The following is a 49,342-nucleotide window of genomic DNA, read 5'->3' as shown; positions in this document are numbered from 1 at the left end:
TACATAGCTCAGTTGGTTAGAGCACATCACTCATAATGATGGGGTCCCAGGTTCGAGTCCCGGTGTAGCCACCATTTTATTCAGTAAAATCAGTTTATCAATCTCCCCGTAAAATTAAAAAAACATCTAGAAAAACTCCTGTAATATCTCAGTTACACTGTAACTATCCTTTAAAATTAATAGCACTTCAAAATCATTAAAGTTTAGATCTACTCACTAAATCCATTTATTGCTTTCTCGGTTATGTTAAAAGCTCTGATTATAATGTTTTATTTAATGTGAGGGTTCAACTCCCCCCTATAGAAAAATAGATAAAGAGTTAAACCTTTAACCGCCAATCACAGTCCCTATAGGCCACAAGCATAAGCCAGTGCTTTATTTTTTATTGTACTGTTTAGGAAAGGGACTTTATTGACGGCTAATAAAGCTAAATTACGTGCCGCTTTAATCACTGGTGACGGGTGGCTAAAACCTGCATATAAAGCGTCCATGGTAGACATCATCAGCAAGTTCTCTTTACGTCTCTTTTGCTCATATCGTGCTAGCACAGCTTCATCATGCCAGTCTTCGCCATTGGCGATAGCGTCAGCAATAACATGTTGTAAAGCGATAACATCTTTAAAGCCTAAGTTGACTCCCTGCCCTGCCATCGGGTTGATAGTATGAGCCGCATCTCCTAACAGCAGCACTCGCTTATGTTGATAAGTATTAGCATGCCTACGTGTTAAAGGAAAAGCACCTTTAGCCAGTACCTTAATGTCACCTAACTGCTTGGGGAAGTGTTTAAGTACTTGTTCTTGGAGTTGGCTATTGGTTAATAACGCTAGGCGAGTGATCTCATCACGTTGGTGGTACCAAACTAATGAGGCATAACCACCTAACGAACTTTCTCCGGCTAAAGGTAATAAAGCAACGGGCCCTGTTGGGGAAAATTGTTGCCAAGTAATATCTTGCTGGCTCATTGAGGTTTCAACATTAATCAACATAGCGGACTGTTGATAATCCCAGCCAGTTATACCAATAGCTGACATTTGTCTAACTTTTGATTGTGCTCCATCAGCGCCAATTACTAGGTTTGTCGTGATAGAGCTATTTGTTAGTATTAAAGTCGCTTTGTCATTATCTTGCGTTAAAGAAACTAAGCTGTCAGGGCAAAAAGCACGAATATTACTCATAGCATTAATTTGTTGCCAAAGCGCAAGTTGAATTAAGCGGTTTTCTACGATATGACCTAGGTGAGTTTCTTCGATGTCATCGGCATTAAATTCTGTGTAGGCACTTTCATGCTCCCAAACACCTAGGCGTTTGTAAGGGCAAGCGCGCCATTCATTAATTTGTTGCCAAGCGCCAATTTGGCTGAGTAGGTTTTGTGAAGCCAAAGAAATGGCTGAGACACGTAAATCAAAGCTTTGCTCCGCAGAATAGTCTTTTGGCTGGTACTGCTCAACCAAAGCTACCTGTAAACCAAGCTGTGCTAAGGTCAGCGCACTTGCTGCACCTACCATGCCACCACCAATAACTACACAATCAAAATGTTCCATACTTTAGAATTCACAACAATATTGTAATATGGCTTTATTTTACCCAAGCGGAAGGCTATTTTCGACTGCTTTATTACATTAATCATGTAAGTACATCACTTTAGCCCAAGAGTTTAGAGTAAACACTGGCTTACAGACCTAAAATGAGCAGCCCGTTGACGATAACGGTAAGAGAACATCGTTCAGAATTACTAAAATTACCAGCAAGCTTATGAACATACTTTTTTTAAGGTTACAGTGATACCCTTATATTCTCGTCAAGGCACAGAAAAATATCGATTTTGGTGTTCGTATTGACTGATTAATTATCATCAAAGGAGTCAATTTGTGAGTACGCTACATTAAAAATAGCTAGTGCCATAATTCCACGACACTCATTTACTCTTTACCACTAAAACTTGTTTACTATTAAAAACATGGGTATATTATCTTTGCTCTAATATTCTGATCGTGCTTGAAAAAATCAACCGTCAGCTGAACTTTTTTACAAGTCAAATAGTAGCAGCACACAGTCAGAATATATTGTTTTAGATTCTAAATTTAAATAATAAGGAAATAGCTATGTCAGCATTAAGAAAACAAAAACATTTACACATCACAGATGATATCAATTTAGTATACGATTTTACCGAAAAACCTAACCGTACCAATTTAAAAGCTCACGAAGATAGAGCGATAGTCGCAAAACTTCGTGCCGACTTGGTATTGCCAAACAATAAAATCCTCACCGTAGATATAAATTTTGATAGCACCAGTGGCTTCCACAACAATACTATGATGATTATGGATGACTTTGGTGTTGAGATGTTAGTTACCGGTTTTGCCGTTAAATACGGGCAAGAGTTTGCTGATAAGATTCAAAAAGCTTGGAATGAAAAACAAGAACTTAGTGACCCACGTAAACCCACTTATATGCTAGTGCAAAAACCAGCTAACGATGATTGTATGCCAAAGATATTTGTTGCCTGTGGCAAAGAAGCGCATGAAAATAAAAATATACCGTCGGTTATTTAGCTTTATGTTATTAAAGTGGCGCAATGTTGCGCCACTCAATTTAGCTGGTGTTTTTTTATTGATTGGCTTTTTGAGTTTTCTACCTGCCAACACCAGCTTTGCTCGCGATTCTTTTGAACTAAACAAGTTCACCAATATTAATAAAATACTTCAAGACCAGCAAGGCTTTATTTGGCTTGGTGGTCAGCAAGGTTTAACGCGTTTTGATGGCGAGAAAAGCATCAATTTCTCTTATGATAACCCTAAGCACCTGCTACCGTTTAACTGGGTACATGATTTTGCCCAAGACAATGATTTTTTATTAATGGCAACCGAAACTCATGGTTTATGGCGCATGAATACTAAAACGGGACAAGCACAAGCCATAGTTTCTGAGGTTGATGACAATAGTTTTTATGAAGTGGCTATTTTTCGAGAGAATTATTACTATTTTCAAACGCCTAGTAGCTTTTATAGATATCAACCAAAAACAAAAAAAGTAAATTTAATTGCCGATGATATAGCTGTAAATAAAATAGTTCATACTAAAGAGAAGCTTTATATAGCAAGTAATTCTGGGCTATACCAACTTCAAGATAGCAAATTAGTTAGGCTTATTAGCCAGCCCATCACAACTGCTTTAGCTCTTAACAATACCCTAATAGCCATCACAGCCAGCCGCATTTATGCGATAAACGATCTTGGTGAGCAGGTTTCCCTCACCGTAAAGGAAAGTATTTCTCAAGTAGCTAAACACTATAACCAAGCCAGTTTTTTTACCGTTGGTACTCAGGGCGTGATAAATAAATATTCGGCGAGTGATTTAAAGAAACTACCGCATCGTTTTGAAAAAATAGAGGCAAGCAGGGTACTTAGCATGTTACATGATAGCTCAGGTGTACTGTGGCTAGCTAGTAACCAAGGAATTGATAGGTTGTATGAAAGTAGCATTAAAGATCACCCGAAAGTATTTGATATTAAGACTAATGCCAATGAAATCGCCCTACTCAATAATGAAATAATTATTGGTAGTTATGGCCTAGGGTTACAGAATTTCATTAGTAAGATATTTGATGAAAATAGTAATAATAAATTCACTTCAAAAGGATTAAAAATAACTAATTTAGCAGTGATTGAATATGAGTTATTTATTGCTACTTTTGACGGGTTATGGCAACTAAATAGGGACTCACAGCAAGTAAGCAGAGTGACTTTTCCTGATAATAATAAGTTGATTTTAAAGTTAAAATACAAAGATAACTTGCTGTATATTGCCACCAATGACAATGGTTTATATGCATACGACTTAGCGAAACAAAAAGTCATCTGGAATATAAAGTCCGAAGATGGGCTAAGTAGTTCAGAAGTTATTGACCTTTTACCTTTAGCCAATGGAAAGGTGTGGCTAACCACAGCAAAAGGTCTTGATATCTATGACTCAAATACAGGAGTAATAACAAATGTTGAAATTCCTGGCGGTAAAAAATTAGTTGCCATAGCCCTTGCTGAAAACAAAGTATTTGCCGCCTCTCTGGGCGATGGTATCTTTGCGCTTAACCTACAGGGGCAGTTATTAGCTCATATTGGCCAAGGGATTAGCTTTAGTGGTCTGCTGATCGAAAAAAATGAAATATGGGCATCAGCCAGACCTGGCCTATATAGGTTAAACCCTAAGAACTATCAACTAAGCATGTTGGAAAATACCGGAGAGTATTCTTTTATTGGTAGTAGCTTAATACATAATGATATTTTATATTCTTCTCACTACGGTGGGATATTAGAGTTAGATTTAGCCAAGCAGCCTGTGTTTAATCCTAATATACTTATCAGTAAAACCACTGTTTCAGGTGAATCCTACTTACTCAACAAAACGATTAAAGTGGCGAGTAGTAATGACTTAATCACCTTAGATTTGGCTAGCCTAGATTACCGTCCTGGTTTGGCTAAAAAGTACCAATATCGAATCAATAATCATCGTTGGCAAGCAATAAGTGGCTCTCAACTAACCCTAACAGGTCTTGCTTCTGGTGATTATAATATAGAAATAATGGCAACCAATAGCTTAGGTCAATGGAGCGACAATAAAGCATATACCGAAATTCATGTTGCTTATCCATGGTATTGGACGGTAGAACTGAGAATCCTCTATGTCATATTAATATCATTTATCGTGTTATTGGCTTCTTGGTTACTTTTTTTACGGGCAAAATCAATTAAACGTATTCATCATTTACTGAAAGATGACATGCGAAATTACGGTCGAGTGATGAAAACCATTCAACGAAATTTGCAACTGACGTCCACATCGCTAGCAAGTAATGACTTAGAACAAGGTAAGCAATTAATTGAGAAGACTATCTCGATACTTAAAGAGAGTATTATTAGCCAAGAGCCTGACAACCTTGCCGGAAAAACCTTAGCAATAGCGGTTCCTTTTTTAGCTGAGTATATCCATAGCAAATACGAAATTAACTTGCACGTTAATCTTGATGATAAAGTGGATAGCCTTACTTATGAATTAAAGGCTGATGTCTATAAGGTGATATTTGAAGCAATCATGTCTGCCACCTTCAAAAGCGAAGCAGGAAACTTTAGCCTGACGTTAAAAGAGGTCAAACAAAAACTATGGCTTACCGTTAATAGCGACAATGACTCATTTAGCCAACTCACCAGTAAAGTTCATTTCGATCTTGCTAGCTATACTATTCGTCAAATCATCAATAAACATCACGCCTCGCTTAATACGTTTTCAAACGATGACGGCAGTAGTCAGCTAGTAATAAGCTTCCCACTAATGACCTTGAATTAGTTTGTCATTCCCATACAAAACTCAAAATAATGAAGACATTTACAACTAGTTGCCTTATTAATTCGAAATTAGTCTGCAATTGGTATAAAATACGCCTCCTTTTATCTGTGCTGGGATTGCTTAGGCATTTTCCAGGACAATTTGTGTGTGAAGAGTGAAGTAAATGAGTAAGAAGCTATATATCAAAACTTGGGGCTGTCAAATGAACGAGTATGACTCGCAAAAGATGGCAGAATTGTTGGATTCAACCCATGGATACTCCTTGGTTGACGAAGCGGAACAAGCTGATGTTATTTTGCTTAATACTTGCTCTATTCGCGAAAAAGCACAAGAGAAAGTCTTTCATCAACTAGGTCGTTGGAAACGTTTGAAAGAGACTAAGCCTGATTTACTTATTGGTGTAGGTGGCTGTGTTGCCTCACAAGAAGGTGCTGCAATACGTAAACGAGCACCTTTTGTTGATATGATTTTTGGCCCGCAAACCCTACATCGTTTACCTGAAATGATTAATCAAGTTCAACAATCAAAGAGTCCCGTTGTTGATGTTAGCTTTCCAGAAATTGAAAAATTCGACCGTCTGCCTGAGCCTAAAGCTGACGGCGCTAGTGCTTTTGTTTCTATTATGGAAGGCTGTAGTAAATACTGTACCTTCTGCGTAGTACCTTACACCCGTGGTGAAGAAGTTAGTCGTCCTCTTGATGATGTGCTCTATGAAATCGCGCAACTTGCTGCGCAAGGCGTACGTGAAGTAAACCTACTAGGTCAAAATGTGAATGCTTATCGTGGTGAAACACACGATGGCAGTATTTGTCGTTTTGCTGACCTGGTACGTTTGGTTGCTACTATCGATGGTATCGATCGTATTCGTTATACCACCTCGCACCCGGTTGAATTTACTGATGACATAATTGAAGCCTATGCTGATGTGCCTGAACTAGTAAACCACCTGCATCTTCCGGTTCAAAGTGGTTGTGATCGCATCCTAACGCAAATGAAGCGTGGTCATACCGCCATTGAGTATAAATCTCAAGTACGTAAGCTGAAAAAAGTACGTCCTGATTTATCTATGTCTTCTGATTTTATTATCGGCTTCCCGGGTGAAACCGATGAAGATTTCAAGGCAACTATGGACTTAATTAAAGCGGTAGATTTTGATATAAGCTTCAGCTTTATTTATAGCGCTCGTCCTGGTACGCCAGCAGCGGATTTACCTGATGATATTAGCGATCAAACGAAAAAAGATCGTTTGAAACTTCTACAAGACCAAATAACACATCAAGCATTACGTATTGCCAGACAAATGCTAAACACTGAGCAGCGTGTTCTGGTTGAAGGTCCGTCAAGAAAAAATCCAATGGAATTACGTGGTAAAACAGAAAACAACCGTACGGTTAACTTTGTTGCACCACATAGTGTTATTGGCCAATTTGTCGATATCAAAATTACCGATGTAATTGCCAACTCTTTACGTGGTGATTTAGTCCGTGAAGAAAAAGACATGGGTCTGCGAATCGCCCATTCCCCTGCTGATATTTTGGCGAATAATCACCACACGGCAACGCCAAGTAACCTAGATGAATTAGGTGTAGGTACTTTTACACCATAGCAGCCCATTGGGCAGTATTAAGCACTTAAAATTTAACAAAGCGGAAATGAATTTGACCACAGCAACGACTAAGTCACGAAAGTTAAGCCGAGAAGTTTTTAACTTGGAGCCTGTAGACAATCATAGGCAAGCAAACTTATGTGGCCCTATGGATGATAACTTAAAAACTATCGAACGCCGCTTAGGTGTAGAGATAAGTTACCGAGGTCATGAGTTTACCGTCGTTGGTAAACCGTCAAATTGTCAGGCTGTGGTTAAAGTTCTCAAAGGTCTTTATCTTGAAAGCCAAGAAGTAAAAGGCGATAGTAATATCATCTCTCCAGAAATGGTGCATTTAGCCATTCTAGAAGCTGATTGTCTCGAGCAAGAGCCTGTTAAGGATCAAATATCAGCCGAGTTAAATAATCAATTAGATAAAAAGTTCGATGATATGGTAACCATTAAAACCAAGCGTGGTGTCGTTAAACCGCGCAATGGTAACCAACAAGCTTATGTGCAAAACATCATTACCAATGATATAACCTTTGGCGTAGGTGTTGCAGGTACCGGTAAAACCTATTTAGCTGTGGCCTGTGCCGTAGATGCATTAGAGCGTCAAGAAGTGCGTCGTATTTTACTCACTAGACCTGCCGTAGAAGCAGGTGAGAAACTAGGTTTCTTACCTGGCGACTTATCCCAAAAGATAGACCCTTATTTAAGACCGCTTTATGATGCTCTTTTTGAAATGCTTGGCTTTGAAAGAGTTGAAAAACTGATAGAGCGTAATGTCATAGAGATTGCACCACTTGCTTATATGCGTGGCAGAACGCTGAATGATGCCTTTATTATTTTAGATGAAAGTCAAAATACCACGGTTGAACAAATGAAGATGTTTTTAACCCGTATTGGTTTTAACTCGCGTGCTGTTATAACAGGTGATATTACGCAGGTGGATTTACCTCGTCATCAAATGTCTGGTCTTCGCCACGGCATTGAAGTTTTACAAAATATCCCCGGCATTAGTTTCAACTTCTTCCAGTCTAAAGATGTCGTCCGTCACCCCGTTGTTGCCAGAATTGTCGACGCTTATGAGAGTTATGAGCAAAAGATAAATAGACAGAAGCAAGAAAAGAAAGATGCACAACAAGCAAGTAATGCTAAGAGCAATTTAAGCTAATGGCTCATGTAATAGATCTACAAATTGCATGCGAGCAAATCGAGTTACCCACTAAAGCGCAATTCCAACTATGGGTTGATAGTGCTTTAGCAGAAGTGACGAGTGAGCCTGAGCAGGAGTTTGAACTGACCATTCGTTTGGTCAACAGTGCCGAGAGCCAGCAATTGAATAATCAATATAGAGGCAAAGATAAACCAACCAATGTATTATCTTTTCCTTTTGAAGTTCCTGATGGCATAGAGCTTAACTTATTAGGTGACTTGATTATTTGCATTGAAGTTATGAAGCAAGAAGCACAAGTACAAAACAAAGCCTTGTTTGATCATTGGGCACATCTTGTTATTCATGGCTGCTTGCATTTAGTTGGCTTTGATCATATAAGTGACAGCGAAGCCGTTGAAATGGAATCTATCGAGATTGCTATTTTAGAAAAGTTAGGCATTAATAACCCTTACTTAGAACAGTAAATTTAACTATTAATTAAACAAATATACTTAACGAACAACTTAATTCATAACGTGTTTAATAACATGTTATGAATATAATAAAGGAAGAAGAATAGCTCCATGAGCGTTGACAACCCCCACTCTAGTAACGGTTCAGCCAGTAAGTCCTTATTGCATAAAATTATGCAAGTTCTAACACCTGAGCCGAAAAACAAAGATCAATTGGTAGATGTATTAAACAATGCTCAAGATAGAGACTTGATAAATCCTGAAACTAAACAAATGATCAAAGGTGTTTTAGACGTTTCTAAATTGCGTGTTCGAGAAATAATGATCCCACGCTCACAAATGGTTACTATCGATATTAACCTTAGCCTTGATGAATTCCTCCCAATTATCCTAGAGTCTGGTCACTCACGTTTTCCCGTTGTTAATGAAGATATCGATCACGTTGAGGGTATTTTATTAGCAAAAGATCTACTGGCTTTTGGCTTTAGCTCACAACATGATGACTTCAAGCTCAGCGATATCATTCGACCTGCCATTATTGTTCCCGAAAGTAAAAAAGTTGAACCGCTATTAAAAGAGTTTCGTTCTAACCGCTATCATATGGCTATTGTTGTTGATGAGTATGGCGGTGTTTCCGGTGTTATCACGATCGAAGATATTTTAGAACAAATTGTCGGTGAAATTGAAGATGAAACTGATGACGAAATCGAAGAAGAAATTAAACATCTAGCCGGAAATGTTTACTTAGTAAAAGCCCTTACTGAACTGGGTGACTTTAATGACTACTTCAATTGTAGCTTTAATGAATCCGACGCGGGTACCATTGGCGGTATTGTTTTACGCCAGTTTAACCATTTACCGCAAAAAGGTGAGCTCTTTACTTTAGGGCATTTCGAATTTAAAGTACTGGTTGCCGATAGTAGACGAATACAGATGCTTCAAATCAGTGTTGCTAAAGGTCATGAAATAAACGGTAAAGTGAGTGACTAATATAAGCAAAGGCGCTATTTCTCAATCAATAAGAAACAAACTACTAAACCCAAACCATTGGTTATGCTTCCTTAGTGGTTTTTTCTTAGTTTTTGCTTATGCACCATTTTCCTATTGGTGGCTAGCATTAATATTACCTAGCATAATGCTACACCAAGTCAGCCATGCTCCGCCTAAGCTAGCCGCTAAAAAAATGGCTTTATTTGCCTTTGGTTGGTTTAGTAGTGGTATTAGCTGGGTGCATGTCAGTATTGATCAATTTGGTGGTTTACCACTGATAGTCTCTTTGCTACTGATGCTTGGCTTATGTGCTTACCTAGCCTTATTCCCAGCACTTGCTGGCTACTTAACAGCACGTTTTTCTAAAAACAAACAAGTGAATTTGTGGCTATTGCCGCCTATTTGGCTTTTTTGTGAATATTTGCGTTCAGTGGTATTAACCGGATTCCCCTGGTTATCACTGGGCTACAGCCAAATAGACAGTCCATTAGCAACCTTTGCGCCTATTATCGGTGAGGTTGGCCTTACCGGCATCGTGTTGATATTAAATATCTGCTTGGTCAAAGTTTACAATATTTTGTCGGCCTTATTTAAAGAGCAGAGCCAAGACACGAATACCCCCACATCTAGCAAAGGGTTAATTTTTCCTGTTGTCTTAGCGACAATCGTTATTGTTACCAGCTTGGTATTGAGCCAAGTTAGTTGGACTATGTTAACGGGAAAGAGCGCTAAAGTAGCGCTTATTCAAGGAAATATTGCTCAATCGATAAAATGGCAGCCTGAACAAGAATGGCCAACCATGCTCAAATATCTCGACTTAACACGAGTAAACTATGATGCTGACCTTATTATTTGGCCTGAATCAGCTATTCCAACACTTGAGCCAGCAGCTCAAGATTATTTAAGTACAGTTAACCGCTCAGCCATCTTAAATAATAGCGCCATTATTACTGGTTTAATTAATTATAATTTTGAAAGCAAAGAGTATTTTAATGCACTGCTTGTTCTAGGTAAAAAGAATGCTGAAGACCAACAAGGTTATTATTACAATCACAGTAATCGATATTATAAAAGCCATTTGCTGCCTATTGGGGAATTTGTACCCTTTCAAGAGTGGTTACGCCCATTAGCGCCCTTCTTTAACTTACCTATGTCGTCTTTCACTGCAGGTAATTATATCCAGCCAAATCTAGTGGCTAATGGCTTACATATATTACCACTTAACTGTTTTGAAATAGCCTTCCCAACACAGTTAGCGGCTAACTTAACCAATAAAACAGATATGATCCTCACGGTAAGCAATGATGCTTGGTTTGGTGACTCTCATGGCCCACATCAGCATTTCGAAATTGCTAGAATGCGCGCGCTAGAGTTTGGTCGCCCTTTAGTTAGAGCGACAAATAATGGCGTTACCGGTATTATTAATCATTTAGGTGAGGTTACCGCCATAGCGCCACAGTTCGAAGAAGTGGTACTTAGAGGTACTGTTGAGTTTGTTACTGGCGATACGCCATACAGTCGATGGCCAAATTTAATTTTATGGCTAATGATACTATTGCCACTGATGACACTGAAAGGTTTTAAGTTTTCGTAATAAATGTAAAAGTGGCTAGATAAGCCACTTTGCTAGAGATCATCTTTTATAAATAGTAACTGCTAAAAATTACACTTTATTTTTTGGTTTGTTTAGGGTGAAGAGATATTTTATTACGACCGCTTTCTTTTGAGCGATACAAGGCTGCATCAGCACATTCAATCCACACTTCATGGTTTTCAATACTCTCATCAACTTCAGCTATGCCCATACTAATAGTATAGTTAACCGTAATATCGTTATAGCTGACAATAGCTTCACTGACTTCCTTACGCAGTCGGTCAGCAAATACAAAAGCATTTTCAATCGATGTATCAGACAATAAAATGGCAAATTCCTCACCACCATAGCGGCCACAAATATCAGTTTCTCTAACATGGTGGCGAATTAAGCCTGAAATGTGACGAATAACTTCATCGCCAACAATATGACCATAAGTATCGTTGATATTCTTAAAGTGGTCAATATCGATCATCACCAAAGAGCTTGAGTGCTGGCTACGGCTCCAGCGTTTATGTTCTGCTGATAAACATTGCTCCCAGTGCGTTCGGTTGAATAATTGAGTTAAGCCATCGGTTTGACTCAATATGGATAATTCTTCATTCGCTTTTTTCAGGCTTTGTTTATGCATTGCTGTATCGGTGACATCATAAACAAGTAAACATAAGTGACTTACTTCACCCGTTGCAGACAGTAGCGGGATAAAAGTAGTATTTTGATACATAAAGTCTGCACTACCCGTTACAGGGCGGTAACTATCGAACTTGAATAAGTAAGGTCTTTGCTCCCATATAGTAAATGCTTTATTTTTCAGTAAAAACACCGATTCAGCTTTACGGGTAAACCACTCTCTAGGTATCTCAGAAAACAGATCAAATATCAGCTTACCTTTTGCTTCACGGGGGAATAATCCGCTATGGTTTTCCATAAAGCCATTAAATATCTGGATATTAAATTCTTTATCTAGCACTACCAGACCAACATCAATGTTATGCAACATTTCCATTAACCAATGCAGTTCATTTAGTTGTGATTTTTCTATGGTCATAGCCATTCCTGTCAGTACTGTCTCGCACTTACTTGTGTCACTTGTTAATAGCAACAAGCTAATTAATTTACTGCCATTAACTCAGTCATTAATCAATCAAGTAGGCTAACTTATTATTAAGTGTTGTCATTGATTTTTCTGTGAAAAGTAATAACAAATCACACTTTATTGGGTAGTTTTCTATGCTATAGCTAATTTCAATTGCTAAGGTTTTTTTCCATTTACTGGCATTGTTGGCAATTAAGTCAGAGATTTTTCTATGTTGTCCCAATACCTCTGGATGCCCTTGACTGAACTGAATATCAAGTTGCTCTGATACCCCTTTTAAACAAGCGCCAATAAGTACATTAGCCAAATCCATTAATAATTCTAATTCGGTGCCCATATCAGCATCATATTGATAGTTCATCAATGACGCGACATCTTTAAAGCTTGAATCATTTAGGATTAATAAAGCCTCCCCTGAAATACCCGCGCTGATAAAGCCTTGGCAAATACCTGAGGTACTTTCATGGTTTTCGATATCTTTTAACGCCATACGAAGTTCACTCACTTCGATGAAGTTAACATTAGGAATGGGTAACTCAACAAAAACATTGAGTAAACGTGCCAGTAGATCCCCTGCCCGTCCCATAGCAACATTGGCAATTTCTTGATAACAATCACGCATATCTGCTGATAAAGTCATCTCTGGCTCAGTGCTCACAGGCTCACTTTCAGCGGTAGAGACATCAAACTGATTAGAAAGAAGCGCTTCCTGGATATCAAATTTTGCTACAGGGGGCTTAGTTGGCGCTATATTGACAGCGGATTCGGGCTCTGTCGCGGCCAGTTCTTTAGAAAAAACCCCGTAAGAAGATAAAACCTTGGTAAGAATTTCTTTATTAACTGGTTTTTGGATAAAACCTAGTGCGCCCAAGCGGGTAACACGTTGATGAGCTTCGGGTTGAATATCTCCCGATATCACTATGGTAAGTGTCGGTAAGTCCTGTGCCAAAATGGCTTCAAGCACTTGATAACCATCCATTTCTGGCATATTTAAATCAAGTAACAGTACATCTCCTTTGCCTGCCTTTATCGCCTCAATTCCTTCTATACCATTGGCGGCAAAACTTATCTCTACATCCCAACCATCAGGTAATGAACGCGCCACTTGTTTGCGCGCCATATTAGAATCATCACAAATTAATAATTTAGTGGTCATATTAATCTTGAGCCTTACATAAACGATAACTAAACAACTACAACGGCGAGTAAAATTATATCTAGCCTCTATAGATAACCATAGAGTATCCAACATAAAACACAATGATAAAGTTCTATTTATAGAATTTATATCGTTAAACCGCTAATATCAGTTCACCTTAACCATTATTTTCAATAAATCATGAAATTTTCTACTTCAAACATCAACTTATATGCTTTTTTAATCGCCACTTTTACCCTGACATTTAACTGTCAGGCATACTCTTTTGATCTGGATAAGCTAAAACAATCCAATAATTTGGTCAAAGCTGGCGACAAATATGTCACCCTTTTAGGAGAGCAAGTAAATGTTGGTGAACAAGCACCACAGTTTAAAGTAGTTGATAAAAACTTTGCGCCAGTCACACTTAAAGATTTCCAAGGACAAACCTTACTTATTTCTGTGGTGCCGAGCTTAGATACTGGAGTTTGCTCTATTCAAACCAAGCGTTTTAATGAAGAAGCGGCCAAGTTACCGACAAATATTACTGTTTTAACCATCAGTAATGATCTTCCTTTTGCTCAAAAACGTTTTTGTGATGTTGAAAAAGTCGATAATATTAAAGTATTGTCAGATTCAGTTTGGCGTGACTTTGGCGTTAACTATGGTTTATTAATAAAAGATATGGGTTTGCTTACCCGTGCGATATTTATCATTAATGATCAAGGCAAGGTTGTATACAAAGAACTTGTTGCCAACATATCACAGCACCCTAATTATGATAAAGCCCTAGCAAAGGTGAAATATACTGCCCCGGTAATGGTTGTGGATGGTGCAGCCATTAAAGAATTAGCAGTAAAAAAAACTAAAAATAATTAACTTAAAATACCAATAAAAAACAATCAATTAAAATAACACCCATATATTTATTCAACTTTATTCTTGAAAAGTCAGTAAACAATCCCATCTCTAATTGTGTAGTCGCCGTAAGGGGCTACACAAAAACATAGCCTGTTCATTGTGAAAGGCTGCATTATTTTAAAAAGATATGTTTATCGTAGTTCTATTCTAGGCAATATAGTTTTGCTAGAAAATGACTCAACAGATAACGTCACTATTTAAAATAATAACCATTTTATTGCTATATATTAGGATAACTTATTATGCGTAACTCCCCAGATTTCAGTCCACTATACCGTTCATTTATTGGTTTTGACCACCTAGCTGGTTTAATTGATAAAGCTGCACGAGCTGACAAACAATCATCATATCCACCTTTTAATATTGAACTTATTTCACAAGATAAATACCGAGTATCAATGGCTGTCGCAGGCTTTAGTGAGCAAGAGTTGGATATCGAGACCAAACAAAATAATTTAATTGTTACAGGCACAAAGCCGGTAATTAAAGAACAAGCAGAGAAAAAATTTCTGCATCAAGGTATTGCTGAACGGAACTTCGAGCGTAAGTTTCAATTAGGTGACCATGTTAAAGTCATAGGCGCCTTTATGGAAGATGGCCTGTTACATATAGACCTTGAAAGAGAAATTCCAGAAGCATTAAAACCACGTAAGATAGCCATTAATGGCAAAAGCTTACTTAATGCTGAGAGTTAAGTGGTGATATTTAAACCTTAACTTCCTTTATGTTTCTCCTTTTGTTTTTTGCCCAGTCTGTGACTGGGCTTTTTTTGTTTTAGTCGTTTAGGTCAAACGCTCAAACAGCTAATCAAGTAAACACGGTCAACGCTTAAAACTCCAGCGAAAACAAGATTTCAGCTAAGTCTGGCTGCCATTGAAAATCTTTAAGCTTTATTTTACTACCAAGCACGACTACCTGTTCATCTTGCAAATGCTGTTTTTGCTTAGCAAAGTATTCACTGCCTGATGGGAAAGATATTTTACCTTGTGAGTTAATCACTCGAAACCAAGGCACACTTTGTCCGCGCCACCCATCTTTTGGTACATTACCCAAAGCTTTGCCAACCAATCGAGCCCGACCAGGTAAACCGGCCAAGTCAGCTATTTGCCCGTAACAGGCAACTTGACCTTGAGGGATTAATTGTACCGTTTGCCATATTTGTTGGTAATGAGGGTTTATCATTGTTTGGCGAGTCTCGTTTCAGCTAGCCTTAACTAGTAAGTTTTGAATTGGCAATTTGTTAGTCGTTAATTAAGAAATTAGCCATCTGTTAATCATTAATTAACGAGGGAATTACGTTATCATAGCAGCACAAGAGAAAATATAGTGAGCAATGGTCTACTGACCCTAAGGAATTACATGAAAATTTGGGTGGATGCTGATGCCTGTCCCGTGGTGATCAAAGAAATATTATTTAAAGCGGCGGATAGAACAAAAATAGCTATCACCTTAGTGGCTAACCATCATATTCGAGTACCGCCATCACCTTTTATCAAATTTATCCAGGTACCTAGTGGTTTTGACATTGCTGACGATGAAATAGTTAAGCGAGTTGAAAAAGGAGATTTAGTTATCACCAGTGATATTCCACTGGCAGATGAAGTAATAGAAAAGTCGGGGCTAGCCCTGAGTCCGCGCGGTGAACTTTTTACTAAAGAAAATATAAAGTCTCGGCTCAACATTCGTGATTTTATGGATACTATGCGCGCTAGTGGTGTGCATACTGGTGGGCCACCAGCGCTAAATCAAACTGATAGGCAAAACTTTGCTAATCATCTTGACCGCATTATTACTCAGTTTAAAAAGTCCCAATAAGCAAAGTAAAACGTAGGCTAAACGACATTAAGCAACTAGATACTAATAAAAAAGGCAGGTACTCAAGTCAGTACCTGCCTTTTTCAGTTTCAGCTAGCTTATTTATTGCTTTATTCTACTTTTTTTAAGTTAGTTCTTTTGCAGTAACAACGCTTTTATTTCTATCAGCTCTTTTTCCAATTTATCAATTTGTGCACGACTGGCAGGCTCACCACCATCGCCACTTTCGCCATGTTGCTCTGCGCGAAACTGATCATGCTCTTGGCTCATCACTTCTAGTACCGTGCCCACCATCATGTTTAAAAAGATAAAAGCAGTTAAGAAAATAAAGGTCAAATAGTAAATCCAACTTAAGGGGTACACTGCCATGGTTTCGTACATAACATCGGTCCAATCTTCAAAAGTAGCGACTCGAAATAAGGTCAACATTGAGATAGAAACATCGCCCCAGAGTACTTCATTAATCTCATGGAAATACATACTGCCTATGGCAGCGTAAATATAAAAGATAACAAACATCAACAAGGCGATATAGCCCATACGAGGTATGGCTTTAAGTAAGGCATTAATCAACAAGCGTAATTCTGGCACCATTGATACTAAGCGTAAAACACGAAACACCCTTAATAGACGCGCCAATAATACCCCTGAGCCTCCTGTTGGCACTAAGCTGCCAATAACAATAACCGTATCAAAAATATTCCAACCACTTTTGAAAAAGTTCTTTTTCTCAGGACAAGCTAAAAAACGAATTGATATCTCTACAGCAAAAAATACCGTTACAGCAACATCCAAAAACAAAAGCACAGCGACAACATTAGCGGAAAGATTGTGAGTTTTAGCACCTATCATTAGCGCTGATAATAAAATAACGGCAATAACAATGCCTTGGAAAGCTTTACTCGTGTCTATTTTACTTAACTGGCGCTGAGCCTTAATTATCATAGCGGCCATTATTTAACACCTACTGCGGCATCACTAACGTGGGAATTACTGCGACGTTCTTGCCCAAAAGTGCCCATAGGACCATGACCCGGAATAAAACGCACATCATCTCCTAATGGAAATAGATTTTTACGAATAGAATTAATCAAAGTGGCATGATCGCCCCGAGGGAAATCTGTACGACCAATTGAACCGCTAAATAAAACATCACCCACTTGCGCAAGTTTTGACTGACGATGGAAAAATACAATATGGCCTGGGGTATGACCCGGGCAGAAATAGACTTCAAAAATTATATTGCCAAAACTCACTGTATCGTTCTGTGCTAAAAATCGATTCGGAGTGAATTTTTCTGCATAGCTAAAGGCTGCACCAAACATTTGTTTTTGCTGTTCGATAGCATCTATCCAAAACTGATCTTCTTTATGCGGACCTTCAATGGCAACATCATAATCTGTAGCTAACGCATTTGTTGCGCCTGCATGGTCTAAATGAGCATGAGTAATTAATATTTTCTCTAGGGTTAAGCCATGTTTATCGATAGCGGCTTTAATTTTTTCAATATCACCACCGGGATCAACTACCGCAGCCTGTTTGGTTTCAGTACACCAAAATAAAGTACAGTTCTGCTCAAAAGGCGTTACCGGGATAATTTCATGATTTAACATAACTTGCTCTTCAATAGTTATTTAGTAATCCGTATAAGAAAGTGGTCACTTCTTTATGCGAAATAGTATTATTTACAAATGGCGGCATTATATCATAAGTTTTTGCTAGGCATGGCGGGCATAAATGTAACAAAAGCAATGAATAGTACTTCCCCTAAGCATCCTAACTCGGTAAGCTTTGCCCAACTAAATTCAACGGCTAATTAACTATTTATGAGCACTGCTTCTACTCGTGATTCTTTTCATTCTCGTCTTGGTTTTGTACTCGCTGCAGCGGGTGCTGCCATAGGTTTAGGCAATATATGGGCCTTTCCCACACAAGCGGCAAATAATGGTGGTGGTGCTTTTTTAGTTGTTTATTTACTGGTGACTTTTTTACTCGCCCTGCCCGCGCTTTATGCGGAAATATATATTGGCAACCATGCACAAACCAACCCGGTAGCAGCTTTAGCAAACGCCTGTGGAAAGCGCTTTAAAAGACTTGGTCATAACGCTGGCATAATTGGTATTATCGGCGCAATGATGATGTTGAGTTTTTATACTATTGTCGCCGGCTGGATGTTAGCACATGCCTTAGCATCGTTAGCTGAGTTAGTTGGTTTAATGAATGTCTCTCAATGGCTATCAACTTCAAGTACTCTGCGTAATATCATCTTTACCCCTATTTTTATTGTGCTCGGCGCAGCCATAGTACATCAAGGCGTACATAGCGGCATTGAGCGTTGGTCCGCGCGATTGATGCCAATGTTATTGGTTATGTTGCTTGGTTTAGTCATCTATATATTGCAACAAGACGGTGCTGCTGAAGGTTTAACACTTTATTTGGTGCCTGACTTTAGCCAAGTCACTGAGCCAAAACTGATTATCTCAGCCATGGGTCAAGCTTTTTTCTCTCTGGCTATTGGTGTTGGCGCTATGATGGCTTATGGCTCGTATATGCCTAAGGGACAAAGTATTGGCAAGTTAGTACTCTCGATAACCTTACTTGATACTTTTATTGCCTTTATTGCCGGCTTACTCATTATTCCGGCACTGTTTGTCGCTCAACACGCAGGGCAAGAAGTCTTTGTTGACGGTCACTTAATTGGTGAAGGCCAGCTAATTTTCAACATTCTGCCAACGCTATTTAGTTCCATGGGCACTGTCGGCTTAGTTGTCTCTTTTGCTTTTTTTGCCTTACTATCAATTGCTGCTCTTACCTCGACAATCTCCTCAACTGAAGTGCCGGTAGCCTATTTAATTGAAGATAAAGCCATGACTAGAAAACGGGCTACTTGGTTGGTCTCAGGGTTAGTTTTTATTGCCAGTATGTTACTTATTGCCTTTTTTGAACAACTCTTTGGCTTAGTGATCCAATTGCTAACGACTATCTTACAACCACTTATGTCACTATTTTACTTTATCGTGGTCGGTTGGTTGTGGAAGCGTGGTAATCAGTTAACGGACATGGCCCAGCTAAACCAAAATAGAACATTAAAGTTACTAGGCTTTTATTTACGTTTTGTCTGCCCTATTTTATTAGTCGTTGTCTTTGTTAATGTAGCTTTTTAACAGCACGCTCTCGAAGTTATTAACTTAAAATTGTGGCAAAAAAGAGCTTCTTGCCACTATTTTAAGTTGGAATGATAAACTTTACTTACTCGATTAACTCAACATCTTCATCAGCTAACTCCACCTGTTCTATTTTCTCAAAGCGCGTTGATATTTTATCTGCCGAGGTATGAATTTGCTTCACATCGGTTGCCGCTTGATCTATATGTTTAGCAAGATTGGCAAAACGGCCTTTAAAGCGATTGAAGTCTTGTGCTAAGTCAGACAAATGTGCTTGAATAATATGGATTTGCTGACGAGTCGCCTCATCTTTAAGTACTGAACGCGCGGTTGTTAGTATTGCCATTAACGTGGTCGGTGATGCCAACCAAACTCGTTTTTTATTAGCATATTCTACTAAGTCACTTTGATGTCCGTGAATCTCCGCAAAAATGGCTTCAGCCGGAATAAACATAATGGCACCATCTGCGGTTTCGTTATCAATGAGATACTTATCACTGATGTCATTAATATGTTTTTTGATATCGATTTTAAACTGACGCATAGCTGATTTTCTTTCGCTCTCAGGCGCTTCAAAGTCCATCATCTTACGATAATTTTCTAACGGAAATTTAGAATCTACCACGACATTACCGGTAGGTTTTGGTAGAAAGAGTACACAATCGGCTATTTTACCGTTTGATAAAGTATGCTGCAGCTTAAAGCTTTGCTCTGGCAACACATTCCTGATCAGGCTATTTAATTGCACTTCACCAAATGCACCCCGTGAGCGCTTATCATTAAGTACGGCTTGTAAACTAACCACATTGGTCGATAACTCGGTAATTTTCTTCTGTGCATCATCTATTAATGCCAAACGCTGCAATATATCACTAAAGGTTTTGGTGGTTTTCTCAAAGCCCTCGCTCAGGCGCTTTTCTACCTGGCCACTGATCTCTTGTAAACGCTTATCGGTAGAGTCAGTTAATGCATCAATACGCTTGGCCATTTGTTCACTGCTTTGCGCCAGTGTTTTCGCCAACTCATCTCTATTGCTAAGACCTGCGGCATTTAAGTGTGTGATGAGTTGGTCAAGTGACTGATTTTGATTTAGATTTAATTGCGATTGTAGCTCATTAAATTGACGTAACAGCTTGATGCGCAAATCAGCCATTTGCTGTTCAAAACTATTAGCTAACTGTAATTGCTGCTTTTCTTGTAACTGGCTAAGTTGTTGTAAAAATTGCGTCTCGGTTTGTTTTGCCAGCTGACTAGCCAAGGCAATATTGTGCGCCTGATAACGTTTTTCTTGCTTTGATAATCGAATCAGCACCAGTATTAATAGCAAGGCCAACGTAACAAAAGCCAGTACAGGCAACCAAGTCGATAGCAACTGCTGTTGCTCTAAGGTAAAAGTCATTTTTATCAATCTCAATAAGGTGCCCAAGGCACTACACTGTAAATATTACCAGTACCAAGATAAAAGGCAATAGCCAAGGCATGGTAAAAATAAAAGTAAAGCTAAAAATAAAATAATGACTAGCGGAAAACGCACAAGCTAACGGCAGTATTAATAATCTATGCCTATACTCAATTTCCTTACTCATTTATTTTTTTTAACCGCCGAGTGCTAACTATGAAACAAACGACTTTAAAGCAAATTACAATAAAGCAAGCCACTAGCCCGTTAAGTAAAACAATCAATATTATTTCTTATTTAGCCTTGCCTTTAGTGGTAATAACTTTAGTGAGTTGCTCTAAAGCGCCGCCAGTAGCAGTAAGCGAATGTGAAACCGTAGTCAGTCATGTAAAGAAAGTATTAAAGGACAGAGCACCGAGTCAGTCGTCAATGCTTAAACAGTGTAAAGCAGCTACTGATGAAGCTAGGGGCTGTATCATGGCTGCTGATAAACCGATGAAACTTTTGCAGTGTGATTTTTAGTTATCTTTGCTTAAATCTGTTTTAGCCTTAAGCTATTTTTCCTGCACAAAAATTGCTAAGGCAGATAATATAATGGTCAGTAATTACTGTCTCGTTGCTTTTACTACAAGGCAGGAAAACTACCGGGTAACTAATATTGCTACATCCCATTTCTGACACTAGCACTATGTCAAACACTTGAAATATTTAAATAAAAAGGGGCGAGCTAATCAATGATTAACGCGTCCCTGTTGATTTTATGACTTTATCAATTTTAATTCCAATTAATAATGCCCTATTTCCTTATTCAGCCATGCCGTTATTAAATATGATGAAATAGAATCGCCACTGCTCATTCGGTATGGCGCACTGTCTGCGCTATCGGTAACCGAGCTATCTGTCACTGAGCTATTTAGAGAAAACTTACTTAGTTGCTCGCGTGAAAACCACTGAGCATCTTCTAAGCTATCTTGACTGGTGTCTATCTTTTCACTGTTCGCGACAGCGGTAAAACCTAGCATGATAGATGCGGGAAATGGCCAAGGCTGTGAGGCGATATACTGAGGATTTTCAATCTCTATTGCTGATTCTTCTACTACTTCTCTGATCACAGCTTGCTCAAGGGTTTCACCTGGGTCAACAAAACCAGCAAGTGTTGAATACATGCCCTTAGCCCAACTGGCTTGTCGACCTAATAAGCAACGCGGAATACCATCGCTAAACATTTTCTCTACCAGCATGATGACCGCAGGATCGGTACGTGGAAAGCTCATGTTTCGACAATCAGTGCAACGCCTAGCATGTCCGGCTTCAACCGAACGATTAGCATTGCCGCAATGACCACAAAATTGATGACTTATATGCCAATGCACTAAGCCTTTTGCCAACGCCAAGATTGAAGCATCAATGGCAGATAAGTTAGCTGTGACTTTTCTAAGTCCTTGCCATTGCCCAACTTCCATTAACTCCTCCTGAGTGGAGAAGTGTAATTTATTAAAATCGATAGTAAAAATGGAAACAGCTGCCAGCATATTATTTCCACTGCCTTCACCCAAGTGCCCTTTGCTCAAGTCTCCTTTACCTAAGCTTCCTTTACCTAAGTAAATGCAGCTATCAATATGTAAAGTAGGCAGTTGTATTTTACTCAAGTAAATAGGATTAAGTTCATCGGTTTGTTCAAACAGGCTCATGCCATCATTAATAACGCAAAATAAAGTATCTGGGTGATTAAACTCAGTACTCAACCAACGCTTATTATTCCGGTGGTTAGTGCATCTATCTAACGGCATATTGCCATAAGCTAATGTCATAATTTGCTTTCTTCCTTAAGTGCTTGTGCCCATTGTGATGACCAGCTTCCCAAAGGAGAAATTATGGCGAATAAGTCTACGCCTTGGTGGGATAATTGATAACCTGATGCTTGGCTTTCTATAAGTTGCAGTGTTTTGAGTTCTTTTAATCGGGTATTTAGTAAGGTCGGTGAAATTTTCTCACAACGTTGTTGCAGCTCTCTAAACGTTGCCGGCCCCGTATGTAAATGCCAAATGATACCTAATGACCATGTCCGGCCAAGTAAATCGAGTAATGCCATAATAGGCTTACCGGTGGTAGAGCCGCGTACTTGCCTACCAGGTAGTGGGATTGCCATAGTCCTTCCTGCAATAATATAAATATCATCTAAAGTTCAATGATAAAACACCATGCTACAGTATTTGTAGCATGGTGACTATAGCAAGTATTTATGCTGTCCATTAGTTATTAGCAGCGGGTTATTTTCAATAAGCTAGGTGTAGTGAATAGGTAAGTAGATATTAAATTGGCTACCTTGACCAACTTTTGAGTTGACCTCAATACGGCCATGATGATCTTCAATAATTAATCTAACGATATGCAGCCCTAAACCTGTGCCCTTGCCCACCGGCTTAGTGGTAAAAAAGGGATCAAAAATACTTTTCAAATTCTCTTGGCTAATGCCCGCGCCATCATCTTCAAAACTGACATTAATCTCTTGTTGAACAACCCGTGAAGAAATACAAATATTGCCTTTAGTTTCTATGGCATGAGAGGCATTTACCAACATATTTATAAACACTTGCAATAACTTTTGTGGAAAACCTATTACCTCAGCATTAGCTTCTAAGTGTTTGCTTATTGTTACTTTGTATTTAAGTTCATTCGCCACTAAAGTAAGGCTTTTTTCAATTAATTCATCAATGCATATCGCTTCCGGTAGTTTGTCATCAATATGGGCATAATTGCCTAAGTCTTTGATGATTTTACTTACTCTTGCGGCGCCTTCTAACGTTGATGCGATTAAAGGTTCTATATCATCAAGGACAAAAGCTAAATCTTCTTGTTGATAAAATTCTTGGGCGGCGCTTTTTTTGCTCGCTATTTTTGTTAACTCTATATTTGTTAATTCGATATAGGCCAGTAATGGTTTAAAATAGTCACTAAGTACATCCAAATTACTGCGAATATAGCCAACCGGATTATTAATTTCATGGGCTATACCTGCAGACAATTGACCAATAGAGGCAAGTTTTTCTGCGTTTATTAGCTGTTCATTTAATGAAGATAGTGCTTTTTGGCTATGCTTTCTCTCATTAATATCATTTAGGGTGATCAAATAATGCACCGCGGCCTTGATGGTTATTTTCCGACCTGAAAACTCAATGTGTGGATTCTCAAAACCGGGAGCAAGTAAAGACTCTTCCATGTTTTTTAAAGCAATCTCACAATCAAACTGACCATCTAAGGTTGCCAACGCGGGGACAAAATTAGCCACCGGTTTATCAATGATATGCGCTTTATCTCTTAGCAATAATTTTTCAGTTTCAATATTGCATTCTTTTATCAGCCCGAATTCATCTACCAGTAGTACCGAGCAAGGTATGGTATCCATTATAATATTGGCTTTGTCATTTGCCCGAATAACATTGAGTCGCTCTTGCTCAGCTCGCATTTTTTCAATGGTGATATGTTGAGTAAATTGCTGAATAGCCCTTGATAAGGTAACTACTTCGGTAGGAGCTCGGGTTTGTCTAAACTCAACATTCGACCCTGCAGCTGGTGGCTGCTGAGCTAAGGCGGTAATATTTTCAAGGGGTTTTACTATATATTTACTAAAACAGCTAACCGTAAATAAAATAAAGAATAAATAGAGCGAAACCACCAGAAAAGACAATTTAGTAAAATTGTCCTTGGCTACTTTAACTTGCTCACTCAAGGATTGATTGTCACGCAATACTAGGGCTGACACTTGCTCTAGGTCACTAACATATAGTGTGGTGACCCTGTCAGACTCAGCAATCTTAGCTTGCCAATAGTTATGTTCTTGAATTGATATATGGGAGAATAAATTGACGATAATATCATTTTCTTCCGTTGCGGCAATGAGTTGTAAAACTAAATTATAACCTGCTTTATTTATTAGCTTGTCCTTTACACTCGTTAGGGTTTGCCTTAGTTGTACTGATTGCTCATTAATCCCCTTTGCTAAATAGGTTTGCCGACCAGAAAAGAGTAAGTCTTGAGTGGTTAGCCAAAGCTGCGACATAGTAAATACATGGTCAAGGTTCTGTACTAGCAAACGTGATTGATAATGGGCTCGAGATATCTGCTCAACCTTTTGATATTGATGCCAAAGGCTTGCAAAAATAATCACACCCGACAGTAGCGTCGATATAGCTAATAGCTGATTGTAATTAGAAATCTTCATCATTAATTCGCCATTTTAGTTAGAAAGATGAAAGCTTAAGCACAGTTAAAGCTTTTCCAATTCTTCTCCCCATAAAACTTCTGTAAGTAACAAGGTTTTCAGTGCGCACCTAAGAACCACGTTGGCTAACTCATGAGCCCCTTGTGCATTCGTTAACACACTTTTTTTGGCCGTAACACCGTCGGCACTTAACTGCTGCTTCAAGTCTTGATAGTTTTTACCAATAAACATGTGCTTAAAGTCGCTTTGTTGGGCAATTTTCTTTTTAGGGCTCCGACAGCGCTGAAAAACAAAGTTAGTTATTCTTAAGTCTTTATCAATAGCCCAGACTATTTCGACTAAGCCCCAGTCACTTTGCTCGGATCTTACATGAACATAACCTAGGATTTCCTTACCGAACATTGCGATATACAAGGTATGTCGACCCAGCTCACTAAAGTGTAAATCATTACTAGGTAGTGCAATTTGTACTTGTGATCTAATGTTGTCATCGACCGTTTTAACAATAGAAAGTTGATTGGTTTTTTGTGGATACAACTCTGCTATTTGCGCAACGGGGTCACGTAACGAGCAATAAGCGATGGCATTGACATTACCCGATAGCAATATCAACATGAGTAAAATTAGTATTAATACAATAGCGTGCATTTTCATATCAGTACCTATATCTTAATTGAACGCTAGCCAATTGTTTTTTTTGACCGCTTGCCGGGCTATTAATTTGCTTAACGCCTGACATACTCAATTCTAGCTGGGTAGTAAATTGATAACTAAAACCAATATTTATCAGCTTGTCGGTACTTGCTTGAAACTCTTTATTCTTGATGATGAACTGACTATAGAGTTTTAGCTGATTATTTATTGAGGTTTTATTTAGCTCAATTAAGCTGTATTTTTCTTTTTGCCAGCCTTGTGATCTTTTATTGTTTTCACCTAATGCTAATTCTCCTAATAATCCCCAGGTACCCCAATAGTATTGCCAATCAAGGGCTAACCTTTTTCGTGAGATATCATCAATTTGGCCATCAAAAAAGGATACACCGACAACAAAGTCATGATGACTTAATGAGCCTATTCGGCCAGTAACCGCATAAGAGCCGTCAACCGACTTTGCCTTATCTTTACCGCCTAGGGTGTAACTAAAATTGTATTCTATTTGGTTTATCACTTTGTTTAAGCTAACTCCCCAATCGAGCTTGGTGCCCAAGTTTTTGCCAAGGTAGTAATCAAGTAGGCGGCCATTGGTATCAATGCTCTCTTCTAAACCAAAAGGTAAAGTAAAATGCCCTACTCGCACATTCGGCAGCCAATTAGGTCCGGCAGTATAATTTAGGTGCGCTTCTCGAATAATAAAGTCACTATCATCTTTTGAACTAAATAAGAAAGGTACAGGCATATGGTTTGATAACTTAGTCCAATACACTTGCCCTACGCCATAGCCAATATCACCATTTGAATTGGTAAATACTTTATGAGTATCAAGACCTAAAGCATAAATCCGACTGGTATTATCTAATGCTTGATTATGATTCAAGCGAGCACTGCCATCTATACTCCACCTAAGGTTTTGTGCAAAAGTGGCGTAACAAGGTACTGATAAAACTGAAAAAAAAAAGGTTAAATACAATAGTAATAAAATAAATGGCAAAGGTTTCATAGCTCCCCCCTACGGAAATAAGTCTTAGTCATTAACTCATAAGTAACTTTTATAAATTTACCGACAACCTATTAAGCACAATATCTCCGGTACATACAGAAGCAGCTAAGGAGTACTCGGCATTTATAACCAAATCATCGGTAAGGGTGTCTTCTAAGTTGGCAATACCTACATTAGGCCGTAAAAGATGCGGGCTTTTTTGAGCTAACCAGATGATGCGCTTAGCAAGTAACACAGCATCAGCGGCACAAGTTTCAATAAGTAAAATAGCAAAGGTATGCTCCCCCCACTTTATTAAGGGGTCTGATGCGCGGCGCTTTAATAATTTTATTACGGTCAAATCTTTACCTTTAGCAGACTGTTTAGCGTCTGATGACTCGATTTTCACTAACAGTAAACTTAACGAGTGTTGATAGCGCTTAGCCCTGGCAACTTCATAACTTAACCAGCTTTCGACAAAGTAGTTTTTCGATAATACGCCATCGCTTTCCGCATAAGAGACAGTGCCCATGGCTCCTTGTCTAAATAAGCTTTTTTCGATACGAATGAGTAAGGTCTTTATATCAAAAGGCTTGATGACGTAATCATCAGCTCCAGAGAGTAAACCAGCACTTTCCTCTGTTATTTCACAGGTCAACATAATGATAATGGTCGAGGCAAATTTGCTATCACTCCTTAAAATTCGGCAGGCTTTTAAGCCATCCATGACAGGCATACGGATATCCATAATAATTAAATCGGGAGGGAATTTATTTGCTAAAGCTATCGCTTCTTCACCATTGCCAGCCTCGCTAATGGCTACCCGTTTATCGCCTTTATTAAATTGACGGTGAATTCCTCTTTTCAAGGTCTGTCTAACACCTTCTTCATCATCAACGATGAGGACACTTTTTTCTCTTAACATATGCTCCCCTTACCCTAGAAATATAAAATCCAAGAATAAATATAAACTTGTTTCTTCGTTTTAAAACCTCATCAATGCTGAGTAATGGTTAATTGCAATTGATATACCAAGGCAGAAAAACCGTCGTTGGTTTGATTTAAAAGCCTTAGTTCTCTAGGTCATAGCAAGAGAGGAGTATGAAGCGAGCTAATTAAGCAGGGGCTGGGGTATATAAAAATGGCGATTGTTTTGCAAAATGCAACGCAAGGTAATAATAGCTAGATAGGAAGAATCAGCATGTTTTCAACTAGCATGATATTAATTAGACTGGGTTCAATTGCAGTGACAATGCAAAAAGCCAGCATAAAGCCAGCATAAAGCTGGCTTAGAGGTTGCTTAACAAAAGCTATGACTAAAAAGGTGAGTAGCTTAGATTCTGACACCTTCAATATGTAAAGCCATTTCTACATGAGTTGATGCCGGCCCTAAATTATAAGTAATGCCGTAATCAGCAAGTTTTAAGCTGGTAGTGCCGGAGAAACCTGCACGATGTCCTCCCCAAGGATCTTGCCCTTCACCAATTTTAACAACAGCAAAAGAAATCGTTTTAGTGACACCTTTTAAAGTAAACTCGCCGATAACTACGGCATTTTCATCATCGCTGAAGGTGATACTTTGACTGGTAAATGTTGCTTTAGGAAAGTCACTTACATTTAAAAAATCTTTACCTTTAAGGTGTTTATCACGCTCAGCATGATTAGAGTCTAAACTTGTGGTATCAATTTCAATATTGATTGTTGCCTTATTTGGTGCCTTAGGATCATAACTAAAGTCACCATCAAAGGTATTGAATCGCCCTAATAACCAGCTATAACCTAAATGCTTAATTTTAAATTGTACAAAAGCATGTGCGCCCTCAACATCTACTTTATAGCTTGCCGCTTGCACTGTGCTCGGTGCTACTAAGGCAAAGAGTGAACTTGCTAATAAGCTGGTTACTAGTGTTGTGGTGATTAATGTCTTTTTCATGTGAATTTCCTTGTCTTGTGTCTTTTAGTTAAGGGTCTAATTAAGTGCTGTCTGTAAATGTTCGTGTTTAGATTGAAGTAGTTAGTTATTTAGTTGAGCTTGTTGATTAATTATTGCTTGGCTGAACTTTTATCATGCGCAGCAAGGTATTATTTTTATTGATAAAATGATGCTTGAGCGCCGCAAGTCCATGACCGACACTGAGTAAGATAAGCGTCCAGGCTAATATTTCATGAATATTACCGGCGATATCTTCTTGGTTGGTAATACTCATAGGTAACGCAGGTACAGAGAACAAGCCAAATACATCGATTGCCCTGCCATCTGCGGTAGAGATTAAATAGCCACTTATCATCAAAACCGCCATCAATACATATAACGAAATATGGGCATAATGTGCCGCTTTTACTTCGAACTTACTCGCAGATTTATCTGCATTTCTTGGTGTGATATTAACCACACGCCAGACAATTCTTAACATCAAGGCAACGAATAGCGTTATACCCATATTTTTATGTAAGTCGAGCGAGCCTTTATACCAAGCATCGTAATACGTTAGCTCAACCATATAGAGCCCTAAACCGAATAAAGAAAATATTGTAATTGCCATAAGCCAGTGCAGTATTATGGCAATAAGACCGTAACTATTTTCGCTGTTCTTTAGTCTGTTAGTACTCATGTTGCTATCTCTTTATTTTTGGTAGTTTTTTATATGGCTACCAACGTCCTTATTAAGTTCTTAACGCTACTATAACCAAATAGTCCCTATTAAAAAATATCAATAAATGCGAAACTGTTGTGCAAATATGCACAACTAACAATGTAAAGTGCCTAAGTATTAGTGAGGATAGTGGGATAATTAATGAAAGATATTTCCTGGGATGATTATAAAATAGCTTATCAAGTCGCCATTGACGGCAGCTTAAGCAAAGCGGGCATATCTCTTCGAATTAACCATGCCACGGTATTAAGACGGATAAATCAATTAGAGCAGGCGCTTGAAGTAAAATTATTTATTCGCCACCAACGTGGTTATAAACTTACCGATGCTGGCTGCGTGTTAATGGATGAAATGCCCGAGATGTTGGCAAATTTTTCCAGCTTAGAAAATAAACTGCAAAATGTTGAGGGGGATATTAGCGGCGAGCTTAGGATCACCACGGTCAGCTCTTTCTCTCCAGTAATCACCCCTAGCCTAAAAGCGTTTAGAGAAGCATACCCAAAGATACGACTTAAACTTATTTCTACCGATGATATTGTGCCACTCGACTCGGGTGCCGCCCATGTTTCTCTTCGCGCAGGTCCCTGTCCAACCGGGGGTGATATTATTGTCAAAAATTTAACCAAAATACGAACAGCTTATTACGCCACACAAGGTTATGTTGATGAATACGGTAAACCTAACTCAGCCAATGAACTTAACCAGCATCAGTGGGTATTACCAACGCCTGATAAATACCGTATTCCTTTTGTAAATTATGTTGTTGATAAAATAGATAAAGATAGAATAGTTTTTCAAAGTAACCATTTTCCCGATATTCACGAGGCCGTTATTGCGGGTATGGGCATAGGCCCTTTAGGTGAACACCAAGCAAAGTTGCATCCATCAATGGTGAAGGTAGATCTAGACATTGGCAATAAAGATGAGTCTATTTGGTTTGTTTATCATAAGGACTTAAAACACAGCGCTCGCATTCAGTGCTTTTATCAATTTTTAATTGCTGCACTTTCTAGCAATAGCTTGCTGGAAAAAAGTAATAAGCCAAGTCATGATTAATTTACCATCCGTTATTTGTGATAGGGACTCAAGTCCCTGAGCGTAGTTTGTCTCAGCAATAATAGCTTTTCTACTTTGCATTATCGCCTTGCCATAAGCGCGACTAAATTCTGGATGCCCTTGTAAACCAACAAAGTGATGGCCCACTTGTATCATGGCATAAGGGCAAAATTCATTGCCCATTAACACCTCAGTTTCTGGTGGCAATTGACATATTTGCTCTTGATGACTGACCACGAGTTTGATTCGAGCTTTATTATGCTGCATCCAAGCTTTATTACTGTGTACTTTCGTGGTCGCAATACCAACGCCCCAGCCTTTATCAGAGTGAGCAACTTTTCCGCCCAAGGTTTTAGCAATGAGTTGATGGCCAAAACACACACCAACAAAGGGTTTATCGGCTAAAAACAGTTGCCAGATAAACCTCTCCAAAGCATTTACCCAAGGTAAGTCATCGTTAACGCTGGCTTTGCTACCGCTCGCCATATAAGCATCACAAACATCAATATTGTCTGGGAATTGGCCATCTACAACACAGTAATAGTGCAGTTCTAAGGAGCTATCACATTGATATAACAACTGAGAAAACATATCTCGATAGTCGCCAAATTTTTGTTGCAGCGCAGCTTGGACATGGTCACAAAGCAAAATACCTAACTTCATAATCATTACTCCCCAGCGTGTATTTAATATCGAATCAGTATCAACTCTATATCAACTAAGACCAATTCAGTACAGCCCAGTTCTATTCTGCTCTATATAAATAATAGCCAACTCGCTAACATTCGCCCTGCACTGCTTTTTTGAAAAGTTCACTGTATTGCTGAGCAGTAAAAGTGATTGGATTTCCCGCGGCACAGGCATCATTAAAGGCCATAATGCCAATATCTTCGGCTCTGCTGGTATCAATACCTATTTCTTGTAATGAATGAGGAATCGCTAATTGAGACCTCAACGCTAAAATCCAGTTTAAAAAGCCCGTAAAACTTTGCTGTTCAAGCGCTAAGTAACGGCTTAATCGAGCGATTTTATGTGTAATGGCCTGTTCATTTTCTTTGAGTACATAGGGCATTAAGATGGCATTGAGTAAACCGTGATGACTATCATAAAGTGCACCCAAAGGGTGCGCAAGCGCATGCATACCGCCGAGGCCCCGCTGAAAAGCAGTAGCTCCCATAGTCGCTGCTGCCATCACCTGTGCACGCGCCTCGAGATCATTGCCATTAGCAGTTGCTCTAGGTAAATACTCCTTTATTAAGCGAATAGCCTCGATAGCAATACCTGCCGCCATAGGATGAAACGAAGGTGCACAATAAGCTTCCAGCGCGTGAGATAAAGCGTCCATGCCGGTTGCCGCCGTTAATCCTGCGGGTAAACCAAGGGTTAGCTGGGCATCTAGAATGACAATGTTAGGTAACATTTTTGGGTGAAAAATAATACGTTTAATATGCGCTTGTTCATCGGTGATTACCGATGCTCGTCCTACTTCAGAGCCAGTACCTGATGTGGTTGGAATGGCAATGACTTTAGCCATTCTCTCTACACTTACTCGGTTAAAATTATCCCCTATATCTTCAAAGTCCCATAAGGGTCTGGTTTGACCCACCATTAAGGCCACTGCTTTGCCAGCATCTAACGCTGAGCCACCACCAAAAGCTATAATGCCATCGTGTTTTCCTTGCAAAAAAGCACTTACACCATCCGTTATATTTTGCTCACACGGGTTTGCTTTAATAGCAGAAAAGACTTCACAAGGTATGCCTTGGTCAACAAGATCAACAACAACTTGTTTGACCATAGGCAATGCGGCTAAGGCAGGGTCTGTGACAACTAAGGGCGCATTCATACCAAGCTCTTTACATGCTAAAGCTAATTCACTAATACGGCCAATACCGGCACGAATCGAGGTAGGATAATGCCAGTTTCCATAAAAATCGCTTTGCTGGACTTGGCTTTGCTGACCTAGGCTTTGCTGAACCAAGCTTTTCTGACCTTGGCTATTTTCACTCACCGGCAACCTCCGGTTCAGCATTAGTCAATTTAATATGAAACGATTTTGCTCTGGTGAGCGCGGCATAACCAAAGCTTGATAAGGTACAGCCTCGTCCAGAATTTTTAATCCCTGTCCATGGTAAAGCAGGGTCGAGGTAATCACAGCGATTAATAAAAAAAGTACCGACCTCCAATTGCTCACCCAGTGTTATGCCCTGTTTTATATCATGGGTAAATATTGCCGCCGTTAAACCAAAGGCTGAGTCATTCATTAGGCTTACGGCTTCTTCATCGTCACGCACTTTCATAATACCGACCACAGGGCCAAAACTCTCATCCATCATTACCGACATATTGTGATTTACTTGCGTCAAAACTTGCGGTGCAAGATATGCGCTACCCGCTTTATTTAAGGGGAAGATATCCGGATTGATATGAGCTTTTGCGCCAGCGTAAATGGCATCAGCTATTTGCTCTCTGACAAAGTCAGCATTATCGGCTTTCACCAAAGGGCCAAGTGTCGTGGCAAACTCATCTGAACGCCCTAGTTTATAGTCTTTCACTGAGCTTACTACTTGCTCGATAACGTCATCATAGACATCACTGTGCACATAAATACGTTCAATAGCACAACAAGATTGACCCGAGTTAAAAAAAGCACCATCAACACAACTTGCCACTGCCTCCGCTATGTTGGCATCGGCTCGGATATAAGCAGCATCTTTACCGCCTAACTCCAAGCCTACGCCAATAAAGCGGCCACTGGCAGCATGTTCAACCATGTCACCGCCGGCTACTGAGCCTGTAAAAGCAACATAATTAACTAACGGCTGCTTGATTAGCTTTTCGGTATTTTCATGACTTAGGTATAAGTTTTGAAAGATGCCATCAGGCACACTTAAAGGTAGGCCTGCTTGGGCAAAAGCATTGGCAAATTGTTCACCACATAAGGGAGTTTGCTCCGAATGTTTTAGTAGCACGGTATTGCCCGCCATAATGGCAGGGACGATAGAATTAATCGCCGTTAAATACGGGTAATTCCACGGGGCAATAATAAAAACCACCCCCAAGGGCTCGCGTTTAATGTAGCGAATAAAACCCGGTTTATCGGCTAGTTTTATATCTGTTAGGGCATATTGAGCCTCGGTGATCATAAAGCGAGCGCGCTCTGCCATACCGGTGATTTCACCTTTGCCATAACGAATCGGTCGTCCCATCATCCAGCATAACTGCTCCGCAATTTCATCGGACTTACTCAACAAAATATCAACCATGGCATGGCAATAAACAGCTCGCTGCTCTAATGAACTTTGTCGCCATTTAATTTGTGCACTATGGGCAAGTTGCACTGCTTGCTTAACTTCTACTTGAGTAGCCAAATCACGCTCAACATAAATGCTGTTATCAATAGGTGAACGTGTGACTTGAATATTGCTCATTATTTTCCTTACTTATACCAAGCTAACGGTAAGTGATTTTTACTTAATCGATTTAATTTTATAGAAGCTCAACTTAAATTATTTCACCTTATATTATTTCAAAGTAACGACTAAGCTCCCAATCAGAGACATGTTTACGGTACTCTCGCTCTTCCCATTCACGACTGGCACTAAAATGCTCAACAAAATCATCACCAAACATCTCAATGGCCGCTTTTGATTGCTTAAGCTTAGTAGCCGCAGCAAATAATGTATTAGGCAGGGATAGTTCTGCTGGGTGACTTTGTTGGTAGGCATTACCTTTAATTTGCGCTAACGGCTCAAGTTGTTCTTCAATGCCAATTAATCCAGAAGCAATGACCGCCGCTAAAGCTAAATAGGGATTAGCATCGGCGGCGCCCAGTCTGTATTCAATACGTTGTGACTTGGCCGAACCTGGGATGACCCTTAGAGCAGTAGTTCTATTTTCTACTCCCCAAGTTGCATCAAGTGGCGCCCATAAGCCGGGGACCATGCGACTATAGCTATTCACTGTTGGCGCAATCATGGCAATAAACTCAGGCATAAAGCGTTGCTGACCGGCAAGAAACTGGCGCTGTAAATCGCTCATACCATAGTCATTGTCTTGCTGATAAAAAATCGAATTGCCCACTGCATCTCTTAACGATATATGAATATGACCGCTTTGCCCTGGTAAATCAGCTGACCATTTAGCCATAAAAGTCGCCATTAAATTATTACGCTGCGCCCAAACCTTGATGAAAGTTTTAAATAGCGCAGCTTTATCCGCGGCATTTAATGCTTCATCATGGGCTATGGCGGCTTCTAATACCCCAGGCCCCGTTTCGGTATGTAAGCCCTCAAGAGGAAAGTCCATTTGTTCAGCAAGGGCTAAAATTTGATGGTGTAAGTCGGCGTGCACTGAATTTCTAATCATTGAATAGCCAAAAAAATCCGGTGACAGTGGTATTAAGTTTTGATAGTTTTTTGCTCGAACAGACTCAGGTGTTTCATTAAAAACAAAAAACTCATATTCGAATGCGGCTATCACTTCAAAGCCGAGGGACTTTGCCCGTGCAAGTACTCGCTTTAAGGTATTACGCGGACAAATGGGCGCTGCGGTGTCACTAAATTCGGCGATAAACAGCAACATATCATCTTCAAAAGGTAAAGCTCGGCAGGTTTGTGGCAGAATATGAACCGGCGCGTCTGGGTAGCCAGTATGCCAACCAGTATATTTACTATTATCGTAAAGCTGATCTTTACAATCCCAGCCCAAAACAACATCACAAAAAGCAAAGCCTGAATCTAGTGAAGAAAAGAATTTTTCTTTACTCATGTACTTACCACGCATAATGCCATCGATATCAAACAGGCCTACCTTCACATGGCTAAGGCCCCTTTGCTCAACAATTAACTTAGCGTCAGCAATGGTCTTTACTTCCCTTGGCATTAACATACGCTATCCCTTTGTTGATGGTGTTGTATAGGTCTGATTATTCTAGAGATAGTTTGTATCGCTATACATAGAGTAAAGCGTAACAAAGGGGGTTTTTCAAAGTACTGGCTTAATATAGTTGCCAAATATTACTGACAAATATTACAGGGAAATATGGATGATAAATATTCGTGGAGAATTTAGGAGTATTTAGTTGTTAAACTTAGCGGCTAAACAGAGCTGTTAAAGTAAACAGGATTAGCTCAACAATAACTGCTGTGTTTATTTTACTGCACAGTTTTGCTTAGTGGCACTGACTGGTAATAAATCAATTAATGTAATACGCGATGTACTAAGTAATGTAGGAAGAAAAAAAATAAGCTTGCTACTTTTTCTCAAGTTTAAATTCACTCATTTCTTCATGTAATTCTTTCGAGGTGGTTTGTAAGTGATGCGTTGCTTCCGCAGCCCGCTCGATTTCCTGCTTATTCTCTTGCGAGGCGTCATTAACTTGGGTGATGTTATTATTTATTTCTTCGACCACACAATGTTGCTCTTCCGCGGCAGTAGCCACTTGGGTAGACATCTCATTAACACTACTAATAGCCTGATTTACATCTGCCATCAAAGCATTTGAGCGCTCAGAGAACTCTATGGTTTTGGCACTAAGTTCACGACTATGATCCATAGCCACCACAGCGTTATGTGCGCCAGAACGATATTGCTCAATCATTTGTTCAATTTCTTTAGTTGACTCTTGCGTACGTTGGGCTAAGTTTCTCACTTCATCGGCAACAACAGCAAAACCTCGGCCTTGCTCCCCTGCTCTAGCGGCTTCTATCGCGGCATTTAGCGCTAACAGATTAGTTTGATCGGCAATGCCTTTAATAACTTCTAGTACTGATTCTATTTTTTCACTGTTCCTTTCTAGCTTAGTAAGGGCTTCGCCACTGTCTGATAAGCTTTCTACCAGTTGACTAATTTGCTCCATGGCTTGTAAATTTACCTGCTGACTTTGCTGTGAACTAGCTGAGGCAGCTTCTGTTAGTTCTAGGGTACTGGTAGTGTTTTTTGCCACTTCTTGTGCAGTTGAAGACAATTCATTAATCGCCGTAGCCACCAAATCAATTTGTTGAAATTGATTGGTTAAATTATCTTGCACCAGATTATTGGTTTTCACTAATACTTCAGCAGTTGCTTGCACATCATTAGTAGATTCATTGACCTTAGTTAAGATGGAACAAATATTACTGCGCATTTTTTCCATATGTTCAAGCATTTGTCCTACTTCACCTGGCTCGTCTGTTGCTACATGTTTATCGAAATTACCATGAGCAATATTTTCTAATGAGTTTACTGTTTTTTTCAAACCTGCTTGCACAGCCGTAATGACTAACCAAGCGCTAACAATATTAACGAGTATACTCACTGCCACTGCAGCTATGGCGATAAACTCAAGGGCTATAGCCTCTTCATCTATGGTTATTACCGCCTCTTCGGTAAAGCGCTCAATTTCAGCTAAAACATCTTCAACATGTTTAGATAAAATTAACGCCTCTTGTTCAACGCTTTCACTTAACTGTTCAGCATGATGAAAATTCTTATTTACTAACTCAACAAAAACCTCTTCAACATGCTCGGCCCATTTTTCATGCTGATTTTCTATTTGTTGCACTTCGTTTAACAGCTGAACAAATTCATCTATGACGATTTGCTCTTTAGCATGATTTTTTGCTTGTTCAATTGAGTATTCTATTGCTTTTAATTCGCTGCTTATTTTGTCATTCAAACCATTAAAGTGCTCAACCGCATAACTAAAGTGCTTAGCTGATTTGGTCTCAGTATCCATGGTTAAAGCGAACCGAAAAGCCTGTTCAAAGTATATTTCTTGCTCTAACTGATGCTCCGTTAAAACAGTCATGGCTTTAGTAATGGGAATATCTGTAGTAGCTACGGCTTCAATATGATGCTCAATGGTGATTAATTGCGATAGTATTATGACTGTCGCAACAAGCTGTACAGCAACAGCCATCACGACCATGGCGATAATTCGTTGCTTAATTGATAAATCAACTTGCATCTTAATTACTCCTCACTACTTTTGAGCATGTTTTTGCCATTGAACTCGGTATTGTTAGTCTAAATTTAAAGCCTAGAGTAAAAGTGTAGTTCATTTTTAATACAGATATATAAGCATTAACTTGCCTTCGGCAGCTTGTCAGGAAAGTGATAACGTCATAAGTTTTATTGATAAAGCGACTATAGCCAGACAATCTTTACTTGTGCTTACTTCTCTGACAAGCTCAGAGTTAGGAATAAATTGATTAGAATTGGTGTTGTTAATGGTATTAAATAGGCTTTATTTATGAAACTGATCGACGTATTAAATGAGATACATCAGGAAGTATCCCCTTTACTTGGACAAGGCAAGGTTGCTGAATATATTCCCGCATTAGCGAATGTTGATCCAATGCAATTTGGTATGGCGATTACCTTAAATGATGGTCAGTATTATGGTGTTGGCTCATACCAAACGCCCTTTTCTATTCAGAGTATTTCTAAAGTATTTAGCTATACCTTAGCGCTGCGTGCTTACCAAAATGGCTTGTATAAGCGAGTTTGGCGAGAGCCATCAGGTAACCCTTTCAATTCTTTAGTACAACTAGAATACGAAGCAGGTATACCTCGTAACCCTTTTATTAACGCTGGTGCCATCGTAGTTTGTGATAGTTTGGTTTCTCATTTTTCTACCAATGAAAAAGCCTTTAATGAAATTTTAGCGTTTATTCATCAATGTAGCGGTGATAAAAGTATCGCCGTAGATGAAGTAGTATCAACGTCTGAAATGGAGCATGGTTATAGAAACATTGCTTTGGCAAGCTTGATGAAAAGCTTTGGTAATTTTGATAATGATGTCATTGAAGTATTGCAAACATACTTTAAACATTGCTCTATTGTGATGAATGCCCAACAGCTATCTCGCTCTATGCTGTACTTAGCAAACGACGGTACAGACCCTATTACCAAACAGCAGCTGATTAACTCGACTCAAGCAAAACGCATTAATTCATTAATGCTAACCTGCGGCCATTATGATGCTTCGGGTGATTTTGCTTTTCGTGTTGGTTTACCCGGTAAAAGTGGTGTTGGCGGAGGTATAGTCGCGGTTGTACCCGGGAAAATGGCTATTGCAGTTTACTCGCCAGCATTAAATGAATCAGGTAATTCATTAGTAGGTACTAAAGCGCTAGAGCTCTTTACTACCAAAACTGGACTCTCTATATTTTAAAATCAGCCTGAATAGCCTGTGATCTAGACCTACTGCCTAATCAGGTATTAGTGACTTTCTCATGGCGAGTTCTATTGGTAAACTTAATGCGATGGGGGTAAAAAGCGTGCATATTCATTGTTATAAAAACAATGTTGTATCTTCCTGTATGATTATCGCTAATGGCGGTAAACTAATTTCTGAGTTTACCGATAACGAGATGGTAATCCAAAGATATCTGGTAAACGACACTTAGTAAGAAATAATTACAACTGGATTGCTAACAATTAGACCAATCCGTATTAGAAAGTGATCGCTTAGCTCAACGATTTCAACCAACATATTTTTGTCCGCTATTAAAGGGCATTATAACTTCGAGGTATATTATGGCTGTAGCGCATGGTCAAAGCTCCATCTCAGTTGATGGTGATATTATAACCGTTAAAGCTGTTGGCGCATTTAACGTTGAAGGAATTACCAAGACAATTGAACAGCTCAAGTTTTTCATTGAAGGCTTCGGTCAAAAAGAATTTAAATTACTGTTTGATTACACGGAAACAGAAGGAGGGACTCCTGATGTTTTTGACAAAATTAATGAATGTAATATCTGGTTAAATAGTCAAAATATGGTTGCTAAAGCTGTAGTTGTACACTCAGAGATACTTTTTAAAATATTAGAAAGTAGAACTCCGGCAAGACATTCGCAAAATGAGCAAAGTTTTGACGATATAGCTAGTGCAATTAATTGGCTTGCATCTCAGTGATAAAAAGCGATTGAATAAATAGCACAATACCGTTGGCTTGCTAAGACTGGAGCCACATTAATACTTAGCTGTTAACTAAAAATTAAAAGGAATTAATAGATGAAGTTGTTTTTACTTTTCGTTGCAATATTTTCAGGAATAAATAGCGCTTGGGCAGCTAATGATTTTTCAGCCATTGATAGATACGTTAACGAAGTAAAAGATGAAGTGGGCTTGCCTTCTGGCACAGCAATAGCCATTGTAAAAGATGGTAAAATTATTTATGAGGGCTATTTTGGTTATGCCGATATTAAAGGCAATAAAAAAGTAACGGCTAAAACCGCTTTTTATATTGCTTCGGTCACTAAACCTTTATTTGCCTTAGCTACCTTGTTAGTAGAAAACAATGGTGAGATTAAAGACCACACACCAATAGCTGATATGTTTCCGCAATTAAACTTCCCCTACATTGATAAAGATAAGGTGCAAGTAAAGCATTTATTATCTCATAGCCATGCTTTAGCAAATCGTCCGTTAGAAGACAGTCTCGCCTATACCGGGCAACATAATAAAGCTCAAAGGCACAAGTTAGCGGCGGCAACCACCCTTGATAAAACCACTAAACTAGGTGATTTTCAATACAGTAATCTAGGTTACAACCTTGTTAGCATTTGGCTTGAAGATCATTTTAAACAAGATTGGCAACAAACCATTGCTGACTTGGTTTATCAGCCATTAGCAATGAAGCAAACCTCGTCATATACCAGTACCGCTGCCAAGAGTGGCTTCGAAATTGCTCAACCTTACGGCTGGTATGCTGGCGATCCAACCAAGGTTCTACCTTTTGTAAAAAGTGATATAACCATGCAAGCGGCTGGTGGCACGGTATCTTCTGCACGTGATATGGCGAAATTTTTAATAGCACAATTAAATGAAGGTCGTGTTGATGGCAAGCAAATTTTTCCCGCTGAGGTCATTAAGAAATCACATCAACAATTAGCTGATTATGATGGTAAATGGCGAGACTTTAAACGCGAAGGTTATGCTTGGGGTTGGTACAAGGGTCCTTATAAAGCAGAGAAAATGCTGCATCACTTTGGTGGTACTAAAGGAACTCATGCTCATACATCATTTATGTTGGAGCACAACATTGGTTTAGTGGTACTTAATAATGAGGAAGTGATTGCTAGCGGAATGACCAACGCCATCGCAGATATTGCTTACAGTATTTTATTAAATAAAGGTGATGGCAATGCTATCGCTGATGCCCATATCAACAGCATGGAACAAAGCTGGGCTGCATTACAAAGGGATATTAAAGAGACTGCTATCAGTCACCAAAAGCGAAATGCGGCAAGAGTGATGAAACTGACGCAAAATAAAGTGAATTATTCCGGCGTATTTCATAACCCGTTATGGGGTGATTTGAATGTAGAACTGCTTAAAAGCAACGAACTAGAGTTCACCTTAGGAGAGCTTAAAGCTGTGGCAACCGCAGCAAAGCTACCTGATGAATTTCGAATACAGTTCCAAGTTGATAGTGGTCGAATTGCCTCTTACATAGTGGTTGACGGAAAATTAACGGCTATTGATATCATTGGCATTAACCCTCTCGCCATTGAGCGTTTTACCCGATTACAATAAAGTTATTAACAACTACTTTATAAAAAATACGGCTAGTTGGCTATGAGCTAACTAACCGTTATCAGTGTTAACCACTATCAAAGAACAGTGTATAAAGCACACTATGACTTCAATGCCTCGCCATAGAGTTCGCTAATAAAATCAAGAAAAACCTTCACTTTGGGGATTTTAGCGCGATGTTTTGGATAGAGCGCATAAACATCTAAGTCGCTCATGCTCCAGTCAGGTAATATATTGACTAACGTACCTGAGGCCACTTCCTGACGGCTCATATAATCAGGCAGTACTGCAATGCCTAAACCATCAACTATGGCTTGTTTGAGCATAACAAAATCATCCACCAGTAATCTTGGTCGACAATCTAAGCTAAACGACTCGCCTTGTTTTGATAACAAATCTAATTTTAAATCGCTATTAAGGGTCTTACTGAATGGGTTCATTATCAGTAATTGATGCTCAGTTAACTGCACTGCTTGCTCAGGCTTACCTTCTTTAGCTAAATAAGCTGGGCTAGCAAATAACTTGCGAGCAACTGTACCGAGTTTTTTAGCGATTAACATAGAGTCATTTAACTGACCTATGCGAATAACCACATCAAAACCTTCCTCAATAAAATCAACTCGCCTATTAACTAAGTTAAGTTGCACTTTCAGCTCAGGGTATTGGTGCATAAACCGACCTAACGCAGGCCTTAGGATTTGTTGGCCGGTGGCAACCGATGCACCTATTTTTAATTCACCGGTATAACTTTGAAAGAGTTCACAGACAGAGGCGGTGGCTAAATCGAGCTCGGTGTGGATACGCTTGCAATGTTGCAAGTAACGGCGCCCGGCTTCGGTTAAATGCTGTGATCGCGTTGAGCGTTCTAATAAGGTGACACTTAGGTTTTGCTCTAAGCGCGACACTTTTCGGCTGACATTGGCTTTCGGGATGCCTAGCCGATCTGCCGCGAGAGTAAAGCTACCGGTTTCGACTACCGCCAAAAACACCATCATGTCATTTAAATCATGTTCCATAGCTGCCTCTCCTTAACTGTACTTTGCCCAGCTCAGCTTAACTTAACTGCTACTAATTTAACTCAGCCAAGCTTTTATTGTTGTTGATATTGAGATTATCTTACCAACAAACCAGTATTTATCAAACAATAACTAAGCACTAAGATTACAACCACTGAAACAACTTAAGCAGTTCAAGCAATTAACAAAATTCAAGGGAGCAGCACATGCAAGTACTTAGCAGAAAATCATTACCTTTAGGTGGCTTTGCCGGATTAACCGAACACAGATTAGTAACAGACCGCCGCGTTTTTGGTGCACGTAAAGCGCCAAACACTTTTGATGGTATTGGCAACTTTGTTTACCTTGCCGATGCACAATTTAACCCCCGTGGTGAAACACATATGCATCCACATAAAGAGCTTGATGTTATTTCTATCATGATGTCAGGTCGAGTAAGTCATGAAGGCTCTTTAGAACACGGACAAAGTTTGAGTGCAGGAGAAGTACAAGTACAACGCGCTGGTGGTGAAGGTTTCTCACACAATGAGAAAAACCCTGATAACACCAAAAACCGTATGTTGCAGTTATGGGTATTACCTGAAGTAGCGGGACAGCCGGCGGGCTATAAACATTACACCTTACCTGAAACAGGTGTTACACGAATATATGGAAGTAAAGAGCACCGTGGGAAGAATGGCGAAGGTAAAGAGCAAAGCCAAAAGCAAACCTTTGCCAGTAAAACTACTATTGATGTTGTTCGTTTAGCTTCAGGTGAGTCAATCACTTTTGACGAAGAAATTTTAGCCTATGTCAGTAAAGGCACTGCTGAATTTAGCGATGAAAACAATAGCTTTAACGCCGAAGATGGCGATTTAATTCGCAGCTTTAAAACTGACATTGTCGCGACTAGCGAAGTAGAAATAGTTGTCGTTAGTCAAATCTAATTAATCAAGTAAGAACAAAAAACAAACACCGAATTAATAAAGCAATTAAATAAAGCAATTAAATAAAATAAATCAGGAATACATCATGAATAAATTTGCAGAAACTTTAACAATCGATAACGCCGTATTAGCCATGATAGATCATCAAACGGGCCTATTAGTAAGTTGTCGAGATCAAGACCCTCATTTAATGACCGAAAACATTAAAGGCTTATGTGCCATGGCTAAAGCAGTTGACATGCCCACGGTAATCACAGCAAGCATGCCAGACGGTCCAAATGGACCGATCATGCCCGAGATCATTGATATATTAGGTGATAAAGTCATTGAACGTGCCGGTGAAATAAATGCTTGGAAGAGCCCTGAATTTAAACAAGCTATAGAAGCTACTGGCCGTAAAAAAATCATTATGGCAGGCTTAGTTACCGATGTTTGTTTGATGTTCCCTGCTATATCAGCGGTAGCCGAAGGTTATGATGTCTATGCCGTTGTTGATGCTTCAGGTACATGGAATAACGCGGTTGCCCAAGCGTCAATTCATCGCATGACCCAAGCCGGAGTTAAAGTTGCTACTTGGGCCTCGGTACTTGCTGAAGTAATGGACGATTGGCGCAGTGAAAAAGGCATGGAACTGGGCGGTATTTTAGGTCAACACACCAGCTACCGTTGGGTATACAATAGCTACTTACAAGCTAGCCAGTCTTAGTAACGAATAAACATGTAGGATTGACACCCTACATGCACAAGATTTTAAGGAGTAGTTCATGAAACCAGCTAACAAACACCTAATAGCTCTAATTAACTATGTAGCATTAGTACCTTTAGTGTATTTTATTCCTGCGTGGCTTAGCCCTTATTTACCGGCTGATAAATTTCTACAAGTCTGTATTATTGTCGCGGTTATAGTGCCTATTATTTCTTATATCGTCATGCCTATCACCATGAAAATACTCAATAGCAAGCCTAAGCAGAAAATAGGCTGAATTACAGCCCTAAAAAAAGGTGCCTAAGGCACCCTTCTCAATTCTTTAAAAGCTTCTTACTTAAGGCGTAAAGTTTAATGCATAAGGCTTAAGGCTTAAGGCTTAACGACTTTAAACTACTAAGCTTTTGCTTTATCTTCAGCTTCTTGGATTTTAACTTTCCAAATTTCTGGACCGGTTACATGAGCCGACTCACCGGTGCTATCAACCGCAACAGTGACAGGCATATCTTCTACTTCAAATTCATAGATAGCTTCCATACCCATGTCTTCAAAGGCAACTACTTTCGCTTTTTTGATTGCTTTTGATACTAGGTACGCCGCGCCACCAACAGCCATTAGGTACACTGACTTATGCTCTTTTATGGTTTGACACGTCGCAGCGCCACGTTCGGCTTTACCGATTGTGCCTAAAAGACCTGTTTCAGCTAACATCATTTCAGTAAATTTATCCATGCGTGTTGCTGTTGTAGGGCCAGCTGGTCCAACTGCTTCATCACCTACGGCATCTACAGGGCCAACGTAATAAATAAATTTGTTAGTGAAGTCTACCGGCAGTTTCTCGCCTTTAGCTAACATATCTTTAATACGTTTATGTGCAGCATCACGACCGGTTAAAATAGTACCGCTAAGTAAAACCGTTTCACCCGTTTTCCACTCGCTAATGTCGGCTTTAGTTAAATCATCAACATTTACACGACGAACATTTTCGCCAACTTCCCAAGTAATTTCTGGCCACTCTTCTAACTTAGGTGGCGTTAATACTGCAGGGCCTGAGCCATCAAGATGGAAATGAATATGACGAGTAGCAGCACAGTTAGGGATCATAACCACAGGTTTAGAAGCCGCATGGGTAGGTACTGAGTTGATTTTTACATCAACCACGGTTGTTAAACCACCTAAACCCTGCGCGCCAATACCAAGTTTATTAACACGCTCAAAGATTTCTAAACGTAATTCTTCTTCAGCATTTTCTGGGCCACGTTCAATTAAATCTTGAATGTTTACCGGGTCCATTAAGCTTTCTTTGGCGAGTACGCCCGCTTTTTCAGCGGTACCACCAATACCTATGCCTAGCATTCCTGGTGGACACCAACCAGCGCCCATTGTTGGTAAGGTTTTAACGACCCAATCAGCAATAGAGTCTGATGGGTTTAACATCACCATTTTAGTTTTGTTTTCACTGCCGCCGCCTTTAGCCGCAATCATAATTTCAAGACCTGCGCCTTCGACCATATCAATATGGACAACCGACGGTGTATTGTCTTTAGTATTTATACGCGCACCGGCAGGATCAGCAACGATAGAAGCACGTAAGGGGTTATCCGGATTTAAGTACGCTCGACGTGTACCTTCATCAATCATTTGTTGTACGGTCATATCAGTTTTATCCCACTGAACCGCCATACCGATTTTAACAAAACAGGTAACTATACCGGTATCTTGACAGATTGGGCGTTTACCCTGGGCTGACATACGTGAGTTAATCAAAATTTGTGCTATTGCGTCTTTTGCCGCCGTTGATTCTTCTTTGTGGTAGGCTTTTTCTAATGCTTGAATAAAATCAATCGGATGATAATAAGAAATATATTGCAGTGCATCTTCAATACTGTCGATTAAGTCTTGCTGTTTAATGATGGCCATAGTGCTCTCTTTGGGACTGTTGTACTTTCAGGTGTAGCCTCTGTTGCCCTTTAAAATGTGGCAATCGAGGCATTTAATATAATGTTTGGTTTTTCCAAATGCATATTAAAAAACAAAGAGTGACGCTTTTTCAAGCGCAACCCGAAGGGCTATAGCTAATTTTCAAGTTATCATCGTTGAAAATCGTTCAGGTAGAGTGACTACATATACACTCTTTCCGCCTTGTTAACTCTAAAATTAGCTAATAGCAGAGACTAAATTGAAAGTTCAATAGTCCCTAGCTTTAATATTCTTTAATACCCTTTAATACTGGGTAGTTGAAAGTTATAATAACTCGATTGTATATATTAACCTGCTATTGAAAGTGCTGCCAGTCTCTTATTACTGATAATAACTATTTAATTAGCGAATACTTAAGTGAATAAAGCCTTGTTCAAGACTATCCCTGACACATACCAAGCCACTGTTATCTCAGCTGCAGAGCTGCCATTAAAAAGTGGCACTACCGCAGAATCAATATTTAGTCACTTTGCTGATCAACCCTGGGCAATGTGGTTAGACTCAGGTAATAGTGAGCATGTAGATAGTCGCTTTGATATTTTAGTGTGGCAACCTATTGCAACCTTGACCACACAAGGTGATAGTACCGATATATGCTTTACCGATAGTAGTGAAGTTGAAACAAGTACTGAAGATCCATTGCTATTACTTAAAGTCCTGCAGACTAAATTATTTAACACACCCGATAGTCGCCATGAATTCCTGCCCTTTTTAGGTGGTGCTTTAGGTTATTTCGCTTATGATTTAGGCCGTCGCTTTGAACAGCTACCCAGTAATGCCAAGCAAGACATTAACTTACCTGATATGGCCATAGGCTTTTACAGTCAGGCGATCATTTTTGATAACGTATCGGCAAAATTCTACCTTGTTTGCCCTGATGATGAACGCTGTAGTATTGAAGCCTTAGTCCATGCAAGCCTTACTGCAACAGAGCCATCTACAAACAAAGCTGCATTTAAACTAACCAATAACTGGCAGGCCAATATGGATAAAGCCAGTTACATCGAAAAATTCAATCAAGTGCAAGACTATTTACTTAGCGGTGATTGTTACCAAATTAACTTGGCCCAGCGTTTTAGTGCCCAGTATCAAGGTGATGAGTTTGAAGCTTACGTAGCACTAAAAACGGCAAACAAAGCCCCCTTCTCAGCTTTTATTCGCTTAGACAATGCGGCTATTTTAAGTGTATCTCCTGAGCGATTTCTTCGGTTATGCCAAGGTAATGTACAAAGTAAACCTATTAAAGGCACTATGCCGCGCAGTAGCGATAAAGTACAAGATGCTAAGAATGCTGAAATTTTAAGACACTCAAGCAAAGATAATGCTGAAAATTTAATGATTGTTGATTTGCTACGAAATGATATCAGTAGAAGTTGTCAGGCAGGTTCGGTAAAAGTACCGAAACTTTTTGATATTGAAAGTTTCCCTGCCGTGCATCACTTAGTCAGTACTGTTGAAGGTACACTCTCTAGCGATAAACATGCCACGGACTTACTGCGTGGCGCCTTTCCTGGCGGCTCTATAACCGGTGCCCCTAAGATTCGTGCCATGGAAATTATTGAAGAATTAGAGCCACACCGCCGTAGTGTTTATTGTGGTTCCATTGGCTACCTGTCAAATTGTGGCACTATGGATACCAGCATAACCATTCGCACCTTGATTTGTCAGCCAAGTGAAAAGGCTGCAGGTACTAGCCTCAAAACTTATCTAGAAAATACCAAGAGCATTTATTGTTGGGCTGGTGGCGGACTAGTTGCTGATTCAACCGCGGAAAGTGAATACCAAGAAACCTTTGATAAAGTTAATTGCATATTACCGGTATTATCAAAGCTCAATCAGGTGTAGGCTTAAGCGATACCTTTAACAAAAGCCTTTAGCACAAAGACTGATAAGTAGTAACGCCAATGACCAAAGATGAATTTTTATTACGTTTTAATTTATTGCAATTGGCCGAGTCTGAGCATAATTACCAACATCATTTACCACTTCGTTCCGCCGCGGTACTTATCGCTTTAGTCGAGTCTGAAATCGATGGCAGCTTGCAGGTATTATTAACTAAACGCGCCAGTCATTTAAAACATCACCCATCACAAGTGAGTTTCCCCGGCGGCAAGGTTGAACCCGCAGATGCATCATTAATTGATACTGCGCTGCGTGAGGCTTTTGAGGAAGTTGGCTTATCTCGCCAAGCCATCACTGTGGTTGGACAATTACCGCCTTATGAAACCATTAGCGGTTTTCATGTAACCCCTATTGTTGCCATAGTCGCCAGCGCACAAACTTACCAAATGGATGAGAATGAAGTCGCTGAAATATTTCAAGTGCCACTACAGCACTTTTTGACCACAGATAAACACCATGTTTTTGTTGCCAGTAAAAATGGTAAACAACACAAGGTGCATTTTATGCCCTACAAGCACTACCATATATGGGGTGCTACTGCGGTCATGCTCAAAGATTTAGTCGCCCATATAAACTAGTTCATATGGTCTTTGTGCAAGAATAAAACCTCATCTAGTACATTTAGTTATCAATTAGTCGATTATTTTGTTTCTTTATTTGATAACTTTCAGCTAAAATTACCACTAACAAAAACCCATCGACAATAATTCCACTATTCCAAACAAAACCAACAATAATTCGGAAAATAGTATCAATATCCATATTTGATATTGTTAATACCCTTTATACCAAGCTTTAGCTTGAGTGTTCTAGGGTCTATAATTAAAGAATAATGTGAATTACATAAGCAGAGCAAAGGTAAAAAAGTATGATCAGTGTATTTGATATGTTTTCTATTGGCATAGGTCCATCAAGCTCACACACAGTGGGTCCGATGAAAGCGGCAAAACTTTTCGTTGATGCGCTAGTTAAGCAAGAATTATTAACTAAGGTCGACAGAGTGAAATGTGAACTGTTTGGCTCATTAGGACAAACGGGCATTGGCCATGGCACAGGTAAAGCGGTCATTTTAGGCTTCACCGGCGAAACGCCTGAAGGCATTCCTGTTGAATCAATAGAAACTATTTTAGCGGAAGTCGTTTGCAGCCAAAAAATATCACTTAATGGTACTCATGAGGTTAATTTCCCCAAAGATGACGCCATTATTTATCATAGGAAAAAAACGTTACCTGCTCATGCTAATGCTATGACCTTATATGCTTATCAAAATGACACCTTATTATTAGAGCAAACCTATTATTCCATTGGTGGTGGTTTTATTGTTGAAGCATGTGATTTTGAACAAGAAAAAGATAAAGCACTCTCTTTACACACCAATATTAAGCGACCACATGTTTTCAGCTCAGGTGATGAGTTATTAGCTTTGGCGAGTACTAAAGGTTTAAGTTTTAGTACTATCATGATGGATAACGAAAAGTGCTTAAACGATGAAACGATAATTCGCACTAAACTGGTCACCATTTGGCAAGCAATGAAAGACAGTGTTGAGCGCGGTATGAACACTGAGGGCATTCTACCTGGCGGTTTAAAATTAGCTCGCCGTGCCCCTGCGCTCTATCGCTCTTTGTTGGTAGAAAGATCTACCGATCCTCTTACAGCTATGGACTGGGTCAATTTATTCGCCATGGCGGTAAATGAAGAAAATGCTGCCGGTAGCCGAGTAGTTACCGCACCAACCAATGGTGCCGCCGGTATTATTCCAGCAGTATTATGTTATTACGATAAGTTTGTAAAACCGGTTTCGGATGATGACTGTGTTCGCTATTTATTAACCGCTGCTGCTATTGGTATTTTATATAAAACTAATGCCTCTATTTCTGGCGCTGAAGTTGGCTGCCAGGGTGAAGTAGGTGTTGCTTGTTCAATGGCCGCAGGCGCATTAACTGAAATTATGGGTGGTACGCCACCACAAGTAGAAAATGCCGCTGAAATTGGTATGGAGCATAACCTTGGTTTAACCTGTGACCCTGTTGGCGGCTTAGT

45 protein-coding genes (1 of these 45 only partly in view) are annotated in these 49,342 nt (G+C 39.4%); 23 read left to right on the top strand and 22 right to left on the bottom strand.

The window, feature by feature from the left end:
• Nucleotides 1-347: 347 nt before the first annotated feature.
• Nucleotides 348-1,541: an FAD-dependent oxidoreductase gene (locus tag HRT55_RS01420; RefSeq protein WP_291618293.1), complete on the bottom strand. Its 1,194-nt coding sequence runs from the start codon at nucleotides 1,539-1,541 to the stop codon at nucleotides 348-350.
• Nucleotides 1,542-2,102: 561 nt separating this feature from the next.
• Between HRT55_RS01420 and HRT55_RS01415 the strand changes: the two genes are divergently transcribed.
• The 7 genes from HRT55_RS01415 to lnt all read left to right on the top strand — a co-directional run bounded on the left by HRT55_RS01415 (nucleotide 2,103) and on the right by lnt (nucleotide 11,144).
• The gene (locus tag HRT55_RS01415) at nucleotides 2,103-2,555 is read left to right on the top strand and encodes a hypothetical protein (RefSeq protein WP_291618291.1); all 453 of its coding nucleotides are present in this window, start codon (nucleotides 2,103-2,105) and stop codon (nucleotides 2,553-2,555) included.
• A complete protein-coding gene (locus tag HRT55_RS01410; RefSeq protein ID WP_291618289.1) occupies nucleotides 2,524-5,343 on the top strand; it encodes a triple tyrosine motif-containing protein in 2,820 nt (939 codons plus the stop codon). The genes HRT55_RS01415 and HRT55_RS01410 overlap by 32 nt, the downstream gene beginning before the upstream one ends.
• 163 nt (nucleotides 5,344-5,506) lie before the next feature.
• Nucleotides 5,507-6,949, top strand: coding sequence for a tRNA (N6-isopentenyl adenosine(37)-C2)-methylthiotransferase MiaB (gene miaB / locus HRT55_RS01405; RefSeq protein ID WP_291618286.1), 1,443 nt, complete (start codon nucleotides 5,507-5,509; stop codon nucleotides 6,947-6,949).
• A gap of 148 nt (nucleotides 6,950-7,097) precedes the next feature.
• Nucleotides 7,098-8,105 carry a PhoH family protein gene (locus tag HRT55_RS01400; RefSeq protein ID WP_291618801.1) on the top strand — a complete coding sequence of 336 codons (1,008 nt, stop codon included), beginning with the start codon at nucleotides 7,098-7,100 and terminating at the stop codon, nucleotides 8,103-8,105.
• Nucleotides 8,105-8,572 carry an rRNA maturation RNase YbeY gene (gene ybeY / locus HRT55_RS01395; protein ID WP_291618284.1) on the top strand — a complete coding sequence of 156 codons (468 nt, stop codon included), beginning with the start codon at nucleotides 8,105-8,107 and terminating at the stop codon, nucleotides 8,570-8,572. Before HRT55_RS01400 ends, ybeY begins: the two co-directional genes overlap by 1 nt.
• A gap of 99 nt (nucleotides 8,573-8,671) precedes the next feature.
• A complete protein-coding gene (locus HRT55_RS01390) occupies nucleotides 8,672-9,550 on the top strand; it encodes an HlyC/CorC family transporter (protein ID WP_291618282.1) in 879 nt (292 codons plus the stop codon).
• A complete protein-coding gene (gene lnt, locus HRT55_RS01385; protein WP_291618280.1) occupies nucleotides 9,543-11,144 on the top strand; it encodes an apolipoprotein N-acyltransferase in 1,602 nt (533 codons plus the stop codon). Before HRT55_RS01390 ends, lnt begins: the two co-directional genes overlap by 8 nt.
• Nucleotides 11,145-11,220: 76 nt before the next feature.
• On the opposite strand, the gene HRT55_RS01380 is transcribed toward lnt, so the two are convergent.
• Both HRT55_RS01380 and HRT55_RS01375 read right to left on the bottom strand, forming a co-directional pair.
• Nucleotides 11,221-12,192: a GGDEF domain-containing protein gene (locus HRT55_RS01380; protein ID WP_291618278.1), complete on the bottom strand. Its 972-nt coding sequence runs from the start codon at nucleotides 12,190-12,192 to the stop codon at nucleotides 11,221-11,223.
• An 88-nt stretch (nucleotides 12,193-12,280) separates the two neighbouring features.
• Entirely contained in the window at nucleotides 12,281-13,396 is a 1,116-nt protein-coding gene (locus HRT55_RS01375; RefSeq protein ID WP_291618277.1) for a response regulator, read from the bottom strand.
• A gap of 183 nt (nucleotides 13,397-13,579) precedes the next feature.
• Between HRT55_RS01375 and tpx the strand changes: the two genes are divergently transcribed.
• Nucleotides 13,580-14,257 carry a thiol peroxidase gene (gene tpx / locus HRT55_RS01370; protein WP_291618275.1) on the top strand — a complete coding sequence of 226 codons (678 nt, stop codon included), beginning with the start codon at nucleotides 13,580-13,582 and terminating at the stop codon, nucleotides 14,255-14,257.
• A 284-nt stretch (nucleotides 14,258-14,541) separates the two neighbouring features.
• A complete protein-coding gene (locus HRT55_RS01365; protein WP_291618274.1) occupies nucleotides 14,542-14,994 on the top strand; it encodes an Hsp20 family protein in 453 nt (150 codons plus the stop codon).
• 133 nt (nucleotides 14,995-15,127) lie between these two features.
• Here HRT55_RS01365 and HRT55_RS01360 read toward each other — a convergent pair whose 3' ends face one another.
• Entirely contained in the window at nucleotides 15,128-15,481 is a 354-nt protein-coding gene (locus tag HRT55_RS01360; RefSeq protein ID WP_291618273.1) for an MGMT family protein, read from the bottom strand.
• A gap of 177 nt (nucleotides 15,482-15,658) precedes the next feature.
• On the opposite strand from HRT55_RS01360, the gene HRT55_RS01355 reads away from it, so the two are divergent.
• Nucleotides 15,659-16,114 (top strand): YaiI/YqxD family protein, encoded by a 456-nt coding sequence (locus HRT55_RS01355; protein ID WP_291618272.1) that lies wholly within the window; start codon nucleotides 15,659-15,661, stop codon nucleotides 16,112-16,114.
• Nucleotides 16,115-16,243: 129 nt separating this feature from the next.
• Here the strand turns inward: HRT55_RS01355 and HRT55_RS01350 are convergent, their stop codons facing one another.
• Both HRT55_RS01350 and HRT55_RS01345 read right to left on the bottom strand, forming a co-directional pair.
• Complete coding sequence (locus HRT55_RS01350) at nucleotides 16,244-17,068, bottom strand: ion transporter (RefSeq protein ID WP_291618270.1); 825 nt, start codon at nucleotides 17,066-17,068, stop codon at nucleotides 16,244-16,246.
• Nucleotides 17,068-17,727: an MBL fold metallo-hydrolase gene (locus HRT55_RS01345; protein WP_291618269.1), complete on the bottom strand. Its 660-nt coding sequence runs from the start codon at nucleotides 17,725-17,727 to the stop codon at nucleotides 17,068-17,070. Before HRT55_RS01345 ends, HRT55_RS01350 begins: the two co-directional genes overlap by 1 nt.
• A gap of 213 nt (nucleotides 17,728-17,940) precedes the next feature.
• Here HRT55_RS01345 and HRT55_RS01340 point away from each other — a divergent pair, with 213 nt between their 5' ends.
• Nucleotides 17,941-19,278, top strand: coding sequence for a sodium-dependent transporter (locus tag HRT55_RS01340; protein WP_291618268.1), 1,338 nt, complete (start codon nucleotides 17,941-17,943; stop codon nucleotides 19,276-19,278).
• Between the two features lie 85 nt (nucleotides 19,279-19,363).
• Here HRT55_RS01340 and HRT55_RS01335 read toward each other — a convergent pair whose 3' ends face one another.
• The gene (locus tag HRT55_RS01335) at nucleotides 19,364-20,677 is read right to left on the bottom strand and encodes a DNA recombination protein RmuC (RefSeq protein ID WP_291618267.1); all 1,314 of its coding nucleotides are present in this window, start codon (nucleotides 20,675-20,677) and stop codon (nucleotides 19,364-19,366) included.
• A 216-nt stretch (nucleotides 20,678-20,893) separates the two neighbouring features.
• Between HRT55_RS01335 and HRT55_RS01330 the strand changes: the two genes are divergently transcribed.
• Entirely contained in the window at nucleotides 20,894-21,199 is a 306-nt protein-coding gene (locus HRT55_RS01330; RefSeq protein WP_291618266.1) for a hypothetical protein, read from the top strand.
• Nucleotides 21,200-21,462: 263 nt separating this feature from the next.
• Here the strand turns inward: HRT55_RS01330 and nudC are convergent, their stop codons facing one another.
• The 8 genes from nudC to HRT55_RS01290 form a co-directional block, all read right to left on the bottom strand.
• Entirely contained in the window at nucleotides 21,463-22,488 is a 1,026-nt protein-coding gene (gene nudC, locus HRT55_RS01325) for an NAD(+) diphosphatase (RefSeq protein WP_291618265.1), read from the bottom strand.
• The gene (locus tag HRT55_RS01320) at nucleotides 22,485-22,826 is read right to left on the bottom strand and encodes a helix-turn-helix domain-containing protein (RefSeq protein ID WP_291618263.1); all 342 of its coding nucleotides are present in this window, start codon (nucleotides 22,824-22,826) and stop codon (nucleotides 22,485-22,487) included. Before HRT55_RS01320 ends, nudC begins: the two co-directional genes overlap by 4 nt.
• 135 nt (nucleotides 22,827-22,961) lie before the next feature.
• On the bottom strand, nucleotides 22,962-24,902 hold the full coding sequence (locus tag HRT55_RS01315) for an ATP-binding protein (protein WP_291618261.1): 1,941 nt from the start codon (nucleotides 24,900-24,902) through the stop codon (nucleotides 22,962-22,964).
• A gap of 42 nt (nucleotides 24,903-24,944) precedes the next feature.
• On the bottom strand, nucleotides 24,945-25,553 hold the full coding sequence (locus HRT55_RS01310; RefSeq protein WP_291618259.1) for a hypothetical protein: 609 nt from the start codon (nucleotides 25,551-25,553) through the stop codon (nucleotides 24,945-24,947).
• A 1-nt stretch (nucleotide 25,554) separates the two neighbouring features.
• Nucleotides 25,555-26,556 carry a hypothetical protein gene (locus HRT55_RS01305; RefSeq protein ID WP_291618257.1) on the bottom strand — a complete coding sequence of 334 codons (1,002 nt, stop codon included), beginning with the start codon at nucleotides 26,554-26,556 and terminating at the stop codon, nucleotides 25,555-25,557.
• A gap of 49 nt (nucleotides 26,557-26,605) precedes the next feature.
• Complete coding sequence (locus HRT55_RS01300; RefSeq protein WP_291618255.1) at nucleotides 26,606-27,460, bottom strand: response regulator; 855 nt, start codon at nucleotides 27,458-27,460, stop codon at nucleotides 26,606-26,608.
• A 408-nt stretch (nucleotides 27,461-27,868) separates the two neighbouring features.
• Nucleotides 27,869-28,468 carry a YceI family protein gene (locus HRT55_RS01295; protein ID WP_291618253.1) on the bottom strand — a complete coding sequence of 200 codons (600 nt, stop codon included), beginning with the start codon at nucleotides 28,466-28,468 and terminating at the stop codon, nucleotides 27,869-27,871.
• Between the two features lie 106 nt (nucleotides 28,469-28,574).
• Nucleotides 28,575-29,147, bottom strand: coding sequence for a cytochrome b (locus HRT55_RS01290; protein WP_291618251.1), 573 nt, complete (start codon nucleotides 29,145-29,147; stop codon nucleotides 28,575-28,577).
• A gap of 183 nt (nucleotides 29,148-29,330) precedes the next feature.
• On the opposite strand from HRT55_RS01290, the gene HRT55_RS01285 reads away from it, so the two are divergent.
• On the top strand, nucleotides 29,331-30,245 hold the full coding sequence (locus HRT55_RS01285) for a LysR family transcriptional regulator (RefSeq protein WP_291618249.1): 915 nt from the start codon (nucleotides 29,331-29,333) through the stop codon (nucleotides 30,243-30,245).
• Here HRT55_RS01285 and HRT55_RS01280 read toward each other — a convergent pair.
• From HRT55_RS01280 to HRT55_RS01260, 5 genes are all read right to left on the bottom strand, one after another.
• Nucleotides 30,183-30,908: a GMP synthase gene (locus HRT55_RS01280; RefSeq protein WP_291618247.1), complete on the bottom strand. Its 726-nt coding sequence runs from the start codon at nucleotides 30,906-30,908 to the stop codon at nucleotides 30,183-30,185. The two genes, HRT55_RS01285 and HRT55_RS01280, sit on opposite strands and share 63 nt — an antisense overlap.
• A 115-nt stretch (nucleotides 30,909-31,023) precedes the next feature.
• Complete coding sequence (locus HRT55_RS01275) at nucleotides 31,024-32,256, bottom strand: iron-containing alcohol dehydrogenase (RefSeq protein WP_367240856.1); 1,233 nt, start codon at nucleotides 32,254-32,256, stop codon at nucleotides 31,024-31,026.
• On the bottom strand, nucleotides 32,249-33,676 hold the full coding sequence (locus tag HRT55_RS01270) for an aldehyde dehydrogenase family protein (protein ID WP_291618246.1): 1,428 nt from the start codon (nucleotides 33,674-33,676) through the stop codon (nucleotides 32,249-32,251). The genes HRT55_RS01275 and HRT55_RS01270 overlap by 8 nt, the downstream gene beginning before the upstream one ends.
• Nucleotides 33,677-33,764: 88 nt before the next feature.
• Nucleotides 33,765-35,135, bottom strand: a complete 1,371-nt coding sequence (locus tag HRT55_RS01265; RefSeq protein ID WP_291618244.1) for a glutamine synthetase family protein — start codon at nucleotides 35,133-35,135, stop codon at nucleotides 33,765-33,767.
• Between the two features lie 364 nt (nucleotides 35,136-35,499).
• On the bottom strand, nucleotides 35,500-37,194 hold the full coding sequence (locus HRT55_RS01260; RefSeq protein ID WP_291618242.1) for a methyl-accepting chemotaxis protein: 1,695 nt from the start codon (nucleotides 37,192-37,194) through the stop codon (nucleotides 35,500-35,502).
• 291 nt (nucleotides 37,195-37,485) lie between these two features.
• Here HRT55_RS01260 and HRT55_RS01255 point away from each other — a divergent pair, with 291 nt between their 5' ends.
• The 4 genes from HRT55_RS01255 to HRT55_RS01240 all read left to right on the top strand — a co-directional run bounded on the left by HRT55_RS01255 (nucleotide 37,486) and on the right by HRT55_RS01240 (nucleotide 40,769).
• Complete coding sequence (locus tag HRT55_RS01255; protein WP_291618797.1) at nucleotides 37,486-38,403, top strand: glutaminase; 918 nt, start codon at nucleotides 37,486-37,488, stop codon at nucleotides 38,401-38,403.
• A 61-nt stretch (nucleotides 38,404-38,464) separates the two neighbouring features.
• On the top strand, nucleotides 38,465-38,638 hold the full coding sequence (locus HRT55_RS01250) for a hypothetical protein (RefSeq protein WP_291618240.1): 174 nt from the start codon (nucleotides 38,465-38,467) through the stop codon (nucleotides 38,636-38,638).
• A gap of 130 nt (nucleotides 38,639-38,768) precedes the next feature.
• Nucleotides 38,769-39,146: a hypothetical protein gene (locus HRT55_RS01245; protein ID WP_291618238.1), complete on the top strand. Its 378-nt coding sequence runs from the start codon at nucleotides 38,769-38,771 to the stop codon at nucleotides 39,144-39,146.
• A gap of 99 nt (nucleotides 39,147-39,245) precedes the next feature.
• Nucleotides 39,246-40,769: a serine hydrolase gene (locus HRT55_RS01240; protein WP_291618236.1), complete on the top strand. Its 1,524-nt coding sequence runs from the start codon at nucleotides 39,246-39,248 to the stop codon at nucleotides 40,767-40,769.
• Between the two features lie 101 nt (nucleotides 40,770-40,870).
• Here HRT55_RS01240 and HRT55_RS01235 read toward each other — a convergent pair whose 3' ends face one another.
• Nucleotides 40,871-41,785, bottom strand: coding sequence for a LysR family transcriptional regulator (locus tag HRT55_RS01235; RefSeq protein ID WP_291618234.1), 915 nt, complete (start codon nucleotides 41,783-41,785; stop codon nucleotides 40,871-40,873).
• 206 nt (nucleotides 41,786-41,991) lie between these two features.
• Here HRT55_RS01235 and HRT55_RS01230 point away from each other — a divergent pair, with 206 nt between their 5' ends.
• The 3 genes from HRT55_RS01230 (at nucleotide 41,992) to HRT55_RS01220 (ending at nucleotide 43,694) form a co-directional block, all read left to right on the top strand.
• Nucleotides 41,992-42,711 carry a pirin family protein gene (locus HRT55_RS01230; protein ID WP_291618232.1) on the top strand — a complete coding sequence of 240 codons (720 nt, stop codon included), beginning with the start codon at nucleotides 41,992-41,994 and terminating at the stop codon, nucleotides 42,709-42,711.
• A gap of 85 nt (nucleotides 42,712-42,796) precedes the next feature.
• Nucleotides 42,797-43,417, top strand: a complete 621-nt coding sequence (locus tag HRT55_RS01225; protein WP_291618230.1) for an isochorismatase family protein — start codon at nucleotides 42,797-42,799, stop codon at nucleotides 43,415-43,417.
• 58 nt (nucleotides 43,418-43,475) lie between these two features.
• Nucleotides 43,476-43,694, top strand: coding sequence for a hypothetical protein (locus HRT55_RS01220; RefSeq protein ID WP_291618229.1), 219 nt, complete (start codon nucleotides 43,476-43,478; stop codon nucleotides 43,692-43,694).
• Nucleotides 43,695-43,813: 119 nt separating this feature from the next.
• Here HRT55_RS01220 and HRT55_RS01215 read toward each other — a convergent pair whose 3' ends face one another.
• Nucleotides 43,814-45,337 carry a fumarate hydratase gene (locus HRT55_RS01215; protein WP_291618228.1) on the bottom strand — a complete coding sequence of 508 codons (1,524 nt, stop codon included), beginning with the start codon at nucleotides 45,335-45,337 and terminating at the stop codon, nucleotides 43,814-43,816.
• Nucleotides 45,338-45,754: 417 nt separating this feature from the next.
• Here HRT55_RS01215 and pabB point away from each other — a divergent pair, with 417 nt between their 5' ends.
• The 3 genes from pabB to HRT55_RS01200 all read left to right on the top strand — a co-directional run.
• On the top strand, nucleotides 45,755-47,242 hold the full coding sequence (pabB, locus tag HRT55_RS01210; protein ID WP_291618227.1) for an aminodeoxychorismate synthase component I: 1,488 nt from the start codon (nucleotides 45,755-45,757) through the stop codon (nucleotides 47,240-47,242).
• 59 nt (nucleotides 47,243-47,301) lie between these two features.
• On the top strand, nucleotides 47,302-47,877 hold the full coding sequence (locus HRT55_RS01205; protein WP_291618226.1) for a CoA pyrophosphatase: 576 nt from the start codon (nucleotides 47,302-47,304) through the stop codon (nucleotides 47,875-47,877).
• A gap of 290 nt (nucleotides 47,878-48,167) precedes the next feature.
• On the top strand, nucleotides 48,168-49,342 hold the 5' portion of the coding sequence (locus HRT55_RS01200) for an L-serine ammonia-lyase (RefSeq protein WP_291618225.1). The gene runs 202 nt beyond the window's last position; only the first 1,175 of its 1,377 coding nucleotides appear in the window; the start codon lies at nucleotides 48,168-48,170; the stop codon falls past the right edge of the window.

This window comes from Colwellia sp., assembly GCF_013214175.1.
Classification (GTDB): domain Bacteria; phylum Pseudomonadota; class Gammaproteobacteria; order Enterobacterales; family Alteromonadaceae; genus Colwellia.
This window is presented reverse-complemented; position numbering and strand designations above follow the sequence as displayed.

What these genes read in the sequence shown, in the direction of transcription:
- HRT55_RS01260 (WP_291618242.1), bottom strand. Translation starts at nt 37,194, where the DNA reads ATGCAAGTTGATTTATCAATTAAGCAACGAATTATCGCCATGGTCGTG.
- HRT55_RS01220 (WP_291618229.1), top strand. Translation starts at nt 43,476, where the DNA reads ATGAAACCAGCTAACAAACACCTAATAGCTCTAATTAACTATGTAGCA.
- HRT55_RS01305 (WP_291618257.1), bottom strand. Translation starts at nt 26,556, where the DNA reads ATGAAACCTTTGCCATTTATTTTATTACTATTGTATTTAACCTTTTTT.
- HRT55_RS01270 (WP_291618246.1), bottom strand. Translation starts at nt 33,676, where the DNA reads ATGAGCAATATTCAAGTCACACGTTCACCTATTGATAACAGCATTTAT.
- HRT55_RS01300 (WP_291618255.1), bottom strand. Translation starts at nt 27,460, where the DNA reads ATGTTAAGAGAAAAAAGTGTCCTCATCGTTGATGATGAAGAAGGTGTT.
- HRT55_RS01360 (WP_291618273.1), bottom strand. Translation starts at nt 15,481, where the DNA reads ATGATAAACCCTCATTACCAACAAATATGGCAAACGGTACAATTAATC.
- HRT55_RS01265 (WP_291618244.1), bottom strand. Translation starts at nt 35,135, where the DNA reads ATGTTAATGCCAAGGGAAGTAAAGACCATTGCTGACGCTAAGTTAATT.
- HRT55_RS01225 (WP_291618230.1), top strand. Translation starts at nt 42,797, where the DNA reads ATGAATAAATTTGCAGAAACTTTAACAATCGATAACGCCGTATTAGCC.
- HRT55_RS01290 (WP_291618251.1), bottom strand. Translation starts at nt 29,147, where the DNA reads ATGAGTACTAACAGACTAAAGAACAGCGAAAATAGTTACGGTCTTATT.
- HRT55_RS01390 (WP_291618282.1), top strand. Translation starts at nt 8,672, where the DNA reads ATGAGCGTTGACAACCCCCACTCTAGTAACGGTTCAGCCAGTAAGTCC.
- HRT55_RS01295 (WP_291618253.1), bottom strand. Translation starts at nt 28,468, where the DNA reads ATGAAAAAGACATTAATCACCACAACACTAGTAACCAGCTTATTAGCA.
- nudC (WP_291618265.1), bottom strand. Translation starts at nt 22,488, where the DNA reads ATGACATTAGCTTATGGCAATATGCCGTTAGATAGATGCACTAACCAC.
- HRT55_RS01365 (WP_291618274.1), top strand. Translation starts at nt 14,542, where the DNA reads ATGCGTAACTCCCCAGATTTCAGTCCACTATACCGTTCATTTATTGGT.
- HRT55_RS01345 (WP_291618269.1), bottom strand. Translation starts at nt 17,727, where the DNA reads ATGTTAAATCATGAAATTATCCCGGTAACGCCTTTTGAGCAGAACTGT.
- HRT55_RS01245 (WP_291618238.1), top strand. Translation starts at nt 38,769, where the DNA reads ATGGCTGTAGCGCATGGTCAAAGCTCCATCTCAGTTGATGGTGATATT.
- HRT55_RS01400 (WP_291618801.1), top strand. Translation starts at nt 7,098, where the DNA reads ATGGATGATAACTTAAAAACTATCGAACGCCGCTTAGGTGTAGAGATA.
- miaB (WP_291618286.1), top strand. Translation starts at nt 5,507, where the DNA reads ATGAGTAAGAAGCTATATATCAAAACTTGGGGCTGTCAAATGAACGAG.
- HRT55_RS01240 (WP_291618236.1), top strand. Translation starts at nt 39,246, where the DNA reads ATGAAGTTGTTTTTACTTTTCGTTGCAATATTTTCAGGAATAAATAGC.
- HRT55_RS01330 (WP_291618266.1), top strand. Translation starts at nt 20,894, where the DNA reads ATGAAACAAACGACTTTAAAGCAAATTACAATAAAGCAAGCCACTAGC.
- HRT55_RS01375 (WP_291618277.1), bottom strand. Translation starts at nt 13,396, where the DNA reads ATGACCACTAAATTATTAATTTGTGATGATTCTAATATGGCGCGCAAA.
- HRT55_RS01310 (WP_291618259.1), bottom strand. Translation starts at nt 25,553, where the DNA reads ATGAAAATGCACGCTATTGTATTAATACTAATTTTACTCATGTTGATA.
- HRT55_RS01355 (WP_291618272.1), top strand. Translation starts at nt 15,659, where the DNA reads ATGAAAATTTGGGTGGATGCTGATGCCTGTCCCGTGGTGATCAAAGAA.
- ybeY (WP_291618284.1), top strand. Translation starts at nt 8,105, where the DNA reads ATGGCTCATGTAATAGATCTACAAATTGCATGCGAGCAAATCGAGTTA.
- HRT55_RS01320 (WP_291618263.1), bottom strand. Translation starts at nt 22,826, where the DNA reads ATGGCAATCCCACTACCTGGTAGGCAAGTACGCGGCTCTACCACCGGT.
- HRT55_RS01230 (WP_291618232.1), top strand. Translation starts at nt 41,992, where the DNA reads ATGCAAGTACTTAGCAGAAAATCATTACCTTTAGGTGGCTTTGCCGGA.
- HRT55_RS01380 (WP_291618278.1), bottom strand. Translation starts at nt 12,192, where the DNA reads ATGACCATAGAAAAATCACAACTAAATGAACTGCATTGGTTAATGGAA.
- HRT55_RS01235 (WP_291618234.1), bottom strand. Translation starts at nt 41,785, where the DNA reads ATGGAACATGATTTAAATGACATGATGGTGTTTTTGGCGGTAGTCGAA.
- HRT55_RS01250 (WP_291618240.1), top strand. Translation starts at nt 38,465, where the DNA reads ATGGCGAGTTCTATTGGTAAACTTAATGCGATGGGGGTAAAAAGCGTG.
- HRT55_RS01335 (WP_291618267.1), bottom strand. Translation starts at nt 20,677, where the DNA reads ATGACTTTTACCTTAGAGCAACAGCAGTTGCTATCGACTTGGTTGCCT.
- HRT55_RS01340 (WP_291618268.1), top strand. Translation starts at nt 17,941, where the DNA reads ATGAGCACTGCTTCTACTCGTGATTCTTTTCATTCTCGTCTTGGTTTT.
- HRT55_RS01415 (WP_291618291.1), top strand. Translation starts at nt 2,103, where the DNA reads ATGTCAGCATTAAGAAAACAAAAACATTTACACATCACAGATGATATC.
- HRT55_RS01420 (WP_291618293.1), bottom strand. Translation starts at nt 1,541, where the DNA reads ATGGAACATTTTGATTGTGTAGTTATTGGTGGTGGCATGGTAGGTGCA.
- HRT55_RS01410 (WP_291618289.1), top strand. Translation starts at nt 2,524, where the DNA reads ATGAAAATAAAAATATACCGTCGGTTATTTAGCTTTATGTTATTAAAG.
- HRT55_RS01280 (WP_291618247.1), bottom strand. Translation starts at nt 30,908, where the DNA reads ATGAAGTTAGGTATTTTGCTTTGTGACCATGTCCAAGCTGCGCTGCAA.
- HRT55_RS01215 (WP_291618228.1), bottom strand. Translation starts at nt 45,337, where the DNA reads ATGGCCATCATTAAACAGCAAGACTTAATCGACAGTATTGAAGATGCA.
- HRT55_RS01350 (WP_291618270.1), bottom strand. Translation starts at nt 17,068, where the DNA reads ATGGCCGCTATGATAATTAAGGCTCAGCGCCAGTTAAGTAAAATAGAC.
- tpx (WP_291618275.1), top strand. Translation starts at nt 13,580, where the DNA reads ATGAAATTTTCTACTTCAAACATCAACTTATATGCTTTTTTAATCGCC.
- HRT55_RS01285 (WP_291618249.1), top strand. Translation starts at nt 29,331, where the DNA reads ATGAAAGATATTTCCTGGGATGATTATAAAATAGCTTATCAAGTCGCC.
- HRT55_RS01315 (WP_291618261.1), bottom strand. Translation starts at nt 24,902, where the DNA reads ATGATGAAGATTTCTAATTACAATCAGCTATTAGCTATATCGACGCTA.
- HRT55_RS01205 (WP_291618226.1), top strand. Translation starts at nt 47,302, where the DNA reads ATGACCAAAGATGAATTTTTATTACGTTTTAATTTATTGCAATTGGCC.